The sequence below is a fragment of the Streptococcus nasisuis genome (assembly GCF_040836615.1).
GTDB lineage: Bacteria > Bacillota > Bacilli > Lactobacillales > Streptococcaceae > Streptococcus > Streptococcus suis_V.
This window is the reverse complement of record NZ_CP162268.1, coordinates 1,384,118-1,441,788: the sequence shown is the minus strand read 5'-3', so window position 1 is coordinate 1,441,788 and position 57,671 is coordinate 1,384,118. Positions and strand designations below refer to the sequence as shown.

General features: G+C 36.5%; 57 protein-coding genes, 3 tRNA genes, 10 pseudogenes and 1 other annotated feature. Of the genes and pseudogenes, 2 read left to right on the top strand and 68 right to left on the bottom strand.

Annotated features, from left to right (window positions below):
- Positions 1-9: 9 nt before the first annotated feature.
- The 11 genes from AB1F57_RS07300 to AB1F57_RS07250 all read right to left on the bottom strand — a co-directional run bounded on the left by AB1F57_RS07300 (position 10) and on the right by AB1F57_RS07250 (position 9,254).
- Positions 10-348, bottom strand: coding sequence for a zinc ribbon domain-containing protein YjdM (locus tag AB1F57_RS07300; RefSeq protein WP_167785507.1), 339 nt, complete (start codon positions 346-348; stop codon positions 10-12).
- Positions 349-422: 74 nt separating this feature from the next.
- On the bottom strand, positions 423-1,319 hold the full coding sequence (locus AB1F57_RS07295; RefSeq protein WP_105137440.1) for an RluA family pseudouridine synthase: 897 nt from the start codon (positions 1,317-1,319) through the stop codon (positions 423-425).
- The gene (lspA, locus tag AB1F57_RS07290; RefSeq protein WP_105137441.1) at positions 1,303-1,767 is read right to left on the bottom strand and encodes a signal peptidase II; all 465 of its coding nucleotides are present in this window, start codon (positions 1,765-1,767) and stop codon (positions 1,303-1,305) included. The genes AB1F57_RS07295 and lspA overlap by 17 nt, the downstream gene beginning before the upstream one ends.
- Positions 1,760-2,674 carry a LysR family transcriptional regulator gene (locus AB1F57_RS07285; RefSeq protein WP_167785506.1) on the bottom strand — a complete coding sequence of 305 codons (915 nt, stop codon included), beginning with the start codon at positions 2,672-2,674 and terminating at the stop codon, positions 1,760-1,762. Before AB1F57_RS07285 ends, lspA begins: the two co-directional genes overlap by 8 nt.
- An 87-nt stretch (positions 2,675-2,761) precedes the next feature.
- The gene (locus tag AB1F57_RS07280; protein ID WP_105137443.1) at positions 2,762-3,217 is read right to left on the bottom strand and encodes a GNAT family N-acetyltransferase; all 456 of its coding nucleotides are present in this window, start codon (positions 3,215-3,217) and stop codon (positions 2,762-2,764) included.
- Positions 3,218-3,523: 306 nt separating this feature from the next.
- A complete protein-coding gene (gene rpmA / locus AB1F57_RS07275; protein ID WP_009909754.1) occupies positions 3,524-3,817 on the bottom strand; it encodes a 50S ribosomal protein L27 in 294 nt (97 codons plus the stop codon).
- Positions 3,818-3,862: 45 nt separating this feature from the next.
- A complete protein-coding gene (gene rplU / locus AB1F57_RS07270) occupies positions 3,863-4,177 on the bottom strand; it encodes a 50S ribosomal protein L21 (RefSeq protein ID WP_105137444.1) in 315 nt (104 codons plus the stop codon).
- A gap of 35 nt (positions 4,178-4,212) precedes the next feature.
- Positions 4,213-4,292 (bottom strand) — a sequence feature (ribosomal protein L21 leader region).
- Positions 4,293-4,355: 63 nt separating this feature from the next.
- Positions 4,356-5,684: a branched-chain amino acid transport system II carrier protein gene (gene brnQ, locus AB1F57_RS07265; protein WP_367985546.1), complete on the bottom strand. Its 1,329-nt coding sequence runs from the start codon at positions 5,682-5,684 to the stop codon at positions 4,356-4,358.
- Positions 5,685-5,763: 79 nt separating this feature from the next.
- Positions 5,764-6,981: a tRNA uracil 4-sulfurtransferase ThiI gene (thiI, locus tag AB1F57_RS07260; RefSeq protein WP_174852820.1), complete on the bottom strand. Its 1,218-nt coding sequence runs from the start codon at positions 6,979-6,981 to the stop codon at positions 5,764-5,766.
- A gap of 1 nt (position 6,982) precedes the next feature.
- The gene (locus tag AB1F57_RS07255) at positions 6,983-8,125 is read right to left on the bottom strand and encodes a cysteine desulfurase family protein (RefSeq protein WP_367985545.1); all 1,143 of its coding nucleotides are present in this window, start codon (positions 8,123-8,125) and stop codon (positions 6,983-6,985) included.
- A gap of 100 nt (positions 8,126-8,225) precedes the next feature.
- A complete protein-coding gene (locus AB1F57_RS07250) occupies positions 8,226-9,254 on the bottom strand; it encodes a beta-eliminating lyase-related protein (RefSeq protein WP_105137448.1) in 1,029 nt (342 codons plus the stop codon).
- 152 nt (positions 9,255-9,406) lie between these two features.
- Here AB1F57_RS07250 and AB1F57_RS07245 point away from each other — a divergent pair, with 152 nt between their 5' ends.
- Positions 9,407-10,663, top strand: coding sequence for an ISL3 family transposase (locus AB1F57_RS07245; protein ID WP_167785830.1), 1,257 nt, complete (start codon positions 9,407-9,409; stop codon positions 10,661-10,663).
- Between the two features lie 107 nt (positions 10,664-10,770).
- Here AB1F57_RS07245 and AB1F57_RS07240 read toward each other — a convergent pair.
- The 25 genes and pseudogenes from AB1F57_RS07240 to AB1F57_RS07120 all read right to left on the bottom strand — a co-directional run bounded on the left by AB1F57_RS07240 (position 10,771) and on the right by AB1F57_RS07120 (position 29,645).
- Positions 10,771-10,842: transfer RNA gene (locus AB1F57_RS07240), tRNA-Arg, on the bottom strand.
- Between the two features lie 37 nt (positions 10,843-10,879).
- A complete protein-coding gene (gene rpsA, locus AB1F57_RS07235) occupies positions 10,880-12,085 on the bottom strand; it encodes a 30S ribosomal protein S1 (protein WP_105111014.1) in 1,206 nt (401 codons plus the stop codon).
- A 123-nt stretch (positions 12,086-12,208) separates the two neighbouring features.
- Positions 12,209-12,280, bottom strand: a tRNA-Gln gene (locus AB1F57_RS07230).
- Positions 12,281-12,418: 138 nt separating this feature from the next.
- A tRNA-Tyr gene (locus AB1F57_RS07225) sits at positions 12,419-12,499 on the bottom strand.
- 51 nt (positions 12,500-12,550) lie between these two features.
- Complete coding sequence (locus AB1F57_RS07220; RefSeq protein WP_105111013.1) at positions 12,551-12,784, bottom strand: DUF2969 domain-containing protein; 234 nt, start codon at positions 12,782-12,784, stop codon at positions 12,551-12,553.
- Positions 12,785-12,892: 108 nt separating this feature from the next.
- Positions 12,893-13,564 carry a YdeI/OmpD-associated family protein gene (locus tag AB1F57_RS07215; RefSeq protein WP_167785502.1) on the bottom strand — a complete coding sequence of 224 codons (672 nt, stop codon included), beginning with the start codon at positions 13,562-13,564 and terminating at the stop codon, positions 12,893-12,895.
- 4 nt (positions 13,565-13,568) lie between these two features.
- Positions 13,569-13,979, bottom strand: coding sequence for a DUF1801 domain-containing protein (locus AB1F57_RS07210; RefSeq protein WP_367985544.1), 411 nt, complete (start codon positions 13,977-13,979; stop codon positions 13,569-13,571).
- A 166-nt stretch (positions 13,980-14,145) separates the two neighbouring features.
- On the bottom strand, positions 14,146-14,373 hold the full coding sequence (locus AB1F57_RS07205; RefSeq protein ID WP_153056059.1) for a hypothetical protein: 228 nt from the start codon (positions 14,371-14,373) through the stop codon (positions 14,146-14,148).
- Positions 14,374-14,922: 549 nt separating this feature from the next.
- Positions 14,923-15,642, bottom strand: coding sequence for a CPBP family intramembrane glutamic endopeptidase (locus AB1F57_RS07200; protein WP_105123376.1), 720 nt, complete (start codon positions 15,640-15,642; stop codon positions 14,923-14,925).
- A 128-nt stretch (positions 15,643-15,770) separates the two neighbouring features.
- Complete coding sequence (locus AB1F57_RS07195) at positions 15,771-16,124, bottom strand: prealbumin-like fold domain-containing protein (RefSeq protein WP_257105039.1); 354 nt, start codon at positions 16,122-16,124, stop codon at positions 15,771-15,773.
- Positions 16,125-16,360: 236 nt separating this feature from the next.
- A complete protein-coding gene (locus AB1F57_RS07190; protein WP_105111008.1) occupies positions 16,361-17,284 on the bottom strand; it encodes an alpha/beta fold hydrolase in 924 nt (307 codons plus the stop codon).
- Positions 17,285-17,317: 33 nt separating this feature from the next.
- Positions 17,318-19,115: pseudogene (locus tag AB1F57_RS07185) on the bottom strand (recombinase family protein).
- A gap of 53 nt (positions 19,116-19,168) precedes the next feature.
- Positions 19,169-19,258: a hypothetical protein gene (locus AB1F57_RS07180; RefSeq protein WP_306341207.1), complete on the bottom strand. Its 90-nt coding sequence runs from the start codon at positions 19,256-19,258 to the stop codon at positions 19,169-19,171.
- 363 nt (positions 19,259-19,621) lie between these two features.
- Positions 19,622-20,026 (bottom strand): sigma-70 family RNA polymerase sigma factor, encoded by a 405-nt coding sequence (locus AB1F57_RS07175; protein ID WP_167785500.1) that lies wholly within the window; start codon positions 20,024-20,026, stop codon positions 19,622-19,624.
- Between the two features lie 382 nt (positions 20,027-20,408).
- On the bottom strand, positions 20,409-22,007 hold the full coding sequence (locus tag AB1F57_RS07170; protein ID WP_209306937.1) for an ABC transporter ATP-binding protein: 1,599 nt from the start codon (positions 22,005-22,007) through the stop codon (positions 20,409-20,411).
- Positions 21,985-23,103, bottom strand: a complete 1,119-nt coding sequence (locus tag AB1F57_RS07165; RefSeq protein WP_167785499.1) for a hypothetical protein — start codon at positions 23,101-23,103, stop codon at positions 21,985-21,987. The genes AB1F57_RS07170 and AB1F57_RS07165 overlap by 23 nt, the downstream gene beginning before the upstream one ends.
- Before the next feature lie 20 nt (positions 23,104-23,123).
- Positions 23,124-24,248, bottom strand: coding sequence for a YcaO-like family protein (locus AB1F57_RS07160; RefSeq protein ID WP_367985543.1), 1,125 nt, complete (start codon positions 24,246-24,248; stop codon positions 23,124-23,126).
- Positions 24,249-24,250: 2 nt separating this feature from the next.
- Positions 24,251-24,511, bottom strand: coding sequence for a hypothetical protein (locus tag AB1F57_RS07155; RefSeq protein WP_367985542.1), 261 nt, complete (start codon positions 24,509-24,511; stop codon positions 24,251-24,253).
- Positions 24,496-25,014 carry a hypothetical protein gene (locus AB1F57_RS07150; RefSeq protein WP_367985541.1) on the bottom strand — a complete coding sequence of 173 codons (519 nt, stop codon included), beginning with the start codon at positions 25,012-25,014 and terminating at the stop codon, positions 24,496-24,498. Before AB1F57_RS07150 ends, AB1F57_RS07155 begins: the two co-directional genes overlap by 16 nt.
- 14 nt (positions 25,015-25,028) lie before the next feature.
- Positions 25,029-25,460, bottom strand: a complete 432-nt coding sequence (locus tag AB1F57_RS07145) for a hypothetical protein (RefSeq protein WP_367985540.1) — start codon at positions 25,458-25,460, stop codon at positions 25,029-25,031.
- Positions 25,461-25,482: 22 nt separating this feature from the next.
- Positions 25,483-26,400: a hypothetical protein gene (locus tag AB1F57_RS07140; protein WP_174852825.1), complete on the bottom strand. Its 918-nt coding sequence runs from the start codon at positions 26,398-26,400 to the stop codon at positions 25,483-25,485.
- Positions 26,401-26,716: 316 nt separating this feature from the next.
- Positions 26,717-27,187 carry a thiopeptide-type bacteriocin biosynthesis protein gene (locus AB1F57_RS07135; RefSeq protein WP_367985539.1) on the bottom strand — a complete coding sequence of 157 codons (471 nt, stop codon included), beginning with the start codon at positions 27,185-27,187 and terminating at the stop codon, positions 26,717-26,719.
- A gap of 95 nt (positions 27,188-27,282) precedes the next feature.
- The gene (locus AB1F57_RS07130) at positions 27,283-29,175 is read right to left on the bottom strand and encodes a lantibiotic dehydratase (protein ID WP_367985538.1); all 1,893 of its coding nucleotides are present in this window, start codon (positions 29,173-29,175) and stop codon (positions 27,283-27,285) included.
- A gap of 123 nt (positions 29,176-29,298) precedes the next feature.
- A complete protein-coding gene (locus AB1F57_RS07125) occupies positions 29,299-29,436 on the bottom strand; it encodes a thiopeptide-type bacteriocin (RefSeq protein WP_167785493.1) in 138 nt (45 codons plus the stop codon).
- Positions 29,437-29,507: 71 nt separating this feature from the next.
- Complete coding sequence (locus tag AB1F57_RS07120) at positions 29,508-29,645, bottom strand: hypothetical protein (RefSeq protein WP_174852826.1); 138 nt, start codon at positions 29,643-29,645, stop codon at positions 29,508-29,510.
- Positions 29,646-30,207: 562 nt separating this feature from the next.
- Between AB1F57_RS07120 and AB1F57_RS07115 the strand changes: the two are divergent.
- A pseudogene (locus AB1F57_RS07115) lies at positions 30,208-30,679 on the top strand (transposase); the annotation flags it as partial.
- A 150-nt stretch (positions 30,680-30,829) separates the two neighbouring features.
- Here AB1F57_RS07115 and AB1F57_RS07110 read toward each other — a convergent pair.
- The 32 genes and pseudogenes from AB1F57_RS07110 to AB1F57_RS06955 form a co-directional block, all read right to left on the bottom strand.
- Positions 30,830-31,696 carry a helix-turn-helix transcriptional regulator gene (locus AB1F57_RS07110; protein WP_167785492.1) on the bottom strand — a complete coding sequence of 289 codons (867 nt, stop codon included), beginning with the start codon at positions 31,694-31,696 and terminating at the stop codon, positions 30,830-30,832.
- 91 nt (positions 31,697-31,787) lie between these two features.
- Complete coding sequence (locus tag AB1F57_RS07105) at positions 31,788-33,656, bottom strand: SAG1250 family conjugative relaxase (protein ID WP_167785491.1); 1,869 nt, start codon at positions 33,654-33,656, stop codon at positions 31,788-31,790.
- Positions 33,643-34,008, bottom strand: a complete 366-nt coding sequence (locus AB1F57_RS07100) for a MobC family plasmid mobilization relaxosome protein (RefSeq protein ID WP_053864730.1) — start codon at positions 34,006-34,008, stop codon at positions 33,643-33,645. Before AB1F57_RS07100 ends, AB1F57_RS07105 begins: the two co-directional genes overlap by 14 nt.
- Positions 34,008-34,373: an SAG1252 family conjugative relaxosome accessory protein gene (locus AB1F57_RS07095; protein WP_053864731.1), complete on the bottom strand. Its 366-nt coding sequence runs from the start codon at positions 34,371-34,373 to the stop codon at positions 34,008-34,010. The genes AB1F57_RS07100 and AB1F57_RS07095 overlap by 1 nt, the downstream gene beginning before the upstream one ends.
- Positions 34,374-35,034: 661 nt before the next feature.
- A complete protein-coding gene (locus tag AB1F57_RS07090; protein ID WP_125183809.1) occupies positions 35,035-35,820 on the bottom strand; it encodes an ABC transporter permease in 786 nt (261 codons plus the stop codon).
- Between the two features lie 274 nt (positions 35,821-36,094).
- Positions 36,095-36,619 (bottom strand): ABC-2 family transporter protein, encoded by a 525-nt coding sequence (locus AB1F57_RS07085; protein WP_367985537.1) that lies wholly within the window; start codon positions 36,617-36,619, stop codon positions 36,095-36,097.
- On the bottom strand, positions 36,616-37,560 hold the full coding sequence (locus AB1F57_RS07080) for an ATP-binding cassette domain-containing protein (RefSeq protein WP_174852827.1): 945 nt from the start codon (positions 37,558-37,560) through the stop codon (positions 36,616-36,618). The genes AB1F57_RS07085 and AB1F57_RS07080 overlap by 4 nt, the downstream gene beginning before the upstream one ends.
- The gene (locus AB1F57_RS07075) at positions 37,548-38,273 is read right to left on the bottom strand and encodes a phosphotransferase (protein WP_167785488.1); all 726 of its coding nucleotides are present in this window, start codon (positions 38,271-38,273) and stop codon (positions 37,548-37,550) included. Before AB1F57_RS07075 ends, AB1F57_RS07080 begins: the two co-directional genes overlap by 13 nt.
- Entirely contained in the window at positions 38,263-39,249 is a 987-nt protein-coding gene (locus tag AB1F57_RS07070) for an RNA ligase (RefSeq protein WP_367985536.1), read from the bottom strand. Before AB1F57_RS07070 ends, AB1F57_RS07075 begins: the two co-directional genes overlap by 11 nt.
- Complete coding sequence (locus AB1F57_RS07065) at positions 39,225-39,782, bottom strand: hypothetical protein (RefSeq protein WP_167785486.1); 558 nt, start codon at positions 39,780-39,782, stop codon at positions 39,225-39,227. Before AB1F57_RS07065 ends, AB1F57_RS07070 begins: the two co-directional genes overlap by 25 nt.
- Positions 39,783-40,118: 336 nt before the next feature.
- On the bottom strand, positions 40,119-40,406 hold the full coding sequence (locus AB1F57_RS07060) for a hypothetical protein (RefSeq protein WP_174852829.1): 288 nt from the start codon (positions 40,404-40,406) through the stop codon (positions 40,119-40,121).
- Between the two features lie 55 nt (positions 40,407-40,461).
- Positions 40,462-40,850: pseudogene (locus AB1F57_RS07055) on the bottom strand (DUF5945 family protein).
- Entirely contained in the window at positions 40,847-41,074 is a 228-nt protein-coding gene (locus tag AB1F57_RS07050) for a DUF5965 family protein (protein WP_000110922.1), read from the bottom strand. The pseudogene AB1F57_RS07055 and the gene AB1F57_RS07050 overlap by 4 nt, the downstream one beginning before the upstream one ends.
- Before the next feature lie 53 nt (positions 41,075-41,127).
- On the bottom strand, positions 41,128-42,195 hold the full coding sequence (locus tag AB1F57_RS07045) for a DNA primase (protein WP_367985535.1): 1,068 nt from the start codon (positions 42,193-42,195) through the stop codon (positions 41,128-41,130).
- Positions 42,196-42,422: 227 nt separating this feature from the next.
- A complete protein-coding gene (locus tag AB1F57_RS07040) occupies positions 42,423-42,596 on the bottom strand; it encodes a cysteine-rich KTR domain-containing protein (RefSeq protein ID WP_002779755.1) in 174 nt (57 codons plus the stop codon).
- 51 nt (positions 42,597-42,647) lie between these two features.
- Positions 42,648-44,567, bottom strand: coding sequence for a tetracycline resistance ribosomal protection protein Tet(O) (gene tet(O) / locus AB1F57_RS07035; protein WP_367985534.1), 1,920 nt, complete (start codon positions 44,565-44,567; stop codon positions 42,648-42,650).
- A 383-nt stretch (positions 44,568-44,950) separates the two neighbouring features.
- Positions 44,951-45,325 carry a TnpV protein gene (locus AB1F57_RS07030; protein WP_367985533.1) on the bottom strand — a complete coding sequence of 125 codons (375 nt, stop codon included), beginning with the start codon at positions 45,323-45,325 and terminating at the stop codon, positions 44,951-44,953.
- The gene (locus AB1F57_RS07025; protein ID WP_044692639.1) at positions 45,306-45,773 is read right to left on the bottom strand and encodes a hypothetical protein; all 468 of its coding nucleotides are present in this window, start codon (positions 45,771-45,773) and stop codon (positions 45,306-45,308) included. Before AB1F57_RS07025 ends, AB1F57_RS07030 begins: the two co-directional genes overlap by 20 nt.
- Before the next feature lie 137 nt (positions 45,774-45,910).
- Positions 45,911-47,689 (bottom strand): reverse transcriptase/maturase family protein, encoded by a 1,779-nt coding sequence (locus AB1F57_RS07020; RefSeq protein ID WP_001258309.1) that lies wholly within the window; start codon positions 47,687-47,689, stop codon positions 45,911-45,913.
- 497 nt (positions 47,690-48,186) lie between these two features.
- Positions 48,187-49,647 (bottom strand): annotated as a pseudogene (locus AB1F57_RS07015) (SNF2-related protein); the annotation flags it as partial.
- A pseudogene (locus AB1F57_RS07010) lies at positions 49,641-50,051 on the bottom strand (zeta toxin family protein); the annotation flags it as partial. The pseudogenes AB1F57_RS07010 and AB1F57_RS07015, both read right to left, overlap by 7 nt.
- Positions 50,052-50,106: 55 nt before the next feature.
- Positions 50,107-50,366: pseudogene (locus tag AB1F57_RS07005) on the bottom strand (topoisomerase DNA-binding C4 zinc finger domain-containing protein); the annotation flags it as partial.
- A gap of 169 nt (positions 50,367-50,535) precedes the next feature.
- A pseudogene (gene erm(B), locus AB1F57_RS07000) lies at positions 50,536-51,272 on the bottom strand (23S rRNA (adenine(2058)-N(6))-methyltransferase Erm(B)).
- A gap of 124 nt (positions 51,273-51,396) precedes the next feature.
- Positions 51,397-51,480 carry a 23S rRNA methyltransferase attenuation leader peptide gene (locus AB1F57_RS06995; RefSeq protein WP_001814874.1) on the bottom strand — a complete coding sequence of 28 codons (84 nt, stop codon included), beginning with the start codon at positions 51,478-51,480 and terminating at the stop codon, positions 51,397-51,399.
- Between the two features lie 48 nt (positions 51,481-51,528).
- A pseudogene (locus AB1F57_RS06990) lies at positions 51,529-51,612 on the bottom strand (MLS leader peptide); the annotation flags it as partial.
- A 409-nt stretch (positions 51,613-52,021) separates the two neighbouring features.
- Entirely contained in the window at positions 52,022-52,816 is a 795-nt protein-coding gene (gene aph(3')-IIIa / locus AB1F57_RS06985; protein WP_001096887.1) for an aminoglycoside O-phosphotransferase APH(3')-IIIa, read from the bottom strand.
- 92 nt (positions 52,817-52,908) lie between these two features.
- Positions 52,909-53,389: pseudogene (locus AB1F57_RS06980) on the bottom strand (GNAT family N-acetyltransferase).
- On the bottom strand, positions 53,386-54,294 hold the full coding sequence (locus AB1F57_RS06975) for an aminoglycoside nucleotidyltransferase ANT(6)-Ia (protein WP_001255866.1): 909 nt from the start codon (positions 54,292-54,294) through the stop codon (positions 53,386-53,388). The pseudogene AB1F57_RS06980 and the gene AB1F57_RS06975 overlap by 4 nt, the downstream one beginning before the upstream one ends.
- Before the next feature lie 32 nt (positions 54,295-54,326).
- Positions 54,327-55,061, bottom strand: coding sequence for a bifunctional 2-polyprenyl-6-hydroxyphenol methylase/3-demethylubiquinol 3-O-methyltransferase UbiG (locus tag AB1F57_RS06970; RefSeq protein ID WP_000662263.1), 735 nt, complete (start codon positions 55,059-55,061; stop codon positions 54,327-54,329).
- Complete coding sequence (locus AB1F57_RS06965) at positions 55,042-55,911, bottom strand: nucleotidyltransferase domain-containing protein (RefSeq protein ID WP_062810426.1); 870 nt, start codon at positions 55,909-55,911, stop codon at positions 55,042-55,044. The genes AB1F57_RS06970 and AB1F57_RS06965 overlap by 20 nt, the downstream gene beginning before the upstream one ends.
- 14 nt (positions 55,912-55,925) lie before the next feature.
- Positions 55,926-56,150, bottom strand: a complete 225-nt coding sequence (locus tag AB1F57_RS06960; RefSeq protein ID WP_002303393.1) for a helix-turn-helix transcriptional regulator — start codon at positions 56,148-56,150, stop codon at positions 55,926-55,928.
- Positions 56,151-56,292: 142 nt separating this feature from the next.
- A pseudogene (locus AB1F57_RS06955) lies at positions 56,293-57,114 on the bottom strand (recombinase zinc beta ribbon domain-containing protein); the annotation flags it as partial.
- Between the last annotated feature and the right edge of the window lie 557 nt (positions 57,115-57,671).

Here is a 57,671-nt window from a genome sequence, read left to right as displayed (position 1 = left end):
GTCTAATTGCTAAATCTTCTTCACAAATTCTGATTTGAGTTTCATGGCGCCGAATCCGTCGATTTTGCAGTCGATATTGTGGTCGCCTTCAACGATGCGGATACCTTTAACGCGCGTGCCCTGCTTGAGATCCTTCGGTGCGCCTTTGACTTTCAAATCCTTGATCAGCGTCACTGTATCTCCATCAGCCAAGCGATTGCCATTGGCATCAATAGCGGCTGGACCGCTCTCTTCCTCAGCAACCTCGGCTGGGTTCCATTCGTATGCACATTCTGGACAGACCAAAAGCGCGCCGTCCTCATAGACATATTCTGAATTGCACTGTGGGCAATTTGGTAAAGTTTCCATTCTCGTTCTCCTTCTTTTTCATCTGTATCAGTCTATCATCTTTTTGGAAAATGGGCAAGATGCTCTTATTGTCACTACTGAGTGGCTTGACGTAATTTTTCCAGCGTTTCTTGGAAAATAGCTGGCGCGTCAGCCGTAAATTCTACCAGCTCTCCCGTTCTCGGATGGGTAAATCCAAGCGTCTGAGCATGCAGAAATTGACCCTGCCCCTTGAGCGTTTTACGTGGTCCATAGGCCTCATCGCCAGCCACAGGATGACCGATATAAGCCATGTGAACACGGATTTGGTGGGTTCGTCCCGTTTCCAAGGTCAATTCAACCAAGGTATAGTCACCGAAACGTTCCAAGACTTGAAAACGTGTGACTGCTTCCTTGCCCTTGGCTGTGACTGCCTGTTTCTTACGATCTTTCTCCGAACGACCAATCGGTGCCTCAATCATACCGCGGTCATTTGGCAGATTGCCGTGGACAATGGCAATATATTTGCGGAGGGATTTCTTGGCTTTCAATTCCTCAGCCAACCTGGTGTGGGCCTCGTCGTTTTTAGCAACCATCAGCAAACCGGATGTGTCCTTGTCAATCCGATGGACAATGCCCGGGCGCAAAACGCCATTGATAGCCGACAAATCTTTCACATGATAAAGCAGGGCATTGACTAGCGTACCCGACGTGTGACCAGCAGATGGATGCACCACCATGCCTTGTGGCTTATTGACCACGGCAACGTCCTCATCTTGGTAGACAATATCCAAGGGAATGTCCTCTGCTACATAGTCTACTTCTTCGATTTCCGGTACTTGGTAGGTCAGGACATCGCCTGCATGCACGGTATATTTGGCTTTTTTGGCTTGACCATTGACCAAGACCTGCCCAGCCTTGATTTGCTCATTGGCAACCGAGCGGGACAATTCCGTCAAATCCGCCAAAGCCTTATCCAGACGAACACCGCCTATCTCAACTCTTACTTCCATTACTTTCTTCTTTCAAAATACAAATAAACAGGAGCCCAACTCCCACCGACAGACACATATCAGCCACATTAAAAACCGGGAAATTGATAAAATCCAGCTGGAACATATCCACCACGTAGCCCAGACGGACACGGTCAATAAAATTTCCCAAAGCCCCCGCCATCATCAAGGACAAACTGAACAAGGTCAAGAGATTTCCCTTGATATTTTTGACATAATACCAGACCAAGCCAATCATGACAACCACTGTAACAATGGTGAAAAACCACTGCTGTCCCTGCAAAATAGACCAAGCTGCACCATAATTTCTCAGATAGGTCAAACTCATAAAACCTGGCAAAAATTCCCGACTGGCGTGCAATTCAATATTGGCTACGGTCCAAGCCTTGACCAACTGGTCCACACCGATAAAAGCCACTGCCAAAAGTGGCAATCCAAACTTACGCATTTTCTTCCTTCTTCTTATCAAAATAAGCCTGCATGGTATTGACAAAATCAAGCGCACAATGGCTCAGTTCATCGCCAGCCCGCTTGACATAGACCATGCGGTTATCCACCTTCCCCTTAAAGGGAATGACCGTAATCCCATTGACCGACTCGTCATCCAAAAATCCCGAACCCGTCGCATAGGCGTCCGTCCGCTCTAGAATCCCGTTCAAGGTAGCGCGATCCGTCACATCAAAAACAACCGACGAATCCGACGTGTCAATCAAATTCTCAGAATAATAAAGATAAGCCTCTTTTTCTTGGGTAAATCGGACCGTTGGCAAACCAACCAAATCCTCAGCCTCAATCTCTGCCTTTGCAGTTAGAGGATGATTCTCCCGCAGGTAGATATGGGTCTGAAACTCCGCCAACTCAATCACCTGCAAATGCAATTTGTCCAGCTTTTGCATAATCCCCTTGGTATTGCGATCGTTGAGATAAATAATTCCCAGCTCACTATAACCCTGCGCCACCTCATCCAAAATTTGTACCGTAGTCGACTCAAAAATCCGAAAATGTGGATATTGAGGATGCTGCCGAGAAAAATCCGTAATCAAGGGTGGCAAGAAATCATAGTGCTGACTGCTGATAGAAAAAGTTTTTTCACCTTCTTCTGATTGCAAATAAAGATGCTCAAATTGATCAAAGCCCTTGACTAAACTCTGAGCCTTCTCATAAAATTCCATTCCTTTTTGGGTCAAAAAGGTCCCAGAACTGGTCCGACTGAAAATCTGAAAACCTAGCTCTTTTTCTAAATCTTTGATGGAAATGGATAGGCTAGGCTGAGATACGTACATTTTCTCCGCTGCCTCACGAAAAGTTCCACTATTGGCTATAGCTACCACATAGCGAAGCTGTTGAATATTCATCGATCCATCCTTTCTTCATTCCATTTTTCCTATCTTTCTATTATACCACATAATAAAACCACCAGCAAAATTGCTGGCGGTAAGTGACTATAACTTTTTAATCATGATAAGACAGGGATTCCATTCGTCCCACAAGTTTGGAAAAACTTCCAACTTAGCAAAGCCACAAGAGTGATAAAAGCCAATAGTCTGATCGTATTCTTTATAATGCCCTTGGTCAACCGTTTTGACTTGTAGATAGGCATAAGATTTTCTCGCCTCTCCTTCTAATGCTTGCATCAACGCTCGTCCCAGTCCTTTTCGATGATGAGATTTTTTAACACCCATACAGTGAACTTCCCCACAATCGTCAGAGGTGCTCGTTAAGGTTACGAATCCTACTGGCTCATCTTCGTCAAATGCGGCCCACAACGGCAGCAAACTCCCATCCTGAATATATTCTTTAGTGCTTTCAGGTAAGCCAAACCACTCAGGTAAATCTGTCAATACCGTTTTTATAATCTCAGCTTTTACAACTGAATCCCTTATTGCTACAATCTTCATTATTTTCTCCTTTCGGAGGTTAATTTGCCCTAACCTCCTTACACTTGATTCCTTGTTTTCTAAAATATCTTACTATTCCTCTCATTTGAATCGCCTCCCTTCATTCTATTATATGGTAATTCTAGCATCTATTGCCCTTGTTAGTCAAACTATATATATGTGTCCATTTTCAACTGATAACTTTTATATAACTACCAATGCCTGACCATTTCACACCAAACCCTTGGTAAATGAAAAATGGGTACCAAAACAAAAAAACAGGCCCTCCGAAATCTCGGAAAGCCTATTGTTAAGCCATTTTCAGACTTATTTTGCGATTGGGTAAACAGATACTTGTTTTTTATCGCGACCTTTACGTTCGAAGCGTACAACGCCTTCTACTTTAGCGTAAAGAGTGTCATCTCCACCACGACCTACGTTAGCTCCTGGGTAGATTTTAGTACCACGTTGGCGGTAAAGGATTGAACCACCTGATACAGTTTGGCCGTCAGCAGCTTTCGCACCAAGGCGTTTCGCTTGTGAGTCACGACCGTTTGATGTTGAACCTCCACCTTTTTTGTGGGCCATAAATTGCAAGTTAGCAAGATTCAAGTTTAACATATGTTATTCCTCCGAATTTCTTTAATAAGTGTCCCAAGCTACGCCTTAAGCGTTGATAGCGTTGATAACAACTTTTGTGTAAGGTTGACGGTGACCTTGTTTACGGTGGCTACCTTTTTTAGGTTTGTACTTGAAGGTAACAACTTTCTTTTGTTTACCTTGTTTTTCAACAGTACCAACTACAGTAGCGCCTGCTACAAGTGGAGTACCCACAACAGTTTTCTCACCACCAACAAGAACAACTTCTTCGAAAGTTACTTCTTGACCTGCTTCAACGTCCAATTTTTCAACGTAGATAGCTTGACCGACTTCAACTTTAACTTGTTTACCGCCAGTTTTAATGATTGCGTATGTGCTCATTATGCACCTCCTATGAAGATATGGGCCTTGCCCGAATTTTTGTGAAGACTCGCCTAGTACCGTGGGACAAACCACTTATTTTGAAAAAACGGTAATCGAGCGGTTGCACAGGTGTGCATAGTCAACAGTCCTATTATACCAAAAACACCTGCAATTGCAAGTGTTTTGTATGATTTTTTTACATTTCAAAGCTTTCACTGGTCTGTTTGTTTGGCAAGAAGAGCGAGAGCAGGATACCAACCACTGCTGGCATCAGCCAAGATAAGGATTGTCCGGCAAATGGCAGAGCTCCAATCAGGTTTGAAATTCCTGACCAGCCAAATTGTCCAGCCAAGACTTCTACTAGCGACAAGACTGTTACCACACCAATTGTCAGCTGCATGCCTGGTTTTGACAGAGGCACAAATTTATTGACAATGGTAATCAGAACAATACAAATGGTAATCGGGTAGAGAACCAAGAGAACTGGGATAGAAAAGGCAATAATCTTGCTCAAACCAAGGTTAGCAATTCCAAATCCAATCAAGGTAAAGACTGTCGCATAAACCTTATAGGAAAATTTCGGAAAACGTTCCGCGAAAAATTCGCCTGTCGAAACAATCAAACCCGCTGTCGTCGTAAAGCAAGTCACGATAACCATAGCAGCCAAGAAAATCTGGGCGCTAGGACCAAAAATAGCTTGCGTTGCTTGCGACAAGATGTAGACGCCCTTGTTTGTGTCAGAAGCTAGAACATCAGCTGGTACGGGGAAATGATTGCCCAAGAATGCTAAACCAATATAGAGAGCAGAGAAAGCCAGTGCAACGACTGCACCAACTGACCAAATGGTTGACACATACTCTTTCTTGCTTGAAAATCCAAGCTGTTTCAAGGTATTGACCGCTACCACACTAAAAGCTACTGCTGCCAAGGCATCCAGTGTATTATAACCTTCGATAAAGCCTGTTCCAAATGCACGTCCTGCCGTGTAGCTTTCTGCGGCTGGTAAAGGATTAGTTGAACCATACTTGACAATTCCCAAAACGACCAAAATGACAATCAAGATAGCAAAAACCGGCGTCAAAATCCGACCAATCGTGTCCAAAATTTTAGACGGTTTCAAGGCAATCAAATAGGCTGCCACAAAGTAATTAGCTGTAAAGATCAATAACCACAAAGCCGTATTAGCATTGCCCAACAGTGGCGCGATACCGACTTCAAAAGAGGTGGTCGCTGTCCGTGGAATTGCAAAAAATGGTCCAATTGCCAAGTACAAGGCAACAAGATAAACAGTAGCAAACAAGGGTGAAATCTTACGTGAGATCTCATGCACGTACCCTTTAGGGTTTAGCGTCCCAACAATCAATGCGACTACCGCAATACCGACGCCTGACACGACAAAGCCGAGAATGGCCGGCCAAAAATTCTCACCAGACAAAACGCCAAGCGCCGGCGGAAAAATCAAATTCCCTGCACCAAAAAACATTCCAAACAGGAGTAAACCTGTCAGTGCTCCTTTATACCACAAAAATTCGATTTTTCCGAACGATTCGAACTAAAAGATCCAGCAATAACTTGATTTACATGTATGTCGAAATAATTGTATGCTACAGTAAGTCTTCAATCAAACTATCTACTTCGTCTTTCACTTCCTCTTTCGGTGTGATTTCAGTTACGATAATCCCAGTCACAGCACGTTCTACCAAAGCATCTACATCCATGCGGGCTTCGTACTGCTCCACATTTTTAATCTTAGGGTTAGTCTTAGGACGGTCTGGAGCAAAAATCGTACAGCAATCCTCAAAAGGCTGGATGGAAATCTCAAAAGTATCAATCTCTTGAGCAATGTCAATGATCTCCAGCTTGTCCATGGTCACAACTGGACGGATAACAGGTGTATTGGTCACCGCATTGATAGCCTGCATGGATTCCAAGGTCTGACTTGCCACTTGTCCTAGACTTTCACCATTGATAATAACCATAGCACCACGTTCTTCACGAACTCGGTCTGTAATCCGCATCATGAAGCGACGGGTCAAGGTCATCAAGTAAGCCTCCGGAGCTTTTTCCTTGATTTCTTCCTGAATTTCAGTAAATGGTACCTCAATAAATGTAATATTGCCACCAAAAGCAGTCAATTTACGAGTCAAGTCATGGGCTTTCTTAAGTGCCCCTGGACTCGTATAAGGCGGGCTAGCAAAGTGGAGGGCTTCGATTTCAACCCCACGTTTGAGAGCCAAATAGCCCGCAACAGGCGAATCAATACCACCTGATAACATAAGCGTTCCTTTTCCAGATGTTCCAACTGGCAGACCACCTGCTCCCTTGATTTCTTCATGGGAAATATAAGCAGCGTCAGGACGAATCTCCACACGCAAGGTAATATCTGGTGACTTCATTTGCACTTGCACATTTGGAATAGCTGAGAAGACCGCATCTCCAAGGACTTGGTTTAGGTCACGGCTGTCTAATTCAAAATTGTGGTCACTACGACGCGCAGCAATCTTGAACGTCATGCCTTCCTTGTAAATAGACTGCATAATCTCCACAACCGCTTCTTTCAAAGCTGGAACAGACTTCTCAACCTTATATGACGGTGCAAAATTTTGGATACCAAAAATCTTCTTCAAAGAAGCTGAAACTTCCTGATAATCTGCCCCATTCAAATAGACATGACCACGGTCACGGTCAAAATAAACGGTCACTTCTGGGTAGACTGAAAGGACGTGCTTGATGTTGTTACGCAGTTTGTTGACAAACCGCATCTTGTTTTTCCCTTTTGTTGACAATTCGCCATAGCGAATCATAATTTCTGAATAGTTCATTCTACCTTACTTTCTGTGTATTGTGATAAATTTGTTTAAAAATCGTGAGAAATTGTTCGATTTGCCCCATATTGTTGTCATCATCCAAGCTGACACGGACTGCAGTTTGTGCCAACTTCTGAGGAACGCCCATGGCAATTAGTGTACCCGCAGGTTTCCCTGCCTTAGACGAGCAGGCAGATGTAGTTGAAATATAAATCTGATGGTCCTCAAAAGCATGAACAATGACCTCACCACGAATATTCTTAATTCCAAAGGTCAAAATACTAGGTACAAAGTTTTCCATTCCAGAAAAGACCGTCACATCTTGATACTTGCTCAATTCATCCACCAGAATCTGCTTCATAGCTGCCAGTTGCTTCTGGCTGTCTGTCGCCTTGTCTAGGGTCAAGCGGAGCGCCTTAGCAGTTGCTGCGATACCTGCCACATTTTCCGTGGTTGAGCGTTTATCGCTTTCCTGTCCTCCTCCTGTCAATAGCGGAGCGATTTTCTTGCCTGCTTTGATATAGACGAAACCTACCCCTCTGACAGAGTGGAATTTGTGACCTGAAAAACTAGCAAAATCAACTCGCTCTGTCAAATACCGTTCTGTTGGCACCTTGCCGATAGCCTGTACCGCATCCACATGGAAGGAGATGGTCGGCTTATCAGCTAATAGCTGTGAAATTTCCTGAATGGGCTGAATGGCGCCAATTTCATTGTTGACGGCCATGACGGATACCAAAATCGTATCGGGACGTAACAAGCTCTCCAATGCCGAAACATCCACAAACCCTTGGGCATTGACCGGCGCAAAATCCACCTCAAAACCTTGCGTTTTGAGCCAAAGTGCTGACTCTTTAACCGCTGGATGCTCAATAGCTGAGACGATAATGTGCTTGCCCAGATGTGCCTTTTCAAAGGCCACTCCCTTGATGACCCAGTTGTCACCTTCTGTACCACCAGAGGTAAAAAAGATTTCCTTGCTATCCTTGCCTAGCAATTCTGCAATTTGCTTACGGGAGGCCTCTAAGATACGGGTTGCCTGACTGCCCAAATTGTGCAGACTAGACGGATTGCCCCAAATTTTTGTCGCTACTTCTGTATAGGTCTTGAGCGCCTCAGGATAGACCTGAGTCGTCGCTGCGTTATCAAAATAAATCATGATGTCATTCCTTTGTTTGCAATAGTCCTATTTTATCACTTTTTACCAGCTTTCGCCAACCATCACTACGAAAAGACAGCCCACGGACTGTCTTGCATACCTATAAGATTTCTTTCAACCGTTCGATGTCAGCCTGGCTAGTTGACCAAGAAGTTGCTATACGAATGACTGTGTGTTCTGCGTCAAATTTCTCCCAGTAACTATAAACCAAGCCCAAATCTTTAAAACGGTCAAGTTCTTCATTTTTGACAATAATAAACTGCTGATTAGTCGGCGAATTGAGATAGAACCGATAGCCTTTTTCAACTAAAACTACCTTGAGTTGCTCTACCATGTCAATCGCATGCCGTCCGATGCTCATATAGAGATCATTAGTGAAGAACCGGTCAAATTGGACACCGACCACTCTTCCCTTGGCCAGCAAAGCCCCGTGTTGCTTGACAATGGTTGTAAAATGTTTAGGCTGATTGTTTTTGGTAAAGACCAGAGCCTCGCCAAGCAAAGCCCCCATTTTAGTACCGCCAATGTAAAACAGGTCTGTCAGCTCTGCTATTGTCGGTAAATCCACATCCGTATCAAGTGAAGCTAGTCCATAGCCCAAACGTGCCCCGTCCAAATAAAGTGGAAGCTGGTAACGGCGACAAACCCTAGCCAAATCGGTCAGTTCTGCCTTGCTGTAGAGGGTACCGTATTCAGTCGGGTGGGAAATGTAGACCATACCTGGAAAAACCATATGCTCGTGATTTCCATCGGCATAAAAATAAGCCAAATAGTTCTCAACATCCGATGCCTTCAATTTTCCTTCGTGATGTGGCAAGGTCAAGACCTTATGGCCAGAAAATTCAATGGCACCAGCCTCATGGGTCGCAACATGACCTGTCTCGGCTGCAATCACACCCTCGTAGGATGCCAGCAAGGAATTGATAGCGATTTGGTTGGTCTGTGTTCCACCTGCTAAGAAGGTTACTTGAGCATGAGGACAACTTGTAGCTTGGCGGATTTTCTCAATTGAAGATTCTGTGTGGCTATCAAGTCCGTAGCCTGCTAATCCCTCGTCATTAGTAGTAATTAGAGCTTCCAGTAAAGCAGGATGAACTCCCTTATTATAGTCATTTTCAAAATGTAGCATCTTTATTTCCTTTCAGGAGTTTCAAATTTTGGCTCTATAATTTCTGTAGTGGGTAAAACCACCGTGGAGATTATGGAGCTTTTTAAGTATATACAAAAAGTCCCATATGACCTATAATGAAAAGCAACCAAACTCACATTAGAAAGGCTCATATGGAACAACTAAATTTTATCACAAATTTTCTCAGAATTAAAGACAAAAATATCCTTATCACTGATGAATATGATATGGGAACTCACTTAGAACTACATGGTCACTTGGATTACACAGCCCCTAAATGTCCTTCTTGTAAGGGACAAATGGCTAAATACGATTTCCAAAAAGCCTCCAAAATCCCCTACCTAGAAACTGCTGGTTATCCACTCCTCATCCGCCTTAAAAAGCGTCGGTTCAAGTGTAAAGATTGCGGAAAAATGGCTGTCGCTGAAACTCCTCTTGTCAAGAAGAACCACCAAATCTCTGTCGCTGTTAACCAGAAAATCGCCCAGTTACTCATCGAAAATCAAGCAATGACACATATTGCACACAGGCTATCTATCTCAACATCATCAGTTAGTCGAAAGCTTAATGAGTTCAAGTTTGAAACAGATTGGAATATCTTACCTGAGGTGATGAGCTGGGATGAATATGGCTTTAAGAAGGGGAAGATGAGCTTTATCGCACAAGATTTCAACTCCCTAAACGTCATTACTATCCTTGACGGAAGAACTCAAGCAACCATCCGAAACCACTTTCTACGCTATCCTAGAAAGGTTAGAAACCGCGTTAAAGTCATCACTATGGACATGTATAGCCCATACTACCAATTGGCTAAACAGCTTTTTCCGCATGCCAAAATCGTCCTTGATCGCTTTCATATCGTACAACACCTTAGCCGTGCTATGAACCGTGTCCGTATTCAAATTATGAATCAATTCGACAGAAAATCGCACGAATACCGTGCTTTGAAACGCTACTGGAAATTGATACAACAAGATAGCCGTAAAATCAATGATAAACGATTTTATCGCCCTATGTTTCGCATGCATTTGACTAATAAGGAAATCCTAGAAAAACTACTGTCTTTTTCAGAGGAACTACGACAACACTATCAACTCTATCAATTTCTCTTGTTCCATTTCCAAGAGAAAAACTCAGATCATTTCTTCAGTCTCATCGAACAGGAAATAGCCACTGTTAATCCTATTTTCCAGACGGTATTTAAGACATTTCTAAAGGATAAAGACAAGGTTTTGAATGCCCTAGAATTGCCTTATTCCAACGCCAAACTGGAAGCTACCAATAATCTCATCAAAGTCATTAAGAGAAATGCCTTTGGTTTCAGGAACTTTGAAAACTTTAAAAAACGAATTTTGATTGCTTTGAACATAAAGAAAGAGAGAACGAAGTTCGTCCTCTCTAGGTGTTAGCTTTTCATCTACCCACTACAGTTGACAAAGAGCCCAAATTTTATGAACAAATTAAGGACAAGTACAACAAAAACCCTTATAGGATAAGGGTTTTCGACGTTATATTATCCACCCTGAGGGAATCGAACCCCCATCTCAAGAACCGGAATCTTACGTGATATCCATTACACTAAGGGTGGAAAGGAAAAACTTGCGCAAGGCAAGTTTTTAATCGAATTACAATTCAATGTCACCGAAAAGGTCTGCCATTGAGAAACCAGTTTGTGTTTCTGGCAATTCGAAGTCACGTTTTTCTTCGCGTTTTTGACGACGTGGACGTGGTGCACGTTTTTCAGCTTTTTCTTCGCCTTCAGCTGCTGCTGGACGCTCTTCCAAAGCCTTGATAGAAAGTGATACACGCTCATCAGCTGCATTCACTTCAAGAACTTTAACAGTAACTTCTTGACCTACTGACAAAGCATCTTTTGGATTTTCAACACGTTTGTGTGAAATTTGTGAGATGTGTACCAAACCATCGATACCTGGCAATACTTCAACGAAAGCACCGAAGTCAGTCAAACGTTTCACTTTACCTTCAATCACATCACCAGCTGCCAATTTTTGCTCAACGCCGTCCCATGGACCAGGCTGTGTAGCTTTCAATGACAATGATACGCGACCTTCAACTTCGTCGATAGCAAGAACTTTAACTTCAACTTCTTCACCAACAGTAACTGCTGATTTAGGAGATACATTACGCTCATGTGACAATTCAGTCAAGTGAACCAAACCATCAACACCACCAAGGTCGATGAAAGCACCGAAGCTAGTGATACGGGCAACTTTACCAGTTACAACTTCACCTACTGATAACTTACCAAATACTTCTGCACGTGCTGCTGCTGCTGATTCTTCAACAACGTCACGACGTGACAAGATGAAGCGGTTTTCTGCTGGATCAACTTCTTTGATTTTAGCATCAAATTCTTGACCTACAAAGCGCTCAGTGTTACGAGTGAAACGGCTATCGATCATTGAAGCTGGGATAAATCCACGAAGACCTTCAAATTCAACTGCAAGACCGCCTTTAACGGCACGAGTAACTTTAACTGTAACAACTTCGTCTTCACGACCAACAAGCTTGTCCCATGCTTTACGTGCTTCCAAACGTTTCTTAGAAACAAGATATGTAACAGTGTCAGTATCTTTCCCTACTACTTGACGAAGCACAAGCAATTCAAGTGTTTCACCAACTTTAACAAGGTCGTTGATATCAGCATCACGGTCGTTTGTCAACTCACGAAGAGTCAATACGCCTTCTACACCAGTACCTGAGATAGCTACATTCGCTTGACCAGCATCAACTGTCAATACTTCTGCAGTTACGACATCACCAGGTGTAACTTCGCTTACACTGTTCAACAAATCTTCAAATTCGTTCATTATAAATAAACCTCCGACAATCGGGCCTCCCGACCCAACATAAAATATATTTTATTAAGGCACACGCAAGGACAACAACAATATGGACATCTTTGACGAATTAGGATAAACCTAATACCTTGACTGGGGTAGCTGGATTCGAACCAACGCATGAGGGAGTCAAAGTCCCTTGCCTTACCGCTTGGCGATACCCCAAAATACACCACTAAGATAACGTTCTGAAATGAACTCGGGCTAAACGCTGTGTAAAAAAGATAAGTTGCCTAGCAAATCAGGATTTGCTGTCAACTTCCTATTTTTACTGTGCGTTTGACGCCCTTAGTATCTTAGATATGGAGAGAGAGGGATTCGAACCCCCGAACCCGAAGGAGCGGATTTACAGTCCGCCGCGTTTAGCCTCTTCGCTATCTCTCCGCGCACTAACATTCACTATTCTACCATAGAATAGTAATAATTACAAGTCTTCTAATTGCTTAAATTGTAATTTTCGATAATATTTGCTACTGCTGATTCCAAAGATTTATAAAAACTATCAACAGCTCCGTTTTTTACCACTGCAAGATTTTTTTCTTCAAATTCAGCAATCTCGCCGATAACTTTTTTTCCGATAACCAAACGATAACCTGAAAATTCTTCTTTATTGACCACAACCTTGCTATCTTCTAGTTGGATTTCAATTTTTTTATCTTTTTTACTCATTTAAAAACCTCACTTTTACTATTCTACAAAAAAATAGAAGAGCATGCAAGTGCAAGCGCTCCTATTTTACTATTTGTTCGGATTTACATTTTTTACTATGATAAACAATTATTTTTTACCTTCCCGATACAATTGCTTTGTCTTGTAGCCTTGTTCTAAAATATCAACCATTTCAGCCAGACGCTTGTTCTGCGTGGCCTCTGTCTTGGCTGAGTAAACATACCTGGCCCAATCTCGTTGATAGCCTGGCGTTAAACTCTGATAAAAGCTCAATTCTTTTGGATGATGTTCCAAAAATCCCTCAATAGCTGCGACCTTATCCAGATAATCGCCTACTCTGGCTGACGATCGACTGCTTGACTGGACCTTTGTTTCTGGTTGGAATTTGACTGCCACCATGGTGTAGTTGTCATCAAGCGCCACCATTCGATTGAACTTGTAGGCTGTGCCCTTGACATAGCCATCCTCATCAGTAACTTCTAGATAGGGAAAAATGTGATCGCGATGAATGGGAGCGTGCCCTAGCTTGTTCTTATTTTTGGGATAGAAGAGATAAAGTTGACCATTTTCAACTAGGAGATGTTGTGCAGATGCCTGCAAAATAATGTTCTTCATCTCCTCTAAGCTATAAACGTAGGCTAGCCCAAGCTCAAGTTTCTCCGCTACTTCTGTCGGAAAGCCATAGCCATCAAAAGCAGTTTCTTCCTCCTGCGCTGGTTTCATCATAGCCACATCTGTGAACTTATCCAACTTTAGCTTTTTCAATAAGGTTTCATCCATGATTTTACTCCCCTTTTTGACGGTGGTATTCAATTGATTTGACCAGAATTTCCTCTAGAACTTCCATATCAATGTCTACCAATTTATTAACATAGACACAACCAACTGCTGCCTTATGCTTGCCCAAACGGTCCAATAGCTCCTGGCGTCCAGGCAGATTTTGATCAATATAAAGACTAATCTTGGCCTGTCTGGCCGCAAAAGCGAGAATGGGTGAATCTCCTTCCGTCCCAGTATCATACTTATAATGGTAGCAACCAAAGCCAATAATGCTGGGATACCAAACGACAGCTTCCTCCTGGCTGATGCGCTGGTGCAATTCTAGTAATTTGTAGGCATCTTCCTGCTTACGGACTGTTTTCAATTCTGCAAACAATTCATGGACCGACTGTCCAGTAGGGGAAAATTTTGACATAGATTTCCTTTCTGATGAGTGGCTCTAATAATATCCAAGGATTATAAAATTTAGTTACAACATTTCCCTAGTTTTATATCCAAGTGTACGTAGACTATCTTGCATCTATTTTCTCATTAATATCTTGTTTTATTTTTGATAGTACAATTGATTTTAAAACTAAATTCTATCCAATATTTGGAATTAAAGAGTGTTTTTGAAAAGGTATCTTGGTCTTCAATTCCAATTTTTCTAAATAATCACATAATTTTTCAGAAAAAATATACTGATCAATCCGATTATCCTCCAAAAAGGAAAATTGAATATACTCTCCAATAAGTAAAGCTTTGATATTCTTAAACTCTATAGAACTGAAATCCATTATAGTTTCTTTTATGAAGTCATTATATTTCATACTCTCTTCCCATTCTATACAATAATTTTTCTTTTATTATATCACATTTCACATCTACTCATTTCCCTTTCACTCCACTTTCAGGGGCAATCATTTAAACGATTTAAAGGTAGTTACGTTTCTATTCCCCAAAACTCCTTGTCAATGGAAACAAACACGTACCCAAAGGGTAAATGGGAATAGAATTGGATAATTTCTAGCTATCACTTCTACTCCCTCTAAAAATTTTCTCACTCTGATACTTCCCCACCCTAAGCTAAAAAGCCTTGTCTCCAAGGCTTTTCAATATGCTTTCATTCAAAGGTTTCTAGGCTTTCACCAGCAGAGCGACTACCTCATAAGGAGGATTGATGGTAAAAACAATCACATTCCGCTTTCGCATCCCTCTCTTTTTAACTTCGGACACCAGAAAAGACGATAGATTTTGGGGTATGATACTCCATTTCTATCGCCTTATATCTTTGAATTCAGTTTTATTCAGTTTTATTAAGTTTCGTTCACCTCGACCAATCTGAATGTCGGAGAAGCATATAAAATTGTATTCCCTTACTAGCTGAAAAAACTTTCTTTTTTCCTTAGAAGTTTAATTATTATTACAAGGGAAATAACCACCTCTAAAACATATACCCCTATCAATACTATAGGCAGAATTTGAACTTCTGCAAGGCTACCGCTGAGCAATATGTAATCCCAAAGAGAATGGAAAATTATAGGGAACAGTATTTTTCGTGTGTCCAAATACATAGCTCCTAAGAACACTCCCATAACAAAGGTTGAGCAAAGTTGTCCCATTAGCTCGGAGACTGATAGACCTCCTATAACATTTATTAAATGTAATGCACAAAATAGCACTGAAGATAGCAGTATGGCAAGAGCCGGATTCATCTTCTTCGCCATTGCACCAAGCAATATCCCTCTGTACATGCCTTCTTCAGCTATTCCAATCAAAGCAGTATCTATTATCAATATAACAAATGCTAAATCCGGACTAAATCCTCTGACAATTGAATATAGTCCAAACCCTACTACAGGGATGAACAAAAGTGCTGAAAATACATAGCTCGGCTTGCTTTCTGAGTGCAAGGTTAATTCATTTTTATTTTTTATGCCGTAGTACAAAACCAATATCGCTAATATAAACATAAACGGCAAAAACTTCCTGCTGAACTCCGTTGAATTATATGGAGTATTTAAGAAATGATTACTGATAAAAAGTCCTATTCCCATTATAATCATATACGCTGTTAATAAAATATAGTTCTTCTTCATATACAACCTCCTGCTTTCATCTATCAAAAAGTACTCCAAGTATTTGCTTGAAGTGCTTTGATTTTGCCTCTAAGTCCACTACAATATAGAGATAGCTATATGTAAGCCATTCTAATTCATCTGACTAATCAATTATTCTTTCTATGGTTCTTACCAATCAATCCAAGCAACATAAGCAAAGCAACAACGCCTGTCACCAAGTAAAAACTAATGTTGGAGCTATCTCCGGTTTCCGGAGCTTTATATTTCTTAACTACCGTAGGAACATTTGCAGGAGGATTAGTTTTGTTATCCTTATCATTTTTAACAGAAAGCTTTATAACGGCTTCACCCTCATCCAAATCTTTTACATTAACTTTTACAGGTTCCTTATTTAAAACATATCCGTTAGGAGCCTTTGTTTCAACCAATATATACTCTTTGTCATAATCCAGCTCATCAATTATAGCCTTACCGTCAGCCCCTGTTGTCACAGTTTTTATAGGTTTACCTGAGCAGAGCCGACTTTTACCAAGAATAAATCAAATGTTGCATTTGCCAATCCCATATTACTTTTCAATATCTTCTTTTTGAAATTTTCTAATCATACCTTTACCATCCAATCTGTTCCATTCTATCAATAATAAATAGTTTTTGCAAGCAGTAACATTAGTCCTGTCCAATACAGAACTAAATCCTTTCAATAATTATTTGTCCAACTTTTTGGGGTCAGTACATTCTAAATCTTTTCTTTTTTATTTGTATCAGAGCGTAAAAATTCTAGCACGTCCTGATAAATAGTTTCTTTATCTCTTTCATTAAGTATTTCATGTCTCATACCTTTATAAAGCTTGCTTTTAATGTTTTTATATCCAAGACTTTTTAAGAATCCTTCTAAACCCTTAAACTTTTCGTTTCCTTGAATAACAGGATCATCTTCTCCTGCTATTAAAAATATTGGTAAAGCAGTGTTTTTTGGTCTCCAGTCTTTGCCATTGTACGCTGATTTTAATAATTTAAAAAGATTGATAAATGCATTTGTAGTAAATATAAAACCACAAAGCGGATCTGCATCGTATTCCTTGACTGTGTCTGGATTAGCGCAAATCCAATCTAGCTGGCTTTCATATCCCTTGCTATATTGACCGGCTGATAAAGAATTAAAAAATTTATTGGGCTTATATTTGCCATAAAAAACACTGCTTATTTTTGCTAAAAATACTGCAAATCCCGCTAATTTATTCTCAGTTGGTGGCCCACATAAAACTATTTTATCAAGCTCGTAATCGTATTTCTTTAAATAATTTCTAGAAACAAGAGTGCCCATGCTATGACTAAATATTGAAATACTTAACGAAGGATATCTTTCTTTTAAGTATTCTGTCACTTGATAAGCATCGTCAACAATAACAGAGCTGTCCTCTGTATAAAAATATCCTAAGTGAGATGAGTCTTTAACGCTAGCTCCGTGACCTCTATGGTCATGAATCGCACAGACATAACCGTTTTGAGCTAAGTAATTCATAAAATCGTAGTATCTTTCTTTATGTTCTGACATTCCATGAACTAACTGAACAATTCCAATAGGATTAGAGCTTGGCTCTATAATAGCAAGTTCGAGCTCCAGTCCATCTCGCTTAGATTTAATTTTTTTAGTAATCATAATTTCACCTACTATCTAATTACAATATAATTATTAATACACTTCGTTTACGCTCGTGACATCAATACTACACTCTCCACATGTGTAGTCTGTTCCTTGAGAATACAATTTTTTATCCTCGTCACTGTTTTGAGGACACAATTTATCTGTTTCTAGTTTAGCATTTTTACGTTTACTTTTAAATTGTTTACCATCCTTGTTTTGAGTTTCACCTGTTTTGAATATTATGGTTAACATTGCAGGATCAATTTCTCCGTCGCTATTAACTCCACCTACAATAATTTTCTCAACAATACTTTCAAAAACTGCACGATCAAACTCCGTAAGCATTTTCTGTGAAGATAGCAAGTGCTTAAACTCAGTTAGTCTTTTCTTTACATCGATTTCTGATTTTAAGGTTGTTTCAATATTTACCTTCTCTTCTGCTAGAAACTCTTTTTCTGAGGAAATTTCATTGTACTTTTCATTGTATATGGTATCGCTAATTTTCCCTTCGAGCCTTAGATTTACAAGATTTTCCTCTTTTTTTAGTAATGTTCGAAGTTTGTTTGTAATCCTTTTTAGTTCCTTATTAAGGCTATTGTCATTCAATTCAGATTCAATCGTTTCAAGTAAGTCTGTCATTAAGTTTTCATTTGAATGATAAAGTTTTCTGTAAGCTTCCATGAAAGCCCCCTCAATAGCGAGCTCTTCTAATCCTTTACTATGCTTACAAAATTTCTTTCCTTTCTTTATCGATGTAACACAGTGACACACAACCTTGCGATAATCTGAACGGCAGTGCCAACTTCTTCTAGATAATATTGAACCACAAAAACCACATTCTAACATGCTACTAAAAGCATACATTTTTGAATAGCGTTCACGCTTGCCATTTACATTTGCAGCAGTCTTCTTATTTCCTGCTCGACGAAGTCTTATCTCCTGAGCTTTCTCAAAGTCTTCTTTAGATATTATAGGTTCATGATTATCTTTGATGTAGTACTTATCTTCTTCACCAAAATTACTTAAACGTCTCTTGCTTATTGGATCCACTGTAAAAGTTTTGCCCATTAGAATATCGCCTTTATATTTTTCATTCTTTATGATTCCTAAGACTGTTGTATCATTCCAATGATCTAATCCTCTCGGCGATTTGTAACCTAGTTCATCAAGTTCCCTTGCAATTACTTTTCCTCCAATACCTTCTAAGTACCTTTCAAAGATATAGCGAACTATTTTGGCTTCTTTTTTATTGATTGAAAGTTGCTTGGTTTCTACATCATAGTCATACCCCAAGCATCCTTGAAACCCTATCAATTCACCACGTTGCATCTTCATTTTTAATCCTTTTTTCACATGAGCAGATGTATTTTCTACTTCTTGCTGTGCAACGGAGCTTAGAATAGTCAAAAGCAATTCTCCATCCATTGTTAGGGTATTCTATATTTTCTTCCTCAAAATATACTCCAATTTGCATATCTTTTAACATTCTGACATATTTCAAAGTATCTAGGGTATTCCTGGTAAATCTAGCAATTGCCTTTGTGACAATGTAATCTATTTCTCCATTTACACAATCATTTATTAATCGTTGAAAATCTTGTCTCTTTCCTACTTGTGTTCCTGAAATCCCCTCATCTGCATAGATACCTGCCAGTTCCCAATCCGACCGCTGAGAGATATAATCTTTATAATGTCTCACCTGAGATTCATAGCTGTTCTTCTGATCTTCGCTATCAGAACTAACTCGGCAATAAGCAGCAACCCTTTTTGACTCTCTTTCGAAATTGTCGCCTCTACGACGAACTAAAGAATCAGCTTTTATTATTTCAACATTATTTTTTTTCATACTGAAATTCCTCCTTTTGATTCTATATTACCGCGTTCAAATCAAAAGGTCAGCTAATTTGTGTACTTAATGCGCAGTCTATTTTTAATTTTTTCATATTCCTTTTTAGTCAACATATTTCTGGAATATAAAAAATTAAGCATTGAAAGTTGCATACTATATTTTACTACTGATTGTTCCAAAACTTACCCTCCTGATAACATGTTACTCTTAGTTATTCTCTGTGGGTATGACTGGTTATATCAATCATGGGAATTTCACCCGCTGTCCTTTTACGTTGGCAGCCTGAACGGTCAGAAGTATCATTATCATTATTTGTGTCATGGCAGATAGGTCACCATCCTATTTTATAGCTGACTAATATCGCTCATATCCTCGCGAATCAAACTAAACTGCTCAACAAATAAGAAAGTCCCACCTTGGTCTATTCAGTTGTCAATGAACAAGCAAGGGAATTAAAATTCTTCCCTCATTTCTAAGAGTGATAATTCGAAGCACTTGTTCCACTATTTTTCAAAAAATTTTTTGAGATTATCTAAGATGCGATTTCTCAAACGAAATAAACTAGTTGTAGACATACCTTGCTCAATAGCTACTTCTCTTATCGTATGTTCTTTAAAATACAGAGCATCAATTATTTCAAACTCCTTGGCAGATAAAGTTAACAAAGCACTGTTTAGTTGCTCTATAAGGAGTTTTGCTTCTACTAATTTCTCTACATCAACAGTAGCATCCGATAGTATATTTTCTAGTGGCAAGCCCTCAAACTCAAGTGAAGAAAATGGTAGTACTCCAAATTTTCTTTCTTTCCTATTAAGATATTTTTCATGATTTACCACTTGCCAATAGCTTTGATAAATTTCTTTAGATACAGGAATTTTTTTACCTTTAACATAGATATAATATTTCACTTTTTCCTCCCTTTATTTTTTTTTATTCATAAAAAGGAGGGGGGCGTATACCTATCATAGTTACTTCTCACTTACTGATTATTTCGAGATTTCTCCCGTCAATATTAGAGTGAAAAGATTTCACCTTTGTTCTAGAAAAACTACATCTACTCAAACAACATTATTGTGGAAGTAACTTTAAAAATTAAAGAAATAAAGCACCTCAATCGAATCAAGTTCTTAAACTGGATTCAACTGAGGTGCTTTACATATGAAGAAACAAAATATTCGATATGTAGCGAATTTATCAATATATGTTAAAATTAATAAAAAAATGATTGTCTCATGGAAAATATTACCATCTAAATATCCCTCTTTTTGTTTTCAAATATCCATATGGTTGTTATTTATCAAGGTTGAGAACATCTGTTAAGAATGGTTTTATTTCTTCTTGTAAGTGGTGTGTGATCATAATGACAGTTAGATCAGGGTTGCTCAATATTTCTTGTTCAATCACCTTAGATGTTTTTACATCAATCGCAGACGTTGCTTCATCCAGTAGTAGTATCGGGTGTTTTCGAATTAAAATCCGTGCCATTGCAAGCCGTTGTTGCTCGCCGCCAGATAAGTCTACCCCAAATTCACCTACCACTTCATCTAAACCTTGTGGCAATTTAGCCACCACATCTGCCATTTTAACTTTTTCAAGTACTCCCCAAAGTTGCTCGTCTGTATATGATTGTCCAAGACAAATATTGTAACGAATAGAGTCTGAGAAAATGAAGAGGGATTGATTGATGTAGCCAATTTGATTTGAAAAATTAACATCTACCTCTGGTGAATATGCTTCTTCGTCTACCAAAATGCGACCTTCTGTTGGTTTAAGACGTCCTAATAATAGCTTGAGCAAGGTTGATTTCCCACTTCCGCTTTTACCAACTAAAGCATACTTCCCACCAGTATCGAACTGAAAATTCAACTGATTGAAAATCTGCTTCGAACCATAAGTGAAACCAACATTTTCAAACTCAACATAACGCTTCACCGTTGGATAGTCTTCTTCCACCGTCTCTGAGATTTCTGTCACAGTATCTAGCATATCTTTTGTACCAATAATTTTCATGTACAAATCCACCAACTGCTCGACAGCTTGTAAAAATATCCCTAGCATAGCTGGAACCGAAACAATAGCACCAATCAGTAACTCTCCTCTACTAATCAAAAATATAGTAAAGGCAAAAATTAACATTTCAAATAGTTTTTCAACACTTTGCAGAGTTAGTCCACCAAATGCTAGATACTTGTTTATGAGAAACTGTTGATTTTCTTTAGCTTCTTGACTTCTTCCAATTTTTTCTGAAAACCGATCAGCCACTCCTAAATTTTTTAATATCTCATAAGCAGATAAATATTCTTTTAATTTTCCTGAGAATTGCCCTGTGCGAACGGATAATGCAGCATATCCATCGCTGATTTTTTTCCCAAACTTTCCACTTATGGAAAAAAGTATAACAGTTGAAACCACAGCAAAAACAACAAATTTCCAACTAATCAAACCTAAAAATACCAAGGAGATGACCGATAAGACTACAGAACTAACAAAACCAGTTATCGGCTCTAATAAGTAGACGGATACGACCTCTAATTGGTAGGTATAGATTGCCAGGTGGTCTCCAATTTCTTTTTGATAAAACTTCTCAAATGGCATCCGCTCAATGTTCTTACTAATCCTGCTCCCCAGATATAATTTCCACTTTCGAGTTAACTTGGCATTGACAATTTTTAACATGGCTCTCAATATTTCAACAACAACTAGGCAGAGAACAAGCCAAATAAGATTGAACCAAACTTGACCAGCTCCAGACAACACCTCATTCAAAATATCTGTCCTTGCATAGACGGTATATACCGCTCCAACCGAGACAATAAAAGTTAAAAAAGCTGATAATAACAAATTAAGTTTATCAATTGAAAGAATCTCAACTATTTTCTTCGTCATCATATACAACCTCACGTTTTCCACTTAATACCGATTCTTTGCCTGTTATTACACCGTAGAACGGCAAAAAATCCTTATATTTATCACCTAAAATATTTTTCCAAAAGGTAAAATTTACTTGCTTGACTGGTCGATTGTAACGTCCTAAACCTGCATTATTAATACAGATTTCTTGTGCTAAATATCCCATGAATAGAATGTAATCTATAAGTTCGTCTTGAATTGGAGGTAGCTTGATTAAAAGCAAAGTATATTGTGAAGCCGTTCTAAAATCTACAAAATAATATTCTCTGTTTAATTCGAAAAACTGAACTATATATTCTCCATTACTATCAGTAAAATATTCACCATTATTATAGAGAACAACTCTTTGTATAATTCCTTTCAGCTGGGAGGCAAAGAGTTTTTTAAAGGATGTTTCCAAATTTATTGCAGGCGTGTATTGATAATTTGTAAAATCGTTATCTAGGTTTATTAGTTTATATCTGTAACTCCCACTAGATCTAAGTTGAAAAAGTCTTTTAACTTCTACCAAATTTTTAAAAGTTAAGTTATCTTCGACTGACTCTCCTTTTTGTATTATGATGTAGCGTTTCATACTTAAGGAATCCACTAAAATTGAAAAACCAAAAATATTGAAAATACATTCAATATTATAAATAATATGACCTAATTCTAACGTAATCAAAGAATTATGTATAGCTCGATAATGTGCAACCTGTATATCTTCTGTTGACAAAAGAACGGAAGCCGCCTCTACCTCCTTTGCTTCTTCATTATAATAGACCTTATATGAATCGTCATTTTCGAAGTATGATAGAAAATGCCCTTTACCTAAACTAATCCACACACGCTCTGGATAATAGGAACGTGCCGATGGAAATGGTTTATGTAATGTATATGGCGAGTACGAATTTCTCGTAATCCTACATGTTTTATTTATGGTAAGAATAGCTCTATCAAACTCATTTAGCTCATTTTTACTTAATGTAAATAAGTAAACCCATGTCTGTGCATTTAAGCGATAGTCTTGAGCGTGCTCTAATATACTGTTCAATGATAGATAGTCACAAAATAAATCTTTTTTATCATATTTCATATTATATCTCCACATATTGATTATGCAATTGGCTGGTAGTTAAAATTATACTTATTTTTTTTAGATTTAAACTCTATGTCAGTACACCCAGTAATCAAAACTTTCGTACACACCAAACCTAAGTCTGCTAATGGTTCATTTGTCATATCTTCAACATATATATTTTTATAATATCTTTTTACCGTCTCAAGCAATTCTAAATACTTATTTATACAACGACGCGACTCGCGATTTTTTATTTCGGTAATCCGCACCTTCTCTATTCCATTTAACATGACAGAAAACTGATTTTTACGCTCGTAATTAGAAAAATATATTAAAATATCATCCAATATGTTATTCGTAATGGAGGGGTGTGTAAAGTTTTTCATTTTTCTATAATAATCTGGTGTGTTCCAAATATCCAAAGTTCTTTTCATTTCAAAAAATGACTTGCTCACAGCTACTTCAATACTGAAATCTGAAGCTAATCCACTCATAGAATACACAAAATTTTTATTGTTTTTGCTTTCCGCCAGACACCATACTGTTTTTATCGAACTATTATCTCTACAATTGACATAGAAAAACCTCACTTGGTAATTTTTACGCTCTAATTCATCAATTAGAAATCTAATCTGATTTACCTGCATATCCAAATCTAGTTCAACTGCTTTTGCATCATTGAACCAAAAATCCATAAAATCTGAACGCTCAATTACCTCTAAACCGCCTCTAATAACAGCATCTTTATAAGAATTACCTACAGCACAACCATTAGAACTTCCACTTTCAACTATCAAATCACTATTTATTTTTGATGCATAGTAAATATACTCGTGTGGGACAATGATTTTATCAGAATTTAATAGGGAAGGGAGTTCTAGAGCCTGTAGTGTACTATTACTTAGTAAATAAGTATTCATAATTTCAAAAAATAAACTATTCTCCTTTGAAATATCATCCAAAGAAACGTTCACAATATTACCTGTTTCTAATGAACACAAACGCTCCATATATTCTATGAACGCAATTGCTTCTGACAGTAAATCTTGTTTTTCTGACATTCCTTCTAATTCTAAGATATTTCTATTTATGAATCCAATAGAGGTTGGACTTTCAATTTTGAAGTAGCTCCATTTTTCTATTTTACCTATTTGTTCCATCACTACCCCGATGCTATAAAAATAATTAGAGAGCGTCCTTTTTTGAATAACTTCATTATACCTTCTAATTCATCAATTGCTATAGCATCGATATCAGTACAGTAGGACAGATATTGAGTTAGTCTATTAGCATCTACACTTGTGAGTGCTAAATACTCTTTTATTACAAACTTTTCATTTAATAATTCAAGCGTTCGTACATGTTTTGATCCATTATGAAATGGAAAAAATTTATTAATTACTGATTTCAGGTTGTTTTCCATTCAAAGTCCTGCTTTCTTTGTATCAGATAATGGAACAACTGACCGAATGAGAAATTCAATTTATCATCAATCTGTTTTATTCGATACATATGTACTCCTTTGTTTTCTATAATAGAGACCTCTAAATCTGGAAAATAAAATGCCAAAATTTGTTTCTCAAAATCACTTAGTGAGGGACGGAATTTAAAATCAATATTAATTAAAGATTCATAAGTTTCATTTAAAGAAAGAATATACAATATATTCTGTATACAATCTTCTATAGTTATACCAATAACCTTGATTTGAGTATCACATATATTTTTATACGTGGCAACAATCATTGGATAGTAAGTCTGAAAATCATAATGAATTTCTGAAAAATAATTGCTGGTCAAAAAATTATTAAAGTTATAACTTTCAAAAATCTTAATCGTATTCTCATATGAATCAAGTGATATCAAAGCAACTTCTTCTTGTTTTATATTCTTAATAAGATTATCACCTGAACACCTCTCAATCACCTCAAGGATATATTCTAAATGTATGTCAAGAATGTCAAAATTTCCAAAAAATGGGTGAATGACCGTGATTTGGAAAATACTATTCCTTTTCGAGTAATATAGCAATACAGGTTTGAATCTTCTGCAATTTGCAGATTGTAATTCCTCTTTTCTATCAATGATTGCATCCTAATTTTTAATTGTGTATTAAGAACATTAAAGGATAGATTTTCCTCCTCCTTTTTCATACACTTCTGGGGTAACTGAACCGCCGAAATTTTTAAAAAATATTCTATTACACTCTTATCGTCAGAGTGACCGGTTGACTTTATATCAAGTAAAACATTACGTAACCTTTTATTTAATTCTTCATCATATACAAGTTTATAATTACGCTCCCCGACTGATATATATATATTATCGTCAGTTTCAGTAATAAAAACACCACGTCGATTCAATTCATACATATATTAAAAACTCCTTTACATATTAAAATCTGTCAAGTAATCCCGAATTACTATCTTTTACCCCAAAAATATAGTTTAATGTGTACTTATCTAAAATGTTAAAATTTAATAGTAATAGTTTCTCGTACAATAAATTTAAAAACCAACGATTTGTAATAATATCTTTATCATACTTATACTCATCAGCTAATTTAATAGTATTTTTGTGTTCAGGACTAGCAAACCTTGATGTAGTTGCTTTTGAAAGTGTTGAAGGAGAAAAAAAGTCTATCTCTTTTTGTGAAATCATAAATTTTATTCTTTCACTAAACTGTTTTAAAATTTCACTTTCAGGATTGAAAATCAACTCTTTTTCATTTATTTCAGATAATTTTTCACTTAGTAATTTTTTAAATTTAATTTGATTTTCTAAATTCAAATTCGAAATATACGCCCACAAATGCGATAAATGGGAATTGTACATTTTAGAAGAATCATAATTTTTATATTCTAAATTAATAAAATCATAAACAATCTGTAGTTTATTTTTTTCAAAATATTTGTTAATAAAAATACTATCCAAAGCAATGGACATGTCTCTGTAAAGTAAATACTGCGACATGTTTTGAAAATTTTTCGGCAGCTTTTCTTCCGTTATACAAATTTTATTTTTATTACAAACACCGGTATAGTTGGGATCAGAAATTTTAGAAAATAATCTGTGATATTCATCTTCATCAAAGTCAGGCATATTGATATTTTCTTCTAAATTTTTTGCAACCATCTCTGCATCTTTTTTAGAACAGAAACCATTAAATGAAATATGATACCCATCTTTAATTCCTTTTTTTAAATAGAACATATCTTTAAATTGATCGTAAATTGATAAAATAACACCCTTTTCTTGCACAGATAAGCAGTTAAACTTTTGATAAAAGAATACACTATAAACTTTTTCCATATTACGCCTCCTCATATTTTGACTGTTTAAACATCCTGCTAATTATATACTTTGATAAATAATAAAACTCTCTTTCATCTATAATCCCTAGATTTCTATTTATCCTCATATGTATCAAGCTTAGAACCATATAATCAGATATCGGCTGAGGATATTCTATTTTTATTAAGGATAGATATTCAGATAACTCTTTATTAATATTATTTGGATAATGTATCTTATTATTAACTTGAAAATAAACGCGGCTATAACTATCTCTTTTTTTTGTATATTTTTTCCTAATTTTTTCGAGAATTTTCCCTCTAAAAAATTTCGTTCAAAAAAAATTAAAGCACTCTTCAAAATTGCCATAATTACCGAGTAATGTCGCTAATATTAAATAGATAGCATAATGTTCTATTGGTATATTCTTTCCAAAATTAGCTATAGCAAACTCGGAATCTAACTCAAAAATTTGTTCCGCCTTAGCAATTTCTCCTTTTTTACCATATCTATGATATTCTGGTACATATTCAGCTTTATAAAATGAATATATTTTCTTCTTTAGGAACAATGTATTAAAAAAATACCACAACCTGTGTTCCATTTCTAGCGACTCAGACAGAAATCTAAAGCGTATCGAAGCTTTTTCATCTTCAAAATAACGTACAAAGAAAAATCTTAAATTATTTATTTGGGCAAAATGACTAATCTCTAGCAACAATGTTTCAACTGAATAGTCTGAAAGTAATAAAATATATGTTATATAATCAGAAGTCCTCTCGCTATCAATTCTTTCTACTTCCAATATGTCCTCTTTGAAATCTTTAGCACCAATTGTATAAGGCGAAATGCGCTCTTCTAAGTATCCGCCATGACATAATTCAGGATATTCAACTAAGGTTATTGAGTTTTTTTCTTTAATTCTTGAGTAATAATTTTCAATCCAAGTTCCCTCGTAGTTGAAACAGGAAACTCATCTCCCTTTTCAAATATTGCCACATATTCTGGTATTTTATATTTTTTTATGAAATCACATAAATATTTTAAGATATTCTCATCTTCTTTAGCTTCACAAAATAGATTCCAACTTTCTTTAAAAATAACTACATCATCATGAACAATTCTAGGTATATATGGAAAGTATTCATATTTTTCTGTTAAAAAATGGATCGGAGGAGCTACTTTGGTATTAGTATATTTTTGAAGAAAGCGTGCAATATATGACTCATTAATAAAATCTAATTTTGCTAAACTTTGAAACACTGGTAATATTTTTTTACTATCACTGCAATTTCTGATATACAGACCATCCATATCCATAGCTATATAAAATTTTTTCAAGTCTCCAATGTTATCTACACATATCATATTATCAACTTTGTTAGCCATATAATTTATTCCAATATCTGGGACATAATTTAATAAGTAATCCATTATATAATAAGGTTTTACTAAATTCGAACCACGTGAAAGATATTTGTACTTTGCTGAATAACTTCCCGCTGGAAAAACAACAGAGGACGGGGGTAAATACACCATGTCCCCAAATTTTCTAACACGGACATCTACAGAAACTTTTATATTATCATTTTTTGTATCATAAACCATAGAAGTCAATTCATCTAAATGTATACTTCTATTCTCCACGATTGCATCACTAATAAACCTTGCAATTTTTTTATCAAAATCTAGTCTTCTCTTTTGAAGATTAGTATCATTCTGTACTAATTGATGTATTTTTTTCTCCTCAAATTTTGGATTAATAAATATTAAATCCAAAGGGACTTCATTGAACATTCCAAATTCTTCAATAAATATTTTTTCAAATATTTCAATAAACTGATAATCATATGTAAGAATTGTAAATGCCCTCAATTTTTCTAAAATTTCTTTAATTTTATTAGTATCATATATCTCATTTTTGTAAGTATTTTTATAATAGGAATCTATTACCAAAGGTTGATTTTTTTCTGATATTTCTAACATCTTTGAGGATAATGACTGAATTCTATTTATATTTATTTCCGAAAAGTCTTCAACTTTCATAAGATTATGAAGCTCAGAAATTACACCATGCAATTTATTTTTTATTTTATTAGGTGAAAATTCAGCTATTTCTGAAAGAAGAGCAATTTTTTCTGGAGATACGGAACTTATTGTAATAGCTGAGGTTATATACCGATATTTTATTAAACTGTCTAATAGCTGCTTGGTTAATTTCTCATGTTGTTCCACCAAATTTAGCACAAACATAAACAAATCAGAATAACTAACTTGGGTGCTTTCAAGCATCCATTGTAATACTTTACCTAAAGTAGATGACGCTGCAATTTTTACATTTTTTTGTTTAGCTTCCTCTTCACAATAGTAGTCAGACGAATAATAGAGTTCAGAAATACGGATGTGCTTTGAGAGAATAAAGGGCATTTTCGAACTACTATCTTGGAGCTTTTCAACTTTTTCTTTTAAATCCCTCAACCATTTTATTGACACTGAAATAGAAATAAAATCACTTTCTATTTCATTATCAGAAACTTTACTCAAACTTTGAAAAGTAGAAGATCGACTGGACATTCTAATTAAATATTTTGCCAAAGAGAACTTACTTCTTGATGAAAGTTCTCCTAAATTCACAAGTTCTCCCTTGCATTTATTAACTAATGAGGGACTAACTAATAGCAATTTATTTACTATTTCCTTGTACTCTTCTTGAATAAATATTTCATTCAAGTCAAATTCTTGTTCATATATTTCTTTTATTGTTTGAAAAGGTAAATCACTCTGTCTTATCATTATTCCTTCCTCTATACTTTAATGATCTTTTCTTGAGCTTCAAACTACAAAAAAGAAGCGCTACTACGTAGAACATGAATCCATTCGTAAAACGCTCCCTTTACTTTAAAAATATATAAAAAGTTAGATTTGAACAACTTGAGAACATGAATTATGGCCTTGCGAAGCTCCCATTTCATCCAAAACAGTAGAAGAATCAACTTCTAAAACTTCTAAACCAAAATCAGACAATTCGTTTGAATCAAATAATTCTTTATTCATGGCTTTACCTCCTTATCTATAGACTTAAACATGTTTACAAAAATGATTCACAAAACTCTCTCAAACCAATACTATTTCACGTAAGTATTAGCTGGGCCTGGGTCAATTCCTCCCATTGGTCTAGGCTTATTCATTCCACTGTTCCCAATCGGTAAAAGTAAACCTCCCAATAAAGATACGACAATAATCTTTTTCAAAAATTGCTTCATATAAATCTCCTTTATATTTTGTAAGCTTATTCTAACACTTAATAAACATTTTGTCAATATTTTATATAAACTTTTTTTATACTTTTTTTTTTTAACCCAATTTTGTATTCTTGAAAAGATTATCAAATATATAAAAAATAATTTTTCGCTTTAATTTTCATCATAACTGTATAACATTTTATAACAAAATTATAGATTAAATTGAATAAGACGAAGACTCTTCTCGTGATTGTAATCCTTGGACTAGAAATATTGTAACCGCCCAATAATAAAGTGTATTAAAAAGGCTTCAAAGTCTTGTCGACTCTGGAACCATTTTCTATTTACATACTCTCTTTAATTTTTTCCTCCCATGACTCTAAGCCTCTAGCATCTTCTTTTTTGCGAGCCTCTCCTCATTAGGTGAGTGTTCTAGAAGATAGGCCAAATATTTCTCTGCATCAAGTCAGTATCGCTTAGCTGTTTCTAAAAGACTCAAAATGAAAGCTGTCGACTTGTCTCCCCAAAAGCTTTGAGAGAATAACTACCTTCGCTTTTTCAATCCCAGCCTCAAGTTACTGCCGTAAGCCATCTGACTCCTGTTTATATTGATGAGACAGGGTTTGAGACATACTTTCATCGAGAATATGCTCGCTCTTTGAAAGGTCAGTTAATAAAAGGTCAGGTCTCTAGAAGAAGGTATCAGCGGCGAACTTTGGTTGCAGGTCTCATAAATGGTGAGCTTATAGCTCCGATGACATACCAAGATACTATGACGAGTGACTTTTTCGAAGCTTGGTTCAAAACATTCTTGCTACCAACTTTAGATCAAACCAGCTGTTATTATTATGGATAATGCACGGTTTCATAGGATGAATAAGCTAAGAGATTTATGCGAGGAGCAGGGACATAGACTTTTGCCCCTTCCTCCTTACTCACCTGAGTACAATCCCATTGAGAAAACATGGGTTCACATCAAAAAACACCTCAGAAAAGTATCACCATATTGCAATACTTTTCTCGAAGCACTTTTGTCATGTTCTTGTTTCAGTTAACTATACCTTATTATTACGTGGTTACGAAATATTTGTCTAAGCACACACTTTACAACTGTAAGGAAAAAAGACAAACCTAAGTTAAAAGAGCCACTAAAAGTTTGTCTACTCTTTAGAACTGCTCCATATGTGCTATAGTAGAATTTGCTCTTAAAAATTTTCTGCAATATAATGCTCTACTGTTAAAGCCATTTCTTTATTTTCATCTATATTTTTATATAAAAAATATGCCATCTCAAAATAGCTCCTCACCACAATTTTATCTGAAAAATTCTCGCTTAGATTGCCTAATAATAAAAATAAATCTGCTAATAGATAAGTAGTTCGATAATCCTGACAGAGTTTAATAGTAGCTGTTACTTGCTTTATAGCTGATTCAATATCATCTTGTAACCAAAAATAGCGACTTAGATTATAGCTGAATTTAACAGATAACTCCAACTCCTCTATCGTATTTAAGGTCAACACTTGCAGATGAAGATTCAGTTCTTCCTTAATAAAATCGAATTTAGATAAGTTATCTGTTTCAAAATAAAAGTTAAACAGTGTATTTGAAATTTGGAGATAGTTGGTATCTGTTTTATTTAAAGATGTCAGTACCTTTTCTAGTTTTTCGATCGCTGTCTCTTTTCTATCATAAACATAAAAATCAACCAAAGAGGCAATCCATTCTAAATATATTTTATCCGATAATGATAAGCGATGAGCTTTTTCTTTTTCCAATTCATAGATGTATTTCAAAGACTCGTAGTTTCTTTGAGACACAAAGTTCTTCGCTATTTTTTTAAAGTCAACCAGTTCAGTACTTTCATCAGAAATTTGTTCATCAAAAAAATAGTCCATACTTACATTTAATTTTTGAGCCAACTGATATAATAGCTCTGACCCTGGAGTATATTCCCCATTTTCTAACCTACTAATTTGCCCCTGTTTACAAATCCCTTCAGCCAATTCTTTCTGAGACAGTTTTAATTCTTTTCTTCGGCTCTTTATTCTAGAAGCTAGTAACATTACCATTTTTGTTTTCCTCGTACTAATTTATATCAAACTATTTTATCAATAATTCTTAAATAATTCAAATAATATATATTTTTGAATGCATTTTATATTATTCTATAAACCTCTCTACTTTCTCCTTTTTGATATCAATGGAATCGTTCACTATTCTAACAAACTTCTCCAACTTCTTGACCTGGTATTCGTAGTTATCTATACGATTATTCAACTCCTTCTGCCTTGTTCTAAGTTCACTTTCAACTGCTCTTAAAGTTGCACCTGCGGTCAAATTCATCTTAGCATAGTCATATCTGGCTAAGCGGCGATTTTCTGGGTCGCTATTATTTAGATTGATAAGAACTTCCGCTACTCTATTCAGATAGGTGATATGGTCCTGTAAGTTCGTGATAGCCAGGTCAAGCTGGGCAATATCTTTGATAATCTCATCCTTAACTTCTTGAAAAGATTTATTGTCTATGTTCAATTCAATAAGAAGATTAATCTCGTCAATTTTATGTTTGAGAGTTTCAAGTTTTAGTCGTCTCCGCTTAGGAATGGTCTTACTATCATTGGTTAGCTGTCGAATTAAGTCTCTCCCTCTCATATAGCGGTTAAGCATAGAATCTTCTTTATGATAGATAAAAAACTGAGCGGTCTCACGAATAAAGACGTGATAAGATTTACCTGCCTCTGTATCTTTAATATCCAAATGGCGGTTTGAGATAAAGACCAGGCCATCTTTTTTGACACCATAATTCACTCTGACGAAAAGTCCATCCTTTACCAACTTGTCAATTTGGTGGCCGGCTAAAACCACTTCAAACTCCTGTACCTGGTCTCGCTTCTCCTTGAACTCTTCATAGGCTTTCCACAATTTTTCATAAGGTAGTTTCCCTTCCTCAGCTTCACTACAATAATCCTCAAAGTCCGTGACAAGATTCTCTCGAATCAGTTCTGAAGTATTTTCTCTCTTTTCAAAGTGGTCTTCAAAGAATGCGACATCATATAAATGTTTGGTGCTGATTTTCTTATTTTCTAGAGAAATGGTTTGACCATTTTCAGTCAAATGAAAAGTCACATGCTTTTTCTTCAGGGAAATGACCAAATTTATCTGCTCTGCCATTTCCAAAAGATGAGATAAGCTCTGAGCTCTAGGTAGAAGAAAATCCAAACGTTTCTTAATCGCTCGTTTGGCAAATTCTTCTCGAAAGTATTCCTCCGTATAAGGGCGACGTTTGTCTAGTTGATTGCCTCGAATCACCTGCTTCATCTCCATGTCCGTCATCAGAAACCTGGCATACTTTCTAGAAAAGTCAATCTGTAGATTGAGGGCAGATGCTTTTTCTAAAATTTCATCAAAGGACTTGCTATTTTCCATCAAAAAATAAAGACGCTGCTTGAGCTCAAATTTACGATTACTCTTCCGATATGTCACAAACTTTTCATGAGAGTAACGATTATAAGTGATAATTTTGGCTCCCGCTTCTTTGGCAATACAGTCGGAAATCAGACGTAAGTTTCTCTCCTGAGCATAATCCCATTTGAGTTTCTTATCAGAGTTGAGGTCAATAGAATTGATGAGGATATGATTATGCAGATGGTTTTTATCTGTGTGGGTCGTCACAATAAAGCGAAAGTTGCCACCTGTTAGCTCCTTTATTGTCTCATAGCCAATACGGTTGATTTCCTCAGGTGTCAGATTATCATCCGGAGAAAAGGACTGAATCAGATGGTGGGCATGAATTTTAGTTTGCTTGATTTGTTGTCGATCATTTCTCGAATCATAAAGCCTGTCATTATTGACAAAATTAGCCTGATACATCTCAACCAACTCCTCATAGGTTGGAAAGTCCAAGTAATTGCTCATCCCAAAATCAGAAACCAATTTGAGTTGGTTTGTCTTTTCTGGATTGAGGATATACCTAATCAGACTTTTACGGTATTTATTGCTGTGCACCGCAAAGTGCTTAGTGACTACCATAAAACTCCCTCAATTGCTGACACTTAATATTAAAGTCTTTATCAAGTTCGATAATTAGTTGACCTATACCAGATCGAAGGTGGTCACGTTGCTCTACTGTCAAGAGTTTAGTCTGATTAACTGCTCGAGCAATTTGGTTGATATTGTTTCCAATTCGGCGCAACTCAAAAATCAAGTCCTGATAATTGCTGGTATCAATCGTCAAGAAGGTCATATTGGGATTAAGTAGAACCTTTCTGGCGTAGACGGAGAAATTCTGACACTCGCTATTGGCAATCCGATTATTCAAGGTTTCTAGCTCCTGATCAGTTAGAAATACTTTTTTGAGATTGGTACGATAGCGGTTTTCCATCATTGACCTCCCATATACTTATCTCGGAAGTCTGAACTGAGTGGAATCGTCTTTCCAACTTCTACCATCAGTTCCTGAACACAAGTCAATATGATGTGAAAATGTTCTGCTGTGACCTGTTGAGTGTGTTCGACCAAGGTAGTGACTTTCAAAATATCCCTGCTAATTTGTTCAATCTTCTGGGACTGCCAGAGGGCAAACCAGTCAGCCACCGACTGCCTCCTTTCGACTAAATTCATCAGCTTTTGACGGACAAAGGGCGAAAACTGATCAGCATGTTCTTGCTTCATCAGCTCCTGAATCTGCTTCAGTTCCCCTGGTGTCAGAGTGATCTCCTTGCGGATAATGCGGTAGTGGTCTGTCATTTGTGATACTCCTTCTCTACTTGCCTCTATCGGGTCAGCCCCGATACCGTATGAGATACGGGTGCTTCCTAAAAGCCTCAACGTTTCGCTTTTCGGCTTTTGCGAGCTCAGATATTGTGTCCACAATATCCCAAAAATCATATCGCTAGCTGACTAAAACTTTCTAGTTTTTACAGCTAACGATATGATAACTTGGTGGCTCCGCCCCCACCTCCCCCAGTGAAAATCAAGACTTGATTTTCTTAAGAATATTATAAGAATAATGAAGATTATTTGAAAACAGTATCACAAAAAGAAAAATTAGGAAAAATAATGGTGGATATTGACCCTGAATACGACGAAGCACATTCACTTAGTTAATGATATCCTTGACATTTGAATCAATATTAGTGTCTTTTCGAAGTACTTAATTTACGACGACCTTTGAAAAGGGTATCTCCTCCCAATAACAAAGTATAATCGAGCGGAGACTAATGTTTAGCTAAAAGTCGAAACATTGAAACTAGCTTTTCTGAGTCAAGTGTTATGTTTGATTGTTAACAATTCTTTGCTTAGAATTAGCTGAATTACAGTTCCAAATTATATAGATCCTACAAGCTTTTAACATAAACTATTCTTATTTTACCTAATAGTCCGAATTAACCAAAATAAATCCCTAAATTTACTGCCTATAACTATGATAACGACTAATACTAAATTTCCAAACAATCTTATAAACAAGTAAAAAGATAATATAGCCAGCAGAAATAGTCCCTAAATCTGCTAAGAGAGGTAACGATTTTGTTATTGACATCAGTGGGAAATATCCAATAAATGCATATGGAATGAACCATAATAATTTTGATAACCAGCCAGGATAAATACTATTTGGATAGCGAGTTGTTTCATCAAGTCTCCAAACAATAAAGTTAATGGAATACACATCTTTGATAAAAAATGTTAATGAGTTAACGAAGAGGTGGATTGCTGCGTAACATAAAATACTACCTATTAGTAAAAGGATGATTTTCAGTATAAACCAAGCAGATAACGTTTCAAATTCTGTAAGCAGTGCCATCCAAAATATTATCAGACCAATACAAAACTCGCCAATACTTTCAAAATCTATCTTTGAAAAAATGATGAGTAATAGGGTGTTTACTGGCCTAAGTAATAAGACATCAAATGTTCCTTCTCTGACATAATCTCCAATAAATAAGGTGTTGATGAAAATGAAATTCCATCCAGCTCTGGCCATTGTTACAAATCCAAACAAGAGTACTAACTCATTTGTAGACCATCCAGGAAAATTTGATAGATTATCTAAAAATACTTTTAAAACATAGATTGAGATAACAGTGTTCACGCTATAGCCTATTATTCCAATGACGGCATCTTCTCTATATTGGATATACCTCTTCCATTGAAGTTTCATAAAATGAATATACAAGTAAAAATATCTTGTCATCACTAACCTCCATAATAGTTCATCACTTTAAATAGCTTCTTCTGATACATAGAAATAAATAAAGCCAGAAGGAGAACCCAAAACATCTGTAAGCACAATTGTTGTAAAACATATTGGGCTGGTAATAAAGCCGATAAAATAGATGAAGGAACTGATAACATAGCATAGAAAGGAGTTAAAACAATAAGTTTTTGCAACATTTCTGGAAAAAAGCTAATAGGTAATACTGATCCACCAAAAAGCATCAACAAGGCATCGTAAAATTCTAAAACACCTAAAATCTGATTAAAACACCTAAAATCTGATTAAAACGGATAGATAAGAGCCCTAAGAGATAGCCAAATAAAAACGAAATCAATAGACCTAATAGAGCCGACATGATAAATGATAGCACCATTTCAGGAACAAGAGATATTCCTGTAACGAATGAATAAAAGACAAGAGCAAACGTCAAGGGAGTGACTACAAAAATCAAATCATAAACAAATGAACCTACTTGTCTAAAAAAATGCATCCCCATAAAACTATGGGGTCTTAAAAAATAGACTGCCGCATCACCTTTTTGAATCATCTCTGAAATAATGGAGGCGGTACGATGATCTGGAAAAAGAATGAACATCATCCTAGAAATTACTGCATATAGAACGAGTTGAGATGATGTGTTTTCAGTGACTACACTGGTCCAAACCGAAATCTGAATGGCTACAACCAAAAAGGCACCAAGAATTGTCAAAATAGTACTCACCCTATATGATTTTCGTCTCCTAAATTCTGCTATTGTATAAGCTAATACATTCACCTTGATGTCTCCTTATCCAATAATAATATATCCGCTAAACTTGCATCTGTAATATGATAATCTCTGATTTTTTGGTCTTTGACAAACTCTTGAAGTAAATCTAATTTCTCTTCTTCAATCAACATTTCAGTCATTGAAGCATTTTGCTGGATACTGACAGCAAACTCTCTTGCCTCATCTTGTGCAAGAAAACTAGGTATTATCACTTTTCTAAGTTTTCTCCCCTCCTTAAAATCAGAAATAGCCCCATGGTATTTCAATCTCTGCCCATCTATTAGATACATTTGGCGAGTTATTTTTTCAACATCATCAAGTTCATGCGAGGCAAGAAGAATAGTTGTACCCTCTGTTTGATTGATTTCTCTTAAAAAATGAACAATAATTCGTTTAGAAACAATATCAAGACCTACTGTTGGCTCATCTAGAAATACAATCTTTGGTTTATGTAGAAAACAAGCAATAAATTCGCCTCTCATTCTCTGACCGAAAGAAAGTTCTCTAATTGGACGACTACAAAAATCCCTTACTTCCATCAAATCTATTAAATAATCCAACCATTGATTATTTTTAGGATTATTACCATAGATACGGCAGAGCATTTCAAAGGATTCTAACAGACTCAAATCCCACCATAATTGTGTTTTTTGGCCGAAAACAACTCCAATCTCACGAACATTCTGTTTGCGACACAAGAAAGAATCCTGTCCAAAAAGATAAGCAGTGCCATTCGTTGGTCTAATTAACCCATTCATTATCTTGATGAGTGTCGATTTTCCTGCACCATTTAGTCCAATTAGACTGACACAATCTCCTTGGTTAAGTGTTAAAGATACATCCTTTAGGACGTATTTTTGAGTGCTCTCTCTTTTGAAAAAGCTTTTAAAAGCAGTTTTATCAACTTGATAAGCATGCGAAACACTTTCTAACCTCACGATTTCCATAAATAATCTCCTTCAAACTCAAAACGGAATATCTCAAATAAAATAAATAAAACATCCGACACTGAGAAAAACAATCCTTCTCTTTTAAAAAGTCTTAAAAATTCTAGTAAATTATAGCCGTTTGCAATATTAAGCTCATTACATGTCTCAAAAAGTGCAGCAATATCAAACGCAATATTTGTATAAGATAAATTTTCAAAATCTATAAAAAAAACTTTATTATCTCCAAAAATAATATTTCCTATATGAATATCTCCGTGAATAATACAATTATTACGAGATATTAAACCATAATCTTCTACAATTTTTCCATATATTCGATCCTTTTCTGGTATTAATGATAAATTATTATTGTTCACTTTTTTGATAAAATCACAATAACTTGAAGCTATTTTTTTGATGTCATTATTATTGTTATTATTAAATATGTAAGTTGTGAGAATATACGCATATTCTTCTTGGTCAACTCCTGAATTCACAGTTGTTTTTCCATAGCCAATTAATAATTCAGTAAATATATTTTTAAGGACTTCTAACTCATTTTTATATTGTATGAGTTTATTATTTACTTTGTAGATTTTTAATATGTAGTACTTATTTTGCGAACTTAGTAACAAAACTTTTTTTGAATTCTTATCAACTAATATATCATAGGATACATTAATAAAACAATTATATCTATCAATAATGTTTTTTAGAACTTCAATTTTCATAAGCCTTCCGACAATCTTTCAAACAATAATTCTTCAGTATTATGACTCTCCAGAAACTTATTAACAGTTGAGGTAACAAAAAATTTGATTGATAAATATCTCCCAATTCATTAAATAGATGCTCAATATTCCTCTCAGATGATATGAAACTATAAAATTCACCTAATCTGCCAATCAATTTCATTTTTGCCCAACAGTACGAAAATCGTTTATAGCTTGGATATTCTAACAAATCATATAATAAATTGTAAAATCTACTTGATAATTTCATATATTCGCCATCTTCAAACTCGATTATGTATCCTTCGAGTTGGGTCGTCAAACTATCTAAAGAGTCCAAGACATCATATATCGTAACATCAAATTGTTTTACTAACTTGATATTATATTTTTGGGATATCTCTTCTAAATTTTTTCTATTTAATTTTTTATCTTGATTTAAATCATAAGCAGCTAGCAAAACAACTTCCTCTTTTTTATAAGGCACTACAATTTTAGATAATTCACCAACATATTCACAAAAAAGAACAATTTCATTTTCTAGAATATAATTTCTCAACTCCTGATATTTTTCTCTTATTATGCTATCAACTCTTTCAGCAATTTCGCTCCTCAAGAACCTTCTAACAGTCCAACAAACTTCACCTTTATAATTATAAGAAAAGCATAAACAACCATCGATTTTTTCATAAATACCAACTATTTTATCTATATTTGGAATTAATTCATCAATTGCTTTAAATCTAAGAATAGATTTATTTAACATTTTATTATTTGCAGTATCAATTATTAGTCCTCTAACCGACTGAAGCAAATCTGACTCTCGTAATTCTTCAAATTTTATATTAGCATAATCAAATAAACAAATATCATCTAAAACATCTACTACCACTTTCCCTTGAAAAATAAAATTTCTACATAACTCGATAAACTCAGAATAATCTGTAACTTCTAATTCTCTAATTTCTTTATCCACTCTTGTACAATTCTCAATACTAACAGCTTACGATTAGTATCGATTTCTACTCCTTTCCCTCCATCATAACAATCTCCAAAAACTACAGCACCAAAACTATCAGCAAAATCTTCAAAGTGATTATAATGACCCAATTTTGTAGTGCCTTGGTAACTACCTTTACCTTTTGGAAAATAGTTCATATTATTGTCATATAATCCACCAGTTAAATATAAAAACTGATTTGAAATTTTGTACTCACTTAAAATATCTAATACATGTGCAATTTCATGACAAATTACATGTTGTAAGTTTAAATAAGAGTCAATAAAATAGTCATCGTTTCCATTAAATGCTGTAGGAAAAAGCTTGACAGTTATTTTACCAGAACTTACCTTAGTCACCGCAGAAATGCTATCAATTTTTTCCTCAGAATAAATGAACTCTACATTATTATTGTGAATTACTTTACAAATTGGTTCAAAAAATTTTTTATCTATTTCCTTCAACACAGCATCAACATATTTTTCTACACATTCGTTATCTAATACCATCTAAATACTCTACTAAATCTTCATAGTCAAATATATCACATAATTCATAAACTTGTGAAATTTTATCATTCAAACATCTTTTAGTCAATCGTTTTTATCTACTTTTTTTATTTTTAAAAAAAATTCGTATTTAATGTTATTTTTTTTGTATTTTCTGCACTTAAAATTTGATTGTTTTTGTATAACGAATGCAAAAATATTCGATAATAGCATTTTTAAATTCAATCAGTTATCCAATACTTATTTTTTAAGACTTTCAATATTAGCAAATAACTTTGTTAAACTCTTTTCTAACGTTTCAACTGTCACCAGTATCGCAAATTTATATTCTTCTTTTTAATTGCTCTCTCGCCTACCTTGTCTAAATCTCTCAATGTTTTTTTCCAATTGTTCCGTGTCAAGTTTATTTTTCGCTTCTTGGATCGACTTATCAAGACTTGGTTCTTCAATGTTTTTAACGGTTTTAGGTAATTCTTCACTCATACTAGGCTTATAATTTGTATCAAAAACCACATCTAGGAGTTGTTCTACTTTGGTTAGTTCACTATCTGACATCTCTGATAGTCTATGAATCAGTCGTTTAAATCGGTCTTGATTCTGTGTTTTCTTTTGAAAGAATTTCATTACCTTCACCTTCTCCTTAAATTGTAAAAAGATAGCCCGAATAGGACTACCTGACTTATAAATCATCAATAGCTACTGAAATAGCCTGTAACTTTTTATTTTGGATTTTCTTTTCATCAATCAATTGATGAAGTTCTTCAATTTGCTTTTGACAGGCTGAAATATCCTTGTTATTTTGTGTAATGGTATCTGCCAAGTGTTGTTTATAGTCACTTGTGATAGTTACCTTCTTCGGCTGACTTTGTTTAACTTTTAATTCGGGTGTCTGTACATCTTTAAATTCTGACTCCTTTTTTGCTGTTCAAAAGCAGCCACATAATCTACTTCTTCAATTGGTTTTTCATCCTGTTTATGGAAGAGTGCTGCGATTTTAGCTCGTTCTTCATGGGACGATGTTGGTTTCACATCATCTAGTGGCTGATCAAAATTCCATGTTTTACTCATTCTGTATCCTCATTTCTGTAATTTGGGTGTAGTGTGGTTTCTTTACCAAAGGCTTGCTCTAGTGCTTCATGAAATGACAACTGACTAGATTGTTGCCGTTTGATAAATGTACTGTACATAGCTGTTTGTAGTTGGTCACGATAGTGTTCCAATTTCTCTGTCTCACGTGAGACCTTTTCTTCTTGCCTAGCTACTTTTTCAGCCAGACGTTCAATCACACTCATAGGGTGTCCTCCTTGTCACTTTCTAGATTATGATAGCGAACTTGATTTTGTTATCACAATTCCAAAGCGTGCTCTCGTTTAGGTGGAGGATGATCTCTAATGACTTTTGTTTGGGCTGACTGGATAAGATCTCTTAAAGATAATTCCTTCTGTCGTTTCACAATATCATTCCAATCTAACTTTGTTTCAAGTCCCTGCAATGGTGGTAAATCTTGAACGATTGGAAGTCCTTTGTCTAACAATTTCTGACAAAATTCTCTTCCTGCCTCATCGTAATCAACAGCCAATGTTATTGCGTTTGAATGGGTTTGGAAAAAGTTTGTCGTCTCTTGTATTGCCTGAAGATAATGGCTAAGTCTGCTTGGTTTTACTGTATCTAGAAATGCCATTTTCCCCTGTTCCTCTGCTGCTAGACGCAAGACTTGGTAAGCAATCACTGAAAGTTTTAAGCCTTCCATTGAAATCAGGCGAACATCTGATAGCTGCTTGTGATGAAGCTGATAATAACTCATCATATCGATAACTGATTCACAAAAGACGAGTCGCTTGGGATTCCCAATATCGAAACTAATACCAACATGGCCATGTGAGCCTTTCATGATTTTTTTGAGATAGCCTCGATTATATTTTTCTTCATTTTTGACGAGACCTTGAAGGCTTGTGGCCTGTAAGACACCATTATGGTCATAGCTTTTAAACACTAAAACCGACTCCGCTTGATAAGTAGCTTGAGCAAGCAATCTTTGTCTACCAAAGGTATTGATAGTCTGATTACTTAGTCCACGGATGTCTTTCAAGTAAGTACGTGCTTGCTGAAAGGGTTCTTCATGCAAATAGTATTGAAATGGTTGTTCTATCAACTTAACTTGTTCAAAATCCCCAGTTTCAAGATAGGATACAGCCTCTTTGAAAGTAACACCTGCCACTAATTGAACAAAGTCAATCACATCCCCTTGTATATCTCTTGAAAACCATTTGAAAGTATTGGTATCGGCAAAAATCCGAAAGGAATCATGGTCTGGGTGTTCATAAATGTGTCCTGATAAACGTCTGAAGGAACAGCCCAGACTCTCAGCAACATCTAAAATGGCCTTTTGTTTTACTGCTTTAATTCGTGTCATCTTTCCTCCCTATCAAAAAAAGCAGAAGACTGTCTCCTGCTAGTTGTTCTCGCTTGTCGTAGTTCAGTCGGTCATTTTTTGCGGACAGTTCATACATGCTATCCTTTTCTGTTCTCTGCTCCTGCGTTTGCTCTCGTTTGATTTCTCCCTCCGTATCTTCTTGGCACAAGCAGGACAAAAGAGCCGATGATTCGTGAATTGTTCCACAATTTCATCGGCTCTGCGTCTTAAGCGTCTGGCTCTTTGATGACAGTTATCTTCAAGTTGTCAACTTTAATCAATCTTTCTTGTCTGCATTTTGGACAATAAAGGGGATAATTCTCCAAAACAGTGTCCTTCCTAATTTTATTACGGGTTTTGCTCCCACAAACAGGACACAATATCCATTCGCATTTCATCATAATTAGTCTCTAATCCTTTCAAATCTCATTTTATATGACTTTTGCAAGCTGTTAAGCTAACTTGTGGAACATATGCCGAACCTTATCTATACGGCTATTCGGGCGGCGGGGTTGGCAAATAAATTTACCAATAGCTGGCTGGTATCCTTTTAACTCTGTCAAGCAGACTCCCTGCCCATTTGTGAAATAAGTTAAATCGTTCCTGTATTCTTGAATACATCTGGCAGGGATTTCTCCTTTCAGAATGACCTCGTCATTCTTTACCTGAGTACTTACAATATCTGCACAATACCTTGGGGCATCATGATACGCCCGTGAGAGATATTCCTGCGGTGCATAAATTTCAAAGTGGAGATATGGCTCTAATAGTTCTGTCCCTGCTTTTTTTAAAGCCTGCTCCAATACGATAGGGGAAAGCAGCCGAAAGTCTGCGGGGGTACTTACAGGACTATAATACAATCCATATTCAAAACAGATTTTACAGTCTGTCACTTTCCATCCATACAGCCCCTGCTCGCAGCCATAAAGAACCCCCTCCATAACCGCATTTTGGAACGATTGGTTTAAATATCCAAGTGAAACTCTGCTTTCATACTGCACTCCGCTTCCAATAGGGAGCGGCTCTATGGACAACCCGACAGAAGCCCAGAAAGGATTTGGCGGGACTTCTATGTGGATGGTATATTCTGCTTTTCTAAGCGGTGTTTCCATATATATAACAGTAGGATCTTTTATTTCTGCCTCCACATGGTATTTTTCCTCAAGGATGGCACAAATGACTTCCATCTGCACATTCCCCAAAAAAGAAAGTATAATCTCATGCGTTGTAGTATCCACATAATATTTTAAAAGAGGGTCGCCATCTGAAATTTCTGTAAGTGCCCCAAGCAATATTTCCCGCTGTTCAGATTTCTTTACTGCAATCGTTGTTTGGAGCATAGGGAGAGGATTTTCAATAAATTTTCTCTGCGGCAACAGCATTTCGTTCCCCAAAATACTGTTTAGCTGCAAAACATCATTTGGTAAAATTACAATATCACCAGAGCAGGCTGTATCGGATGAATATAATTCACCGTTTGTCGGAACACACATCTCTGTGATTTTTATTTTCTCTTTTTCAGATATTTTAATAACATCCCTCAAATGCAATGTTCCGCTATATATACGCACATAAACAAAACGCCGCCTTTTCTCTGAATATTCAATCTTAAAAACCTGCCCGCATAGTTCAGATTGACCTTCAGGCGTTGATGAATAAAACTTACTGGCAATCACTTCTATAAGCTGCCGAATCCCCAGATTGTTTTTAGCACTTCCGTGATAAACGGGAAATAACGTTCCGTTTTGGAATCTCCTGTTTTCTTCCTGTTCCAGTTCTGACATTTTAAACGGTTTCCCTGACATATATTTCTCTAATAGTTCATCGTTTCCCATAATTACCGCATCCCACTGTTCCATATCGTCATTGTCCGTTACATTTATATGGGGATGCTGCCCAACCTTTTGCTTCACTATAATTTCCGAAGAAAGCTTTGCTTTCATTTCTTGATATACCATTGGCAAATCAATCCCCTCTTGGTCAATTTTATTGATGAAAAAAATTGTCGGAATCTTCATTGTCTGTAGTGCATGAAACAGTATACGGGTCTGTGCCTGTATGCCATCCTTTGCAGAAACTAATAATACTGCTCCGTCTAATACGGATAAAGAACGGTATACTTCCGCCAAAAAATCCATATGGCCTGGCGTATCTATAATGTTGACTTTTACATCCTCCCACTGAAAAGATGTCACTGCTGTCTGGATAGTGATTCCCCTTTGACGCTCCAAATTCATTGTATCTGTCCTTGTTGTGCCTTTATCTACGCTCCCTGGTTCTGCAATTGCACCACTGGTATACAATAAACTCTCCGTTAATGTTGTCTTTCCTGCGTCAACGTGAGCCAGAATGCCTAAGTTAATTATTTTCATGTGATTTTCCTCCTATCAACACCCAAAAAAGGGCATAAAAATACCCAGTGATAAATACTCCTATCACTGGGTAAATAACTCCAATAGCCCCAAAACACTTATATGTTTTCGGGCATATAAAATTACATGATAAAAGTATTCTTAAACTGGGTACAAAAAACTAAGCCCCATATTAAAAGTGAAACGGGACTGCTACTTTTTGTTCCCACTATCAAATTGACAGTTTATTTAAGAATACCTTGCCGCATATTTATTAACTCCTTGTATGAAATCAAACTTAATTATATTCCTTAATCATTTATTTGTCAAGCTGACGAAATACTAAAACTTTGCACTAAAACAGGAAAAGTGGCAAAATTTTCACTCTACCGTTAACCTGCTGCTTATACATAGATAATTTCTTTTCCTACAATCTCCCTCGCACAAGCCCTTATGTTATTGAGGCATCCTGTCCATTCTAGGGCATTTTCTTCCTTTAGCCGTTCCGTTATGCCCTGCGCCTGTTTCATGCCCTCTATAAGCCTTTCAAAGCGTTCCTGTGCCTGTCTGTCAATGTCGGCAAGGTAAGCGTTTAGCCTGCCGCTTGTAAGAAGATTGGTGTATGTAACTTTACGGTACTGTTTTAGATAATCTAAATGCCGTTGCCCCCAGATGCCTATTGCCTGTTCTTCTTCGGCGGGTACAGTTAAGCACGGTATCAAATAATCCCCTTGCCTTTCGTATTTGCCGCCCAGTTCCTCAAATAATGATTTTGCCATTGTCTGTTACCTCCACATTCTTTTTTATTTTGAATGTCCGCAAAATCCGTCCTACATCTGAGGGACGCCAAGGAACATCTAAGTGGTGGACAGCTTTCATGCGTGATTGTACGTTTAGACCAGTTCCACCTTTTTCCGTAGAAGCCATGAGAATCCGCACTTCACCACTATTGACCTTTCGTGACAGTGAGTTTTTCTTCTCATCAGTATTGGCATCATGGACAAAGGCAATTTGTTCCTTTGGAATACCTCGATCGACTAGCAAGTCCTTAAGTTCATTGTAGACATCAAAACCCTCTTCCTTACTTTTAGGGGTACCAATATCAGAGAAAATCATCTGTGTGGCTTTGTCTCCAGCTCCTTCACGGTAAATCCGCTCGACATTATCGACCACTTGAAGGATTTTCTGATTATCTGATAAATTATAAGCAGGGTCAATCAACCGCACATCAATGGCTAGTTTTCTGGCTTCACCTGTGTAGGGTAGGATACTAGCGAGGTAGTCATTGCGACCCCTTTTCCATTATCCCCCCACCGAACCGGACATGATACTTTCGCATCATCCGGCTCTCCAGTAATTTCATTTCATAAACGTGTATTTATTGAACCATTATGTATCGCATGGTGACAATCCCGACAGGTCACTAGCGTTTTTCGACGTCTTGCTGACATGACTTCTTTCCACTTTGGAACTAATTTCCCATTGTGTTTGTTCAAGTCTGCTAATTTTCTGATATGATGTACCTCTATGTTCTCCTCACTTCCACATAGCTCACACTTATTTGCGAGTAATCGCTTGATAAGCTCTGTTCGACCACCATAAACTTGATACGGAGCATCTTCTATTACAGTTTTCTTTTTATAAGAAAGTGAAATGCCACCCCACGTTGCAACTAGAGGAGGTTTATCTTCTCGAGGCACAACTACCTGTAAACACGGCACAGTTCGGCCATTCGTGCTAGTTGTGGTAGTCTTATATTTAGCTAACATTTTATTAATGGATGACTTATGTTTAAATGCTAATGTTTTAAGGAGTGATGTTTCCATATACCAATAGACTTTTGAGAACCATGACAAATTTTGTGCCAATATATAATATTGAACCAGCCCTCTATATTCTTGTTGGTAAGTTTGAACGATACTAAAGTCATCATCCTGCAATAAGTTATTACGATGAATAGCTTTACCATTTTTCATGTATTGGCGGCATTTGCTTTCAATAACTGATGCAGGTACAAATAATGCGATAACACCATTGGCACTCCGTCTCCCTTTGTTATCAATATAATCATTGACACGTTGTGCTTTTATCTCATATCCCAGAAATTTAGCTGATTCTCCAGTCGCATGGGTAATCAAAGTCTTTTCTTGAGAAAGTTCCAAAGATAACTTAGTATTTAAAAAGTCTCCAATTTGCTTCTTTATAGCCTTTGCCTCAGCTTTTGAACCTGTAAAGCCTAGAATAAAGTCATCCGCATACCGAACATATCTTAATCTCCGATAGCTGGTATCATAAGTATCAACTGAAGGGAGATTTCTTCTCTCAACAATTAACTGATGAGCTTTTTTATAATCTCCTTTATCCTGATAGCATTTAATTCTTCTACTCAAACGATTATAGGCTGAGTTTGCTTTCTGCTTTTTACCTCTTGTATATTGAGGTATCAGTTCTTCACCGACCCACTTATCAAATTGATGTAAATAGATATTAGCTAATAAAGGACTAATAACTCCACCTTGCGGTGTTCCACTAATAGTCTTGTGAAACTTCCAATCATCAAGATATCCTGCCTCAAGCATATTTTTGATAAGCCTAATAAACCGACCATCCTGAATTTGTCTAGACAACATAGTGATTAATACATCGTGGTCAATCGTGTCAAAATAACTAGAGATATCTCCTTCTATGAACCAACGTGTCCCTTTCCAAGTCTGAATTTCTTGTAAAGCTGTATGACACCCTCTTTTTGGTCTAAAACCATGAGAATGTTCACTAAATTGTGGCTCATAATAGGCTTCTAATATCATGCGAATCACTTCCTGAAGAAGTTTATCACTCCATACTGGTATTCCCAAAGGACGGTGTTTTCCATTCTTTTTAGGAATGTACTCTCTCCTAGCTGGTCTCCAGTAATAGGTTTCTCGTCTTAATTGTTCAATAATCCTATCTATTTTTTGAATAGACATACCATCAATCGTTTCCTCTGTAACACCCTTTGTCATTGCTCCGTTATTCGGGTATAACTTTGCATAGGCTATTAGATACAATTCACGATTAAATAGTAATTTATAAACCCTTTCAAGTGGTTTATCTTGTTTTCCACGTTCATGAATGACTGTTAAAATAGTTTTGGCTGTACGCATCTCACGCACCTAATCCTTTCTAACTAATCGAAATTACCTGTCACCCTTCGCCATGTACAAGGTTTTCCCTTGCTCAAACTACTACGGTGACTCCGTTACCATAAGGGTCTCCCCTCTTAGGCAATCCTGCTATTCGTTAAAAATGTACGTTCTAGTAACCCTTAGGTTCCTCACTCATTCCTTTATTCATACTTATCGTATGCTCTTTTACTGTAGAAAGTTATTCGTCCAAAATCACAACAACGAATATACAGTAACATCGGTCTCAGTTACTTTCCGATGGGCGATGCTTTGCACCTAGTCAGAATTGATGTTCAAGCAGTTTAGCCTTAACCATAGGTTACGGAACTTGCGGCACATCAAAGCGTTGTAACTCACTCCTTATCCGCTTTACTAACATGCTATTGTCCCCTTTGGGTTTCCCCGCTAGGTTAGTTAGTTGTTCCTATTATTTACTTTCAATAATATCCCTCTGCGAGGGAGATACATTTTTACGCTTAACAGCGCACGATTTTAAGCATGTTATCTCTACTTGGATCAACACTACCTGACTTGATAGCGTCTGAACGCTCTACCAGTTCTTCTAAATAGTATTTCTGAGCTTGCGTTAACTCGCTTTCCACCGCAATAATCTTAGCTTCAGGTACAGGTAAATCAAGCATATCTGAAGTCTGAATATCAGCTGTTTCCTTGTAAATTCGCATGAGTTCAGGAAGGTTGACAAATTTCTTGAACCGTTTCTTAGGTTGGTATTTATCTCCTGTCGGGGCTAGTTCCATAGAGTTTTCGATATTCCCAAAAGCCCCAACCCAGGAGTCAAAATTGGATACCTGGTATCGTTCCAAGACATCGGGTTGAATGTAATTCATCATAGTGAAAAGTTCACTAATGGAGTTTGAGACTGGTGTTCCTGTCGCAAAAACAACATTTCTATCGCCATGCTCTGCCTGAACCTGTCTCACCTTCATCTCCATATCCACGTTCTTTTTAGAAGTGGTATTGGTAATGCCAGCGACATTGCCAAGTCCTGTGATTGGACGGATATTCTTGAAGTGATGAGCTTCATCCACAAAAAGAAAATCAATTCCAAGGTTTTCAAATTCAATAAAGGTATCTCGCTCTAGTTTTTGGAGTTCTTCCAACTGGTGCTCTAGTCCCTTGATTGAACGCTCTGCTTCTTTGACCGTATAATCAGAATCACTTCCTAGCTTGATTTCTCTGAGTTGCTCCAGCTTGTCATTGATATAGGTAACCTGCTTCTCTCGGCTCATCGGTATTTTCTCAAATTGTGAATCCCCAATGACAATAGCATCATAATCCCCTGTGATAATACGTGATACAAACTGTTTGCGTTTGGCTTTGGCAAAGTCTTTCTTAGTGGTCACATAGACTTTCTTGGTAGGGAAAAATTTCATGATTTCTTGACCAAACTGTGCAGTCAAACTAGAAGGCACCACATAAAGTGGTTTATGTACCATTCCGAGTTCTTTCAATTTGAAACCAGCTCCAAGCATGGTCAAGGTTTTTCCAGACCCAACTTCATGAGCTAGTAGGGCACGTTTTTCTTCTACAATCCGTTGAATGGCATTCTTTTGGTGAGGGCGTAAGGAGATATTCTGAGCAAGTCCATCAATGGTTAAATGGCTACCGTCATAGGACTTTGATACCGTACGATTATAGAGACTGTTATAGGTGTCTTCAATCATCTGTTGGACGTCTGGATACCTTGCTACAAAATCATGAAAGAGTTCCTGTAGGTGTGTTTCCTTGGCACGCAGGACTGTTGTTTTCTCCACATCCGTCACATTCTTTTTCTTATCCCCTTCAACAACTTGTTTTGTGATGGTTGGTTGATTGGAATTCAGGAGGTTTTCAAAGATTTTTCGACCACTATCATAGCGTGAAGCAGGGACACCTAAACTCCTATCCGTTACGTTGGAATAGGTGTAGGCAAACTTTCATATCGTTCAATTGTTCCTAAGTATGATTCAATTTTCGGTACTGCCATGACATACATTTTTGTTTCATAACCCTTGGCTTGAAGCATTGTTGCGGTTTGAATGGGAACGTCTGTTGTTCGTCCTGTACCTTCAATCACCAAGTTATAGCCTTGATCGCTTAAACGGCTTATGATCGCTTCTGTCATGCGATTAGAATAAGGGGTAACGTGTTTTACTACGTCTTTCTCATAAAGTTTCGCTAGTTCATCAAAATTAGGGTGCTGTTGTTTAAAGGTATCATTATCAATGACAATAACATTCCCTTGTGTTTCTTCAAGAATTGCTGATCGCAAACTCGTTTTCCCTGACCCTGGTTGCCCACCAAGTAAAAAAGCGGTTGGCGATTCTGAACTGCACCCCAAAAGTTAGACACAAAATCTAACGATTGGGGTGCAGTTCATTAAAGGGCTTTTATGTTTATTTTGAGAAAGATATAAAATCAATATATCCCTTTTCTCCGATTTTTACAACGGCATTGTAGGACTTTCTATCTTTCGTTTTGATTCCTTTTACCAGGGTTTCTTTTCCCTCTAGTAATTCTTTTACATTTGTTTTGGTGAGTTTTTCTTTCTAAAATGTTCAGCTAAAGTGAAGGTACATTCAGGATAATTTGAACAACCATAAAACGATTTTTTTAATACAATATTGTTGCCACACTTAGGACATTTTCCTACAAGGGGTCCCGAGCGCTTAGTGGGAATTTGTACCCCTTATCGATACAAATTCCCCGTAGGCGCTAGGGACCTCTTTAGCTCCTTGGAAGCTGTCAGTAGTATACCTAATAATTTATCTACATTCCCTTTAGTAACGTGTAACTTTCCAAATTTACAAAAGCGACTCATAGAATTATTTCCTCCCGTTAAATAATAGATAACTATTAAAAATAGACAATACTTGCTCATAAGTAACGGTACTTAAATTGTTTACTTTGGCGTGTTTCATTGCTTGATGAAACTGATTTTTAGTAAACAGTTGACGATATTCTCGATTGACCCATTTTGAAACAAAGTACGTATATAGCTTCCAATATTTATCTGGAACATCTGTGGTATGGCGGGTAAGTTTTATTAAGACACTGTTTACTTTTGGTTTAGGATGAAAGCATTCCGCTGGCAGCTTAAGCAATTGCTGAATCGAGACTTGAGTGTGCAAGAGCAACCCTAGTGTTCGGTGAATATCCAAGGTACGCTTGTAGAATCCTTCTTCAACAATCAGATAGATGTCAGACGCATGGCTTTCAAAAACCACTTTTTAATAATTTGTGTGCTTAAATGGTAAGGAATATTCCCAACAATTTTATACCTCTGTTTGTTAGGGAATTGAAACTGTAGAATATCTTGGTGAATTAAAGTGACACGAGTATTCAGTTTTAATTTTTCTGACGATAAGTTGAATAGATGACTGTCTAATTCAATAGACGTTACCTGTTTACTTATTTTAGCCAGTTTCGTCGTTAAATGCCCTTTACCTGTTCCAATTTCGTAAACGGTATCGGTTTCTTTTAAATTCAATTGTTTTATTATTTGGTTGAGTACTTTTTCACTCGTTAAAAAGTTTTGAGAATATTTTATATTTTTGTTCATGTAATCACTCCTGAAGTGATTACATCTATAAACAAATACAGAAGTTAAACGATTTGTTTGTAATTTTAGTTATCTGTTTAAAAAGTCATAAGATTAGTCACTGGTAGGAATTAATCTAACGTATTTATTTATCTGCGTAATCACTGTTTTTAGTCTGTTTCAAAACAGTAGATGTTTTATCTACATTACGCATTTGGAATACCAACATGACGAATCCCTCCTTCTTAATTACAAATTTTTAGCATCTAATTTAACTTCAATTCCTATTATACAAAATTTTAAGATAATGCACTATCAACACACTCTTAAGTTTGCTTCTAAGTCTTATTTCCATAACTTTAGGGTTAACCATACGCAAGACCAATCACTCTCGGACAATACTCATGATTTTAATGATAAAATCCATGTTAAACCCATAGATAAGAAATACACCTGCAATAACCGTTACCTGTTTGTGCCAATTTAAAAATGCACCACTTTTTTATAATTAAAACGGTTGAAAACTGTACCACTAATAACTCACAATAGAGAGATGTCACCGTCAAGTTAAATGTACAAAATAACAGCGAAATTTTTAAATCTATTTCTTATCGATACAAATTCCTCGTAGGCGCTCGGGACCCCTATCTAGCGAACTTTTAGAAAAGATATAAAACATCAGAGTATGGACAGTTGCGGATGTACTTCAGAAAAGATTAGATGTCTAAAAAGCTTGTAGTTAAAGCTTTTTAGACATCTAAATCTAGGTACTAAAACAATTCATCCAGTAAAATATAATATTTTATTTTCTCCCAATCAGGCTTGATCCCCAGTAAGTCAAAAAATAGCTCGACATACTGTTCTTCCCCGATATCCTCCCTGATCGACCGGACGCAGAAGGCAATGTCATACCACTTGTCCGCCCTGCCGCTTCTCCCAAGATCAATAAAGCCACTTACTTTGCCATCTTTCACAAAGATGTTGCTGTCTCCCAGGTCGCCGTGGGAAAAGACAAGTTCCTCTTCGGGCTTTTCCGTCTTTAAAAAATCATACAGCTCGCGCGGATCTTTAAATGGAGTGTCTTCTTCCCAGTTTTCGCAATCCACATCGGCCAGATCGTTATTCAGTAAGTAATCCAATTCGGCTAAGCGGCTGTCTAAGCTATTCGTATAGGGACAATCCGATATGTCGATGGAGTGAAAGAGCCTGATGCACTCCGCATACAGCTCGATAATCTTTTCAGGGCTTTGTTCATCTTCATACTCTTCCGAGCAAAGGACGCCATCGGCCTCACTCATGAGCAGATTGCTCCAGCCATCATGCCGTTCAAAGTGCAGGACCTTTGGAACAGGCAGCTTTCCTTCCAGCCATAGCATCATGTCCTTTTCCCGTTCCACATCATAGGTGGTCCCTTTATACCGGCTGTCCGTCATTTTTAAATATAGGTTTTCATTTTCTCCCACCAGCTTATATACCTTAGCAGGAGACATTCCTTCCGTATCTTTTACGCAGCGGTATTTTTCGATCAGTTTTTTCAATTCCGGTGATATTCTCATTTTAGCCATTTATTATTTCCTTCCTCTTTTCTACAGTATTTAAAGATACCCCAAGAAGCTAATTATAACAAGACGAACTCCAATTCACTGTTCCTTGCATTCTAAAACCTTAAATACCAGAAAACAGCTTTTTCAAAGTTGTTTTCAAAGTTGGCGTATAACATAGTATCGACGGAGCCGATTTTGAAACCACAATTATGATAGAATTTACAAGCTATAAGGTTATTGTCCTGGGTTTCAAGCATTAGTCCATGCAAGTTTTTATGCTTTGCCCATTCTATAGATATATTGATAAGCGCGCTGCCTATGCCTTGCCCCCTGAAATCCTTACATACGGCGATATCTTCTATATAAAAGATATATTATCTTATCAGTATTGTCAATATATTCAAGGCAATCTGCCTCCTCATCCTCTTCATCCTCTTCGTCTTGGTAGCTTTTTAAATATGGCGCTTCATAGAGTAATTCTGTAAAGGTCCAATTCTCGTTTTCATACCTCGGTATAATCTTACCTATCACCTCAAATGGTTCGCTGGGTTTATCGATATCTTTCAGGTGCCCTGCTTTCATTTCTGTAATCACTGTTCCCGCCTCTCTTCTATATCAGCGGCATATGTGCTATCCAGGCAGCCGGTTTTACCAGTGTATTTTTTATACATGTCCCTGGTATATTTTGTTATATTCCTATCATACTCCGGATAGGCATAATGAAGCCTTTCCGCCACCTCACCGGATACCGCCCTGAACAATTGATGGCATAGAAATAATGCTTCCCATATGTTTTCATAGGAATCCATCCGGTAGGTGGACAAAAGTTTCTCCCACAAATCCTCGGATATATACCTTTCAATAAACTTATAGTTCTTGCCTACACTTAATTTAAAGCCTGTTTCGATGCCGACCTTCCATGATATCATTCTCAGCAGCTCATGGCGAACAATCTGATTAAAATGATCAATAGCAAATAAAATTTCCTTACGGCACAATCCTTTAATAACATAAGGTGTTACATTCCAAAATTCATTGCAGCAATCATCATACTCCCTTGCGCTTGGCTTTCTTACATGATAATCTATATCAGTCGGAACTATGTCCCTTTTAATTCTACAATCTTTATCAATTAGAACCTTTATTAATTTATCGCCCTTTAGGTAATTATCTAACTCTTCCAAGGGCAATAAGGTAAGATCAATTTTATTGTAATCATCAAATAGCATAAGATAGGAAAATCCCTTTTCTTCAGGTGGGAATAATTCCATATCCTCCGGCTTTTGCATCATTATTATATTCCCAAATTGATTAAGCCAGTCATCATTAGATATAAACGGTTCTATATCACTTACAAAATATGTAATATCATAATCCTGAAATTCATCTTTAGGTATATTAATATTTGCGCGTGACCCCTCAAGGGTCACAATTCGAATACGTTCATCCTGTTCTGCTAAAGAAAGTACTAAATCCATCATTTCTTTTTCTGATCTCATTTACATACTCCTCGTTTATTTTTTCTATATTATTACATCTTCTTTTTTGCCGATACAATCAGCATCATTGGGCGTCGCATTTCATCCGCCATCCCCGGAATATCCATCATGTTCTCTGGCGGCTGTGGCTCCACAATCTGATTTATTATAAAACTATTTGAAAGCAGTGTATTTAGATATGTGGTCAGTGTTCTATGATATTTTGTAACCTTTTCTTCCAAAAACATAGCTGTCCGTTTGCCCTCATAATAATAATTGTCCACCGGGAAATGCAGTATTTCTCCTTTTTCGTTATAATACCAGTCTTGTGTTCCATGAGCAGTAAAAACAGGATGTTCAACTGTAAAAACTAAATTGCCACCAGCCTTCAGCATCCTATATATCTTTTTTATTAAATTCTCATAGTCTGCTACATAATGAAACGCAAGCGAACTTAGTATTACATCAAAGCTCTCCTCTGGGAAATCCACATCTTCTATGGCACAGCATTCATATTCAATCTGTGGAAAATGGGTTTTTCCTTTTGCTACTTCGAGCATTTTATGAGAAATATCAACACCTACTACAGAGGAAGCACCGTTTTCCATCGCATATATACAGTGCCATCCATAGCCGCATCCTAAATCAAGCACACGCTTACCCTTAAAATCAGGTAGCATCTTTTTCAAAGTCTCCCATTCTCCCGCACCAGCCAGTCCTTTCTGCGAGCGACTCATTTGACTGTATTTTTGAAAAAATATATTATCATCATATTTGTTTTCTTTCATCTGAACTCTCCTCGTTTAAAAAGTTATTTATCTCCGATACAATTTCATTCACTTCATTATAAAGCTTCTCGGTCATGTCGTAGCATTCAAAAAGAGAAAGACCGAGTACTTCAAAAATATGATTAACTCTTTCGGCATATTTTTCAGGTTTATATTCAAAAGTTTCAAGCAGTTTTATAGCTTTCTTTTCGTTAATGCAATAAGCATTATTACATGCAAATAGTACTTGATTTAAGCATGAAATAATACGAAAAACATGGCCTGCAATATAATATTTATCCTCTGCCCCCGCATTTGCTTTTACAAACATTAAAGAGAATTCAGCTTCAAATATAAAAAAGTTCATCAAGCTTTTCTTTAGAGCAGTAGGGTAAATTTCTGCCTGCTTTTTTAATTCGCATAAGCTTTCGTTCTTAGCATATAGTATTTTACTAATCGCTAATTCTCCACGATACATAGCACTTATATAACCATGGGGATGCCCGGTCTGATAATTGGCAGTAACAATTCCTTGCTCCGTATCTTTGATTATTTGTTCCACCCGTTTTATATCACGTAATATCAAGTCAACATGACACCCGTTTATAACTAACCATCCACCGCCATTAACCCAATCACCCCACGCTCCGGGAGGTACAACAAGGTTGTTTCTATTCTCATCATCCAACTCTGTAGCAATTTGATTAATCGCTGTCAGGTCAAATGAGTCTGAATTGTAATAGATTCCGATATCTATATCAGAATTTTCTGTATGGGTGCTTCTTGCACGTGAGCCCCCTAATACAATGCCTTCTATAAAAGGCAAAGATGATAATTTCTCTGTTACTATTTGAATAACATTACCTACCATATAAACATCCTCCTTTATTCGTTAGATATTTTTATTTCATCTCCATCTGGTAAAATAAATGCCTGCACAAACTTGACACCTAGCACATCAGCAATAGCCTTCAACTCATCCAAGGTTACTGTTTCTCGTTGTAATTTTTTATTGAAATTCTGTGGAGTCTGGCCAATACGTCTAGCAAGTTCGGAAACACTTATATTCATTTGCTCACACAGTTCTTTAATCATTTCTGCCGTAGTCATACAGCACCTCCAAGTTTATGCTAAGAATAACATAAACCATTTGGTTGATAAATGCAATAGTCATTAAAATATTATTATAATCAGCAATTAAAAGAAAACCCACAACTCTACTTCAGAGTCATGGGCTATTTACTTCTGGTTTTCATATTTCCATTTCGATACCTGGTTTGAAGGCTATGACGAAGTGGTCTTCATAGACCTTAACGTTCTGGATTATCTTCCTTACAAGCTTATCATCATATTCTAAGGTGCGGAATTTGTTCTTGCGGATAAATTCAATCAACTCATTGATGCGCTCGTTCTCGCCACTGAGGGAGGCATCTTCTACTAAAAGAGTCTGACGCTTATCTCGCATCTCATCGATCTCATCTACCAGGTATTCATAATCTTGACCTTTATTGGCCAGCTTGATTAGTTCTTTTTGTTTTTCATCTAGTAGGGTATTAATCTCTGAAATTTGGTATTCTGTGGTTTCTCCAATCACAGCATGAATATTTTCTTCCAGTGTCTTTATCATATTGTTGCCACCAGCAAGTAGCTTATTAATTGCGGTCATTACCGCACCATAGAGTTCATCTTCTTTTACGGTTCGGTTCTTACATACCTCGGGACCCTGCTCGATTCTAGTCACGCATCGCCAGACAAATTCTTTTCTGCCATGAATATTCCAATAGGTTCTCCTATAAATATCGCCACAATATCCACAGAAGGTGATGGCACTTAAAGCGTACTTGCTACTATAAATTCTTTTGTTCTTGCCTTCTCCTGTGTAGATATTACTTCTCCGATAAATTTCTTCTTGAGCCTGCAAAAATAACTCTTTAGAAATAATCGCTTCATGGCTATTTTCAACATAATACTGGGGAAAATGAGAGATTAACTACAGTCTCACTTACTGGCTAGTGACAGTAAGCAGACACACTCAACGTTTAGTACTCAGGCGATTTAGGGATCAAGTCAACAAACACTAAAAACTATTGATTGCATAGGATTTTTAAGCATCTCCTAACAACCCAACATCTAATCTATCACTTCATTTAAGTAGGGTATTTTAGTTTCGCTGTTAAAATCAAGCCTATTTTTATCTGTGGATGTAAATCCTACTAATATCCGATTCTCCACTCCCTTAAGCCATGCAAAGAAATTCTAAACCATATTTGCACCAAAAAGAGATTAACCACTAGCGGATCGAAGAAAAACACCTTGTCTCAGCTACGTCAAAAGATGAAATGTGAGTGACGCTAGATTCGTGCTTCAGCAATTCTAGGATCGAAGCGGTCTCGCAGCCCCTCACACAAGGCGGTTTTCCATAGGATAGCGCGAGATTCAATCACCACTATTTGCCAAAGAGCCCAAAAAACCGCTAGCCAAAAATCGGCTACCGGTTCTAAAAATGATGTTTATCCTTTTCGAGTCTAACAACTCGTCAGGACGAACAATAATTATTTTCTTGTTAACAGACATACTGCTTCCACATGGATTGAGAGGACAGAATGAATGTCATTTGTGTATGTCCGTTCT

What these genes read in the sequence shown, in the direction of transcription:
- AB1F57_RS07300 (WP_167785507.1), bottom strand. Translation starts at nt 348, where the DNA reads ATGGAAACTTTACCAAATTGCCCACAGTGCAATTCAGAATATGTCTAT.
- AB1F57_RS07295 (WP_105137440.1), bottom strand. Translation starts at nt 1,319, where the DNA reads ATGGAAGTAAGAGTTGAGATAGGCGGTGTTCGTCTGGATAAGGCTTTG.
- lspA (WP_105137441.1), bottom strand. Translation starts at nt 1,767, where the DNA reads ATGCGTAAGTTTGGATTGCCACTTTTGGCAGTGGCTTTTATCGGTGTG.
- AB1F57_RS07285 (WP_167785506.1), bottom strand. Translation starts at nt 2,674, where the DNA reads ATGAATATTCAACAGCTTCGCTATGTGGTAGCTATAGCCAATAGTGGA.
- AB1F57_RS07280 (WP_105137443.1), bottom strand. Translation starts at nt 3,217, where the DNA reads ATGAAGATTGTAGCAATAAGGGATTCAGTTGTAAAAGCTGAGATTATA.
- rpmA (WP_009909754.1), bottom strand. Translation starts at nt 3,817, where the DNA reads ATGTTAAACTTGAATCTTGCTAACTTGCAATTTATGGCCCACAAAAAA.
- rplU (WP_105137444.1), bottom strand. Translation starts at nt 4,177, where the DNA reads ATGAGCACATACGCAATCATTAAAACTGGCGGTAAACAAGTTAAAGTT.
- thiI (WP_174852820.1), bottom strand. Translation starts at nt 6,981, where the DNA reads ATGAACTATTCAGAAATTATGATTCGCTATGGCGAATTGTCAACAAAA.
- AB1F57_RS07255 (WP_367985545.1), bottom strand. Translation starts at nt 8,125, where the DNA reads ATGATTTATTTTGATAACGCAGCGACGACTCAGGTCTATCCTGAGGCG.
- AB1F57_RS07250 (WP_105137448.1), bottom strand. Translation starts at nt 9,254, where the DNA reads ATGCTACATTTTGAAAATGACTATAATAAGGGAGTTCATCCTGCTTTA.
- AB1F57_RS07245 (WP_167785830.1), top strand. Translation starts at nt 9,407, where the DNA reads ATGGAACAACTAAATTTTATCACAAATTTTCTCAGAATTAAAGACAAA.
- rpsA (WP_105111014.1), bottom strand. Translation starts at nt 12,085, where the DNA reads ATGAACGAATTTGAAGATTTGTTGAACAGTGTAAGCGAAGTTACACCT.
- AB1F57_RS07220 (WP_105111013.1), bottom strand. Translation starts at nt 12,784, where the DNA reads ATGAGTAAAAAAGATAAAAAAATTGAAATCCAACTAGAAGATAGCAAG.
- AB1F57_RS07215 (WP_167785502.1), bottom strand. Translation starts at nt 13,564, where the DNA reads ATGGATGAAACCTTATTGAAAAAGCTAAAGTTGGATAAGTTCACAGAT.
- AB1F57_RS07210 (WP_367985544.1), bottom strand. Translation starts at nt 13,979, where the DNA reads ATGTCAAAATTTTCCCCTACTGGACAGTCGGTCCATGAATTGTTTGCA.
- AB1F57_RS07205 (WP_153056059.1), bottom strand. Translation starts at nt 14,373, where the DNA reads ATGAAATATAATGACTTCATAAAAGAAACTATAATGGATTTCAGTTCT.
- AB1F57_RS07200 (WP_105123376.1), bottom strand. Translation starts at nt 15,642, where the DNA reads ATGAAGAAGAACTATATTTTATTAACAGCGTATATGATTATAATGGGA.
- AB1F57_RS07190 (WP_105111008.1), bottom strand. Translation starts at nt 17,284, where the DNA reads ATGATTACTAAAAAAATTAAATCTAAGCGAGATGGACTGGAGCTCGAA.
- AB1F57_RS07180 (WP_306341207.1), bottom strand. Translation starts at nt 19,258, where the DNA reads ATGCTTAATTTTTTATATTCCAGAAATATGTTGACTAAAAAGGAATAT.
- AB1F57_RS07170 (WP_209306937.1), bottom strand. Translation starts at nt 22,007, where the DNA reads ATGATGACGAAGAAAATAGTTGAGATTCTTTCAATTGATAAACTTAAT.
- AB1F57_RS07165 (WP_167785499.1), bottom strand. Translation starts at nt 23,103, where the DNA reads ATGAAATATGATAAAAAAGATTTATTTTGTGACTATCTATCATTGAAC.
- AB1F57_RS07160 (WP_367985543.1), bottom strand. Translation starts at nt 24,248, where the DNA reads ATGGAACAAATAGGTAAAATAGAAAAATGGAGCTACTTCAAAATTGAA.
- AB1F57_RS07155 (WP_367985542.1), bottom strand. Translation starts at nt 24,511, where the DNA reads ATGGAAAACAACCTGAAATCAGTAATTAATAAATTTTTTCCATTTCAT.
- AB1F57_RS07145 (WP_367985540.1), bottom strand. Translation starts at nt 25,460, where the DNA reads ATGTATGAATTGAATCGACGTGGTGTTTTTATTACTGAAACTGACGAT.
- AB1F57_RS07140 (WP_174852825.1), bottom strand. Translation starts at nt 26,400, where the DNA reads ATGGAAAAAGTTTATAGTGTATTCTTTTATCAAAAGTTTAACTGCTTA.
- AB1F57_RS07130 (WP_367985538.1), bottom strand. Translation starts at nt 29,175, where the DNA reads ATGATAAGACAGAGTGATTTACCTTTTCAAACAATAAAAGAAATATAT.
- AB1F57_RS07125 (WP_167785493.1), bottom strand. Translation starts at nt 29,436, where the DNA reads ATGAATAAAGAATTATTTGATTCAAACGAATTGTCTGATTTTGGTTTA.
- AB1F57_RS07120 (WP_174852826.1), bottom strand. Translation starts at nt 29,645, where the DNA reads ATGAAGCAATTTTTGAAAAAGATTATTGTCGTATCTTTATTGGGAGGT.
- AB1F57_RS07110 (WP_167785492.1), bottom strand. Translation starts at nt 31,696, where the DNA reads ATGGTAATGTTACTAGCTTCTAGAATAAAGAGCCGAAGAAAAGAATTA.
- AB1F57_RS07105 (WP_167785491.1), bottom strand. Translation starts at nt 33,656, where the DNA reads ATGGTAGTCACTAAGCACTTTGCGGTGCACAGCAATAAATACCGTAAA.
- AB1F57_RS07100 (WP_053864730.1), bottom strand. Translation starts at nt 34,008, where the DNA reads ATGGAAAACCGCTATCGTACCAATCTCAAAAAAGTATTTCTAACTGAT.
- AB1F57_RS07095 (WP_053864731.1), bottom strand. Translation starts at nt 34,373, where the DNA reads ATGACAGACCACTACCGCATTATCCGCAAGGAGATCACTCTGACACCA.
- AB1F57_RS07090 (WP_125183809.1), bottom strand. Translation starts at nt 35,820, where the DNA reads ATGACAAGATATTTTTACTTGTATATTCATTTTATGAAACTTCAATGG.
- AB1F57_RS07080 (WP_174852827.1), bottom strand. Translation starts at nt 37,560, where the DNA reads ATGGAAATCGTGAGGTTAGAAAGTGTTTCGCATGCTTATCAAGTTGAT.
- AB1F57_RS07075 (WP_167785488.1), bottom strand. Translation starts at nt 38,273, where the DNA reads ATGAAAATTGAAGTTCTAAAAAACATTATTGATAGATATAATTGTTTT.
- AB1F57_RS07065 (WP_167785486.1), bottom strand. Translation starts at nt 39,782, where the DNA reads ATGGTATTAGATAACGAATGTGTAGAAAAATATGTTGATGCTGTGTTG.
- AB1F57_RS07060 (WP_174852829.1), bottom strand. Translation starts at nt 40,406, where the DNA reads ATGAAATTCTTTCAAAAGAAAACACAGAATCAAGACCGATTTAAACGA.
- AB1F57_RS07050 (WP_000110922.1), bottom strand. Translation starts at nt 41,074, where the DNA reads ATGAGTGTGATTGAACGTCTGGCTGAAAAAGTAGCTAGGCAAGAAGAA.
- AB1F57_RS07045 (WP_367985535.1), bottom strand. Translation starts at nt 42,195, where the DNA reads ATGACACGAATTAAAGCAGTAAAACAAAAGGCCATTTTAGATGTTGCT.
- AB1F57_RS07040 (WP_002779755.1), bottom strand. Translation starts at nt 42,596, where the DNA reads ATGATGAAATGCGAATGGATATTGTGTCCTGTTTGTGGGAGCAAAACC.
- AB1F57_RS07030 (WP_367985533.1), bottom strand. Translation starts at nt 45,325, where the DNA reads ATGGCAAAATCATTATTTGAGGAACTGGGCGGCAAATACGAAAGGCAA.
- AB1F57_RS07020 (WP_001258309.1), bottom strand. Translation starts at nt 47,689, where the DNA reads ATGCGTACAGCCAAAACTATTTTAACAGTCATTCATGAACGTGGAAAA.
- AB1F57_RS06995 (WP_001814874.1), bottom strand. Translation starts at nt 51,480, where the DNA reads ATGTTGGTATTCCAAATGCGTAATGTAGATAAAACATCTACTGTTTTG.
- AB1F57_RS06975 (WP_001255866.1), bottom strand. Translation starts at nt 54,294, where the DNA reads ATGAGATCAGAAAAAGAAATGATGGATTTAGTACTTTCTTTAGCAGAA.
- AB1F57_RS06970 (WP_000662263.1), bottom strand. Translation starts at nt 55,061, where the DNA reads ATGAAAGAAAACAAATATGATGATAATATATTTTTTCAAAAATACAGT.
- AB1F57_RS06965 (WP_062810426.1), bottom strand. Translation starts at nt 55,911, where the DNA reads ATGGTAGGTAATGTTATTCAAATAGTAACAGAGAAATTATCATCTTTG.
- AB1F57_RS06960 (WP_002303393.1), bottom strand. Translation starts at nt 56,150, where the DNA reads ATGACTACGGCAGAAATGATTAAAGAACTGTGTGAGCAAATGAATATA.